Here is a 57,671-nt window from a genome sequence, read left to right as displayed (position 1 = left end):
TGGACACTTCATCCATTAACGCCGCACATTGTTGCTGAGTCATAAAACGTTTATAAATTGATATTGGTGGTTCAATATTTATCATAACAAGCGTCCCAAATGATAACGGCGTGGTGATTGCCTAGTAAAACACTCACTAGCGGATGCAGATGTTCAATCCAAAGTTCATTAATTGTCAGGCAATGTTTCTGTTTATAGTAATTTCAATTAAACAACGATATGGTCTTATAGTAGCAAACGGTTATTTTCAATCTACGCCAATAATGAGCGGCTGCGAAGCGTGAGTCACCAGTAGTAGCAAAGCAAGTTAGCTTCTTAGTCAATACATGCAATGAACTATCATCGCAGGACTAAACCTGCTTTAAATGAAAAGAACAATTGGCTCATACCAATAAGTGGTTCGATACAAAGGAGTGTTTTAATGAGTGTACAACGGATAGCACCAAGCAGCCTTATTGCCACCGAAAACATCACTGCAACAAACACACTTACACAAGTCAGCTGTCAACACGGGGAGCAACAATCACAACAGCAATGGACTGATTTTTCCGAACTGAAATTAACGCCTATTGATACTAATTACCCTAAATCTGTATTGGCGCTCAGCGCTGCAATCAGTAGCGTAATATATTTGCTTGCATTAGTTATTTTATTTATCGCTACCACGACACCGATAACGATTGCGGTGATCATTGCCTTAGCTTTAGCTGTGTTAATGATCGTTATCATCAATATGTTGATAGCGAAAGCCCGCAGCTATGAATATGGCGTTTTTGAGCGTGAATTCATTATGCGTGAAGGCTTATTCTGGCATACCACAACAGCGCTACCCTATACCCGCTTACAACATGCCAATATTGCCCAAGATCCTGTTCAACGAAAATTTAATTTAGTCACATTAAAATGTTACAGCGCTGGTAGCGGCACTGCCGAAATCGACTTACCTGGGCTAAATAATGTGGTTGCTGAGCATTTGCGCCAACATATTTTACACTGCGCCAGTGCACAAGCCCCAAAAAATACCACTAAATTCATCACCCAAAGCACCAGCAGCGAATTAGCCACGCCAACAACATTAACGACGCAACACCCAAACAGTTCCCTCCTAAATGCAACCTGTAAACAAACGCCAGTAAAATGCAGCTCAACCAACCCTGCCGTAGACTGTACATTAGATGAAAACACGTTCAATAAAGCCACGTTTGAACAAGATAGTTCAACTAACATGTCACATCACAGCAATGGGCCATCAGTATGAATCAGTCGCCTAAAACTTGTGAGGCAAATGATACAGTTAATATTGAAACGCCATCCTCAACTCATCAGCAGACAAATAAGGCATCTATTCTCGCAGCAAAAACCTCTTATTCGCCCGAGTGGTTAGCGCTCTCGCCTTGGTCGATGGTAAGTAATATTGGTCAAAGCCTTAAAGTCATCTTATCTAATGGTTTTGCGTTGATACCCATTTTTTACACCGGCTGGCAAAAAGGCTTTAGTTTGCAATGGTCAATTGCAGTCTTTGCCCTGCTCACACTTATATTGTTGCTATCTGCTTTTATACAATGGCGTAAATTTCGTTACCGCCTTAACGCTGAGCAATTAGAAGTTAAACAAGGATTACTGTTCACCAAAAAGCACGAAATTCCTTTTAATAAAATCCAAAACATTCGCTTTGAACAGCCTTTTTATTACAAACCATTAGCACTAGCGACATTAGTGATTGAAACCGCAGGATCAAAAAAGGATGAAGCAAAACTTGCCGCCATGGCGCGCGATCAAGCTCTTGTACTTAAAGCACAATTACTTAAAAAACCGGATGCTGATAACGTAACTATTTCTGCGTCATCGAGTGCCAATATAATAAGCAGTAATAGTGGTGAATTAGTCACTAAGCGTAGTTTAAAGCAGTTAATTATTTTTGGTTTATATCAAAACAACTTTATTTGGTTCGCCATTTTCGCAGGCCCCGTTTTAGGGCAAGTTCAATGGGAGGAAGTGATTGCCTTTCCACCATTACAACAGGCTTTAGTTTGGTTGCAACTTAATACCCAGCACAATATTGGTTTACAACTAGCAATATTTCTCGGGTTATTATTTATTTTTTACTCGCTTATTTCGGCGATATCGATATTAGCGTCGGTACTGAAATATCACCCTTATCAATTACGGATTGAAAAACACACCTTACAACGAAGTGGCGGAGTGATATCACACCAGCAAGATGCACTTAAAACCCATCGAATACAGATAATTCACTTTGAACAACCTTTTCTAGCGACCTTATTAGGCTATTGGACGGTGTATTTTAAACAGGTAAAAGGCCAAGAGATTGAACAGCAAACCAAACAACATATGTTAATTCCCAGCGTTAAGGCTGTGGAAATCCCCTCATTACTTAATTGCTTACCAGAACTAAAAGACCAACAATTATCACTGCCTAAACAATATATTGGTATTGATATCGCGTGGTTTCTCAGGCGGGCACAACTTGCACTTTTCCCCGCAAGTTTATTAACACTAATACACTTATTTCTTGAGAATCCAGCACCTATTTTACCTTTTGCTTGGTCGGCCACCATAGTCGTGATTGGATTACTGTTTTTGCGCTATCGTCGTTGGGGATTTTGGCTTGAAGATGATGCCATTTGGCTACATAGCGGTGTGCTCGGACAACAATGGAAACGCGTTCATTACAACAAAGTGCAGCATGTTGAGCTTATCCAAACGTTAGGCCAAAAACACAATCAGTTAGCGTACATCAATTTAGGCACTGCAAGTGGCACGTTAACGCTGCCGTATATTTCATATAGTGCCGCCAATGCCATTAAAACCCAAGTACTTGAACACACTAATAAAGATCATAAAAATTGGATTTAACCATGTCGTCCTATATAGAGAGAAACTAAATTATTATATTCCACATAATGGCTCATGTTAGCCCTGATGATCCTGCTAACAAGTTTGAAAAGCACCAATAAACCGACTATCAAATAGATCTAACATTGGTGTCCCCAAACTGCATAGATAAAAAAACAGCAACTAAAAGCATTATTGATATGGCAAGCACGGTTAATTGCTGGGATTAAAGCGCTGACTCAATTGCAATATCCCAATAAAAACCTAATACCTAAAATAAATAAAGGCACGTTAATGTGCCTTTATTACTATAATCGCTGTTAATTTATCACCAAGAACAGCTTGCGGTTATTTCACCACTAACACTGGACATTGCGCCCGATTAGCAACCGATTCAGCCACATTATCATATAAGAAATGTGCAATACCTGTACGACCATGACTCGCAATCACCACCATGCCAATATCACCACCGTTTGCTTCAGCGACAATTTCCTCAATTGCATCACCACGACGAGTGATTGTTTCAACACTCAAGTCAGTTTTAAGCCCGGCAAGTAATTCACGCATTTTATCTGCGGCGTTTTTTTCCATACTATTGGCTAATTCATCAGGGGTAATGGCTAGAATCATGTAGTTTTCATCACCTAATGGCTGATCAACTACATGTAGAATACGAATACCAACTTGATATAAATTAGCCATTTCAATGGCATACTTTAACGCATGCGACGCGGTTTCAGAAAAATCAGTCGGCCATAAAATCATTTTTGTGCGCATAAGCTCTCCTTATTAAACCCTGTTTAATAACATCAGTGTAACCATTGCATAGCAATTACTCAGTGATCCAACTCTAATCTCGTTGACATGTTCATAAAAACAACACACACTAAACCGACTAATCAGTCGGTTTAATTTACTTACTCACATTTTGTTAACATCTGCGACCGTAAACGGCTCCCGTTAATGTGATATATCAAGCTTAAATTGGACTTAATCTGTTGCTAACAACAAAGGGAATGGTAATGAATATCACAACAAAAACATCACAGTTAGCGGCTTTACCAAAAATATTAGCGGCTCAAAAACAGGCGTTTGTGCATCAACCTTTTCCACGTTATCAGCAACGCATAAACAAGCTCGGCTTGCTCAAACAAGGCTTACTTGAAAAGCATCAACAATTTATTGATGCCCTAAAACAAGACTATGGTCACCGCGCCGACAGCGATACCACTATTGCCGATATAATGCCTTGCATTAACAACATCAATTACACGATGAAACACTTAAAATCATGGATGAAACCCAGCAAACGCCGCGCAGGATTATTATTGTCACCATCGAAAGTTTCAGTTCAATATCAGCCACTTGGGGTTATCGGCATCATTGTGCCATGGAACTTTCCTATCATGTTAGCCATTGGGCCTTTATTAACTGCCATTGCCGCAGGCAATAGAGCCATGTTAAAAATGTCTGAATTTACCCCAGCGACAAACCAAGTAATAACCGCATTAATCAGCGATATTTTTTCACCAAAAGAAGTGGCTGTGGTAGAAGGTGAAGCCGATGTTGCTGCGGCATTTTCTGCCTTGCCATTTGATCATTTATTATTTACTGGCTCCAGCGTTGTCGGTAAACATGTCATGCGTGCTGCCGCAGACAATCTCACCCCTGTGACATTAGAGCTTGGTGGTAAATCACCGGCAGTGATTGCCCCCGATATTGACATCAACACGGCTGTTGAACGGTTAATTTTTGGTAAATGTTTAAATGCAGGGCAAATATGCGTGTCACCCGATTATGTGTTATGCCCTGAAGAAAAGGTTGAGGCGTTTATTCATGCTTACCAGAGCAAATTCCAGTCAATGTATCCCGACTTTGAGCATAATCAAGACTACGGCAACATTATAAATGACCGGCAGCATCAACGTATCCAAGCGTTACTTGATGATGCAAGCGCAAAAGGTGCTAAGATCACTGCCGCCAATGGACAAGCGTTAAAGCCAAAATCAAGAAAACTAGCCACCCAACTTGTTAGCGGCGTCACTGATGAAATGCACATTATGCAAACTGAAATTTTTGGCCCTTTATTGCCTATCATCAGTTATCAACATATTGATGAAGCCATTAGTTACATACAAAACCATGACCGACCATTGGCGTTATACCTAATGAGCTTTAACAAAAGCATCCAAGACAAAGTGTTAGCACAAACCCATTCTGGCGGAGTATGCATTAATGAAACGGTTTTTCATGTTGCCGCAGACGATGCACCTTTTGGCGGAATAGGGCCTTCTGGGATGGGGCATTATCATGGCAAAGAAGGGTTTTTAACCTTCAGCCATGGCAAAACAGTGCTTAATAGTGGCAAATTTAATTCAGGCGTTATGGTGCACCCACCTTATGGTAACCGTATACAACGGGCGCTTATGAGCTTCTTCTTGCGTTAGAGACACATGTTCATGTCACTCATATTTTCATGCCAGCATTCGCTTGTTTGATAATATTGGTGACCTGAAAAATTGGGATGTTTCAGGTAAAACACTGTCGTTAACAACCTTATTATTGCTAAAGATAACCTTTAAAATGAGTAAAATAGATAAACGCCAAGCTGTGCTAGATGCCGCATTAAGCTTATTTGTCGCCAATGGCTTTCATGCCACCTCTACCGCATCGATTGCTAAACAGGCCCAAGTGGCAACCGGCACGTTATTCCATCATTTTCCCACCAAAGATAAAATTCTTGCAGCGCTTTTTCTTAGTATTAAAACTAAATTTGCTGACGATATTCACCAGCAAAATTTTGACGGTGATAATCTAAAACAAGACGCACAAAACCTGTGGCAACGCGCCATTGACTGGGCATTGGATCACCCACTACAACAGCAATTTTTTGTTAATTTTTCGATGTCGGCCGACATTCCGGCCCAAACACGAAAAGTGGCCATGCATGATACTCTTGGCTTTATTGTGCAACTACTCACCCAAGGCCAACAACAAGGGCTTATTCACGACTACCCAATTGATCTAATGCTTGAAAATTGCCACGGCCAATACCTCGCAGCCATTCGTTTTTTCACCGACCATCCACATAAAGGCGACGATCCTAGATATCGGCAAGTGAGCTTCGAACTGTTTTGGCAAGCAATCGCAACCGCTTAATCGACAATAACGCGTCATTATCAACAAATGGATACCAACCAAAAGCAAAACAGCAAATGGTTTCAATATCCAACCCTAAAAAATAAGCCATCACCTGTCACGCCCGCATACAAACCCAGTGGCAATGACTCATGGCAACAGCAAATATCTAGGTTGATGCATCACTTTGTAACAGTAAACGCTTATTAGGTTACTTAATTGGTTGCCGATGTTAAAATTTAGGCATGATTTGTAATTATTATTTGAATGAATATGGATAAAATTTTCAGATTGTTTTTGTTAGGCTGCTTTGTTTTACCAACAACGGCAATGGCAAATAATGATTGCACCCAAACACAAACTTGTATTGAAGTTGACCGCTGGGATCTTGGTATTGCCGTCGGCATTGGATCACGTTCCAACCCCATCGTTGATCACGATAATATTCCCGTCTACGTTGCTCCCTCCATCGCTTATTATGGTAACAGTTGGTTTTTTGATAATGGTAACTTAGGTTATAGCTTGATAGAGCGTGAACAATTCACCATTAATCTAGCTACTTTGTATACTGCAGAGAGTGGTTATTTTAATGACTGGGATCCATCAAACTTTTTTGTGCTTTCCAACAATAGGCAACCGGTAGGCAAACAACCTTCTCAACATGCCATGCTAGCTGATGCATACATTAATTTAAATGAACTAGAGCACCGCCACTTTACCTTACTTGGCAGTGTAGAAGCCTTTTATTACAGCCGTATTGGTATTTTTAAGTTTGTGCTTGGACATGACATCTTAGATGTACATAACGGTATGCAAGGTGATATAAAGTGGAATTACTCTATTGCTTATGCACAATGGTTATTCGACGCAGGTATTTCTACTACATGGAAGAGTAAAGAACTTATTCAATACTATTATGGCGTCAGAGAAAGTGAAAACCAATTTTGGCATCAAGCATATCAAGCTAGTTCAGGGTGGAGTCAGAGTGCAGAAATCACCACTCGTTACTTAATTGATACTCACTGGGACGCTGTAGTCGCTTTGCGTTACACCAAGTTTGCCGACGCTATCACCTCAAGCCCTTTGTTATCAAAAGGTTACTCTACAACCTATTTTGTTGGGATGGCGTATAAATTTTGATAACGTTAAATCAATTGTATTACTATTTTTGGCGACCAGTTATCATTTCTTTACTCTTTTTGGGTATTACGGCAACTAAAGCTGATACACTTTCTTCGCAAGTGGAGCTCACAGCTACCCCACATTTGTGTCTTACAGACGCTCAGAGCCAAGAATGTGAAATGGAAGTAACACTTAATTGGAAGTTAGACCAGCAACAATTGGTTTGTATTATTTCTGATTATGAAGCCATGCCACGTTGGTGTTCAGATGACCTGAATACCCAGTCTCTTAGTCTAAAAATTAAATCCGGTAAAGACATTCAATTTGTCTTAGTGAGCAAAAGCACCAACGACACTCTATCTGGAGTGAAAGTTAAGGTCACTTTGGCGTCCAATAATAAAGTACGACGCCGTTATCGTAATCCTTGGAGTTTTTTTTAATGACTACAACGCAATCTACTCATAGAGTCTTATTAGTTGAAGACGACATTCGACTGGCAAATTTGATCGTGGACTATTTAAAATCGCACGATATGCACGTTGAAGTTGAGCGTCGAGGAGACACTGTATTAACTCGCCTAATTAGTTACAAACCTGACATTATTTTATTAGATATTATGTTACCTGGGCTTGATGGCTTAAGCTTATGTGAAAAATTGCCAGACTATTTTGCTGGGCCGGTACTATTAATGAGCGCTTTAGGTTCAAATGAAGATCAAATCAAAGGGCTTGAACTAGGCGCTGACGACTACATTGTAAAGCCTGTTGACCCAGCACTGCTTGTTGCCCGTATTAACAATTTATTGCGTCGCCAAGCACAACCTGCAAAAGCTGAATCACATTGCTTAAGTTTTGGTAAGTTAAATATTGACCCACATACTCAAGCGATTCGTTTGGGTAATACTGAAATAGATTTAACCAGTCATGAATTTGAACTGTTATGGCTATTGGCATCTCAAGCTGGACAAGTCTTAAGTCGTCAATATATCTATCAATATTTATTAAATATTGACTTTGACGGTAAAGATAGAAAAATAGATGTTCGTATCTCACGCTTACGTAAAAAACTAGGCGACAGTATTGAAACACCATTTAGAATCAAAACAGTATGGGGACAAGGTTATTTATTTGCGCCAGAAGCTTGGAATAACTAACTAAAACACATTTGAAACGTTTATTTATCAGCCTTTACCTACTGCTTAGCTTAAGCTTTTTAGGTATAGGCTGGACTCTCGATAGTTTATGGCAACGCAATGTCGATGACACTGGTGAATTTAACTCACCACTTATTGCGTTTGCATCACTGCTAGCTCAAATTCCTGAAAAAGACCGTCAAATCTACCTCGATAACATAACTGCAGAGCATCCCATACCGTTAGCACTGCATAAAAAAGACAACATTACCCTTAGTAATGGGGTGGTTTTAAAAGCCAATGAAGTGCTATCGACAGAAACCGAAGATAATCATCATGTGTTTTTTATCGCCGTAGATGACCATGTGTTAATTGCCGGACCGGTAGATGTAGACCCCCGCGCTCAATTACGTGGCTTATTTACATTATTTTTTTATTTAGCATTAGCATTAGTTGCCTTAGTTTGGGTATGGCCGTTATCAAGAGACTTAAAAAACTTACGCGAAGCCACCAAAGCATTCGGTGAAGCCCATTGGGACACACGCATCAAGCTAGCTAAGAGCTCTCAAGTGTCGCCATTAGCGCGCACTTTTAACGATATGGCCAGTCACATAGGTGCATTAATTGATAATCAAAAACATTTAACCAATGCCATTTCCCACGAAATACGCACCCCACTTGGCCGCCTAAAGTTTGCCTTAGCGTTATTACCGCAATATTGTCAGCCCTCAAGTAGCGTCAAAAGTCGTAACGATTTCCTACAAGAAATGGAATGCGACATTACTGAAATGGAAAACCTACTACAAGAGTTACTCACCTATGCCAGCCTCGAAACTAACTATGTTGAACCCGAGATGGAGAATTGTGAGTTAGTCAAAATTTGCCAACAAATGATAAAACGACTGCAATTGCACAACTCGATTACAATTAATTGGGATTGCCGTATTGAAGAATGCTATGTCAAAGGTGAAATGTCACTGATAGAGCGTGCTATTCAAAACTTAATCACTAATGCACAGCGTTATGCTGAATCGATTATCATTGTGTCGTTGTCTGCAGTGGGTGAGCAAATAAAACTGTCGGTTACTAATGATGGTCCTGAAATTCCTCTTGAAGATCAAAAACATATTTTCAAACCATTTTATCGCTCAAAATTACAGCATGACTCAAATAAAGGACACGGCCTAGGATTAGCGATCATCAGCCGCATTATGAATCGCCACCGTGGCAGAATTACCATTAACAGTAATGCTAAACAAACAACATTTAGTTTGTTATGGCCACAGTTACCACTAAACAAATAATCAGCCTGAGCGCATGTTTTAGGCTCTTAGGTCTTAGGCTCTTAGGCTCTTAGGCCATTTTAATCAGTATCGGTGGGTTTCTGGAGCGTGTCATCCGAGAAGTCAAATTGCGGGTTTTGTTGAGCTTGTTGTTGTAATAACTGTTGCTGCTTAGCTTTATAAAGTGCGTATTGGCGACGACGTTTACGTTGCAGGCATAGTCGCACCACATTTTGCTTTTGTTGATCGCTTAAATTCATCCACTGAAAACGTTCATCACGGTTTCTAAAACACCCCATACAATATCCACGGGCATCTGTCTTACAGATCCCGACACAGGGGCTAGGCAGGTTGAAAAAACTTAACTGTTCCATGATTTATTCATCTATCGTTACTGTAAATAAACTGAGGTTAACCATTAATATCGCCAGCCATTCAATAAGCATATCAATTTAGACAATAACGTAGCTTCACCTTATGCAAACTTGACACTTAGCATAGTTAATTTAAAAGATATCATAAAACTTAATGTGCAAAATTCACTCAGCAAGGGGACATAATATGAAACACCATCTTCGTGTAACTCTGAGTCAGCTACTCGGTATTATCTTATTTTTCACCTTAGCAGGCTGTGTAAGCGCACCTAAGATTGATTACGATATTAACTATGATTTTAGCAAGTTAACTACTTATCAATTTCTCAGCCAAACTGAAAAAACACAACAAGCCGACCCGTTAACCGCGTCACGAGTTAAAGCAGCAATTGAGCAAGTGTTAAACGGGCAAGGTTATCAAGCCATACTAAATAGCAGTGACTTCACCGTTAACTACCGTTTATTAACCACTGAAAAGCCAAAAAGTTCAGGCTTATCAATTGGCCTTGGCACTGGCAGCAGCGGGCGCAATGGTTCAATTGGCATTGGCACTTCTGTTGGTGTACCAATTGGTAATGACACAGTGACAGAGCAACAAGTACAAATTGATATTATCGATAGTCAAACCAACAAGCTAATATGGCGCGGCGCCGCCCCTCTGAAATTAACCAAAGGCGGAGAAGCCAAGGTTGAAGCAACCACTAACACGGTCAAGCATATTTTATCAGCCTTCCCGCCACAAAATGTGCCAAGCAAACAAAGTAACTAGAATCAATCATACAAAGGCATAGCACAGGTTAACGCTCAAGCGAAAATGCCAGATAGAAAATAACTTAACTGACTTTGTGCCTTTAAGTTACCAGCATAAAAAATAGCGCAGACATTGAGCTAATCAATAACAAAAAGCCCGCTTGTGCGGGCTTTAAGCTTTCGGTTTCGTGAAAATTAATGACCTTCAGCAAATAAGTAATTTAACCAACTTTGCATTCTTAACAGCACCTTACGAATAATAGAAACATGGCTAAAGTGCTCGGTATAAACAGCAGCTTGGCCAGCAACCCCCGCAGGCAGACGTTTAATGATTTCTTCATCATTATCTTCAAGGTCTATTAACACTAACGCTCTACCTCGCTGAAAGAGCCTATTTGATGATTGTAAATTACCACCAAATTGAATTTCACCTTCAGCCATAGCAGGTAAAATAGCAGCAACTTTACCTTTGAATACTCGACCAGGTGCAGCATCGAGTATCACTTCAGCTTCATCACCTTGCTTGAGCCTTAATAACGAGTTTTGCCAAAATGCTCCAGCAAAATAACGTTCCTCATCAGGAATGAAGCTCATTGCAGGACGCAGAGGCAAAGGCACCGCCATTGCACCTTCACGTAACGCCATTTGGGTAACGACACCATCAGCGGGTGCGCGCACTACCGTACGAGCTAAATTATATTGCGCTTCTTGAAGTTGCGCCTGTAACCCCGCTACCTTAGTGTTAACGCCATCGATATTTGACTCAAAAGCCAATCTTGCACGAATTTCATCCGCTTTAGCGGCTTCTAAACGGGCTTGTGAAGCAAAAAACAATTGGCGTTTATTGTCGAGTTCTAACTCGGTAAATGGTGAATTTTTCCCGCCCTTTTTACGCCCTTGTTCAAAACGACGATATGCAGATTCTGTTCGGTCTTTGTCGGCTGTAGCTTGATTAACTGCAGCAGTGGCAATATCTAATGCGGCAGACAATTGCGGGACTTGTTGTTCAGCTTCTTTTAACGCCGCTAAGCGCTGTTGTACTACCGCTTCAAAAGGAATAGGGTCGATACGAAACAACACTTCACCTTTTTTAACGGGCACATTTGGCCTCACATTGACTTGTGTCACAATCCCTTTTACCGCCGGAGTAATTGGCACTGAAACGAAATACTCACGTGAATATTTGGTATAAGGATGGTTATAATTCATCAATAACAATAACGTACCAATTAATGCAATGCCGCCAAGAATCGCCGTCGGTACCGTCCATTTCGTCAAAGGTATGTTGAATATTTTAAAGATGGCCACGCAAAATGCGGTGTAGGTAAGGATAAGTAATAAGTCCATATTTATTCACCGCCTTATGTTGTTTGACGTGTTATTTGGGCATCTGGCAACGTCACTTTTGAAGACTCAAGCGCTGAGACTTTGTCCGTAAGCGCGGTAACTTGTGCAGCTAAAATTTTCACTTCGCCTGCAAGTTCCAATTCACGTTTCTTTCCATCGCTAAATCCCCAGCCTCGATCTTCTCGATATAACGTTGCCCAAATCCATAAAAAGGGCCAAATAGCATGTAATGTAAATAAGCTTACCCAGCCAGCAATATGCAGCGCATCTTGTTGAGGGTGATTGCGGTGCTTAGCAATTTCATAAGGAATGTCATGAATAGCAATTACACCGTAGAAAATAACTAACGCCACGAAGAAAAGTAGCGTTAAAGCAAAATAATCTAAAAACATAAACGTCTCCCAAAACATTGCATGAACACTTCATTAACACTTTGTCTATATTACATTATTTGACCGAACCCGATACTAAATAATCAATTGATTGTGTAAAATTTAAAATTAAGTTTTCCCTGAAACATCAGTGATCTTGAGCACATTTATTATGCCCAAGCGTTAATGATTTATTGATTAAGGTACACTTGTCACAAAAATCCCCTTCAACAGATTTAAGGTACGTTATGTCGGTTAAAACCATTGCAACATTTGGGACTCCACTTACATTGAATACTAAAAAAGCCCTATTACTTGGCTGTGGTGAACTTGGCAAAGAAGTGGCCATTGAACTACAACGTTTTGGTATTGAAGTGATTGGTGTAGACCGTTACCCCAACGCGCCAGCAATGCAAGTTGCTCATCGTAGCCACACCTTAAACATGCTTGATGGTGACGCACTAAAAGCGGTCATTGCAGTAGAAAAACCGGATTTAATCATCCCCGAAATAGAAGCCATTGCAACTCAGACCTTGGTTGAACTTGAAGCCCAAGGTTTACATGTTGTTCCCACGGCTCGCGCAACCCAATTAACCATGGATCGTGAAGGGATCCGCCGCTTAGCGGCTGAAACACTTAACGTGCCAACCTCACCTTACTTCTTCTGTGACACTAAGCCTGAGTTTGATAAAGCCGTTGCAGAAATTGGCATGCCTTGTGTTGTCAAACCGGTCATGAGCTCGTCAGGTAAAGGTCAAAGTGTGATCAAAACTGCTGACAATATCGACAACGCGTGGGATTACGCTCAAGAAGGTGGCCGAGCGGGTAAAGGTCGCGTCATTGTTGAAGGCTTTGTAAAGTTTGATTATGAAATCACTTTACTGACAATAAGCGCTGTTAATGGCATTCATTACTGTGCCCCTATTGGCCACCGCCAAGAAGACGGTGATTACCGTGAGTCATGGCAGCCACAGGCGATGCCTGCCAACGTGCTCGAAAAAGCGCAGCAGATGAGTAAGAAAGTAGTTGAAGCACTAGGTGGCTATGGTTTGTTCGGTGTTGAGCTGTTTATTAAAGGGGAAGAAGTTTATTTCTCTGAAGTGTCTCCACGCCCACACGACACAGGGCTTGTCACCTTGATCAGTCAAGACGTGTCTGAATTTGCATTACATGTGCGTGCAATTTTAGGGTTGCCAATTACTTCAATCACTCAGTTTGGTGATAGTGCGAGTGCAGTTATTTTGGCACAAGGCACCTCAAACAATATTCGCTATGAAGGCATAGCAGAGGCGCTTAATGCGCCGCTGACACAACTGCGCATCTTTGGTAAACCAGATATTGATGGTCGTCGTCGTTTAGGTGTAGCGCTAGCCAGAGATAATTCAATTGAAGCTGCAATTGAAAAAGCCACTCATTGCGCAGCTAAAGTGAAAGTGATCTTATAAATTTGATTTTTGTAGCTGATTAACCGCCACAAATACCAATTCCATGCCAATAAAAATGCCAGCATATATGCTGGCATTTGTTTATGCTTAAAAGTTAAACACAATGAATAGGAACACCTTTAAGGTAAGCTTGTACATTTTCAACTGCTATATTAAGCAGGTTTAGCCTTGCTTCACGCGTTGCCCAAGCAATATGGGGCGTTATAGTAATATTTTTGGCTGTAAGTAATGGATTATCAGCTTGCGGAGGCTCGCTAGACAATACATCAATACCGGCAAAACCACGTTGTTGATTAAGCCATAAAGCGAGCTCCGTTTCATTGACTAAATCACCACGCGCGGTATTAATTAGTAGCGCCCCAGCTTTTAATAAACTTAACGTTTTAGCGTTGATAAACAGCTTTGTTTGAGGGGTTAACGGGCAATGCAAAGACACAATATCGGCCTCACGTAATAGCGTATCTAACTCACACCACCTCATATTTTCCCCTAACCCTTGTTTGGGTTTTGGGGTATGAATAATTACGTTCATCCCAAAGGCCAATGCCAGATGAGCAACCTGCTGACCAATATCACCAAAGCCAATAACACCAAGAGTTTTGCCTTTTAACGACATCAAAGGAGATAAGGTAAAACAAAAGTCCCTCCCTTGAGTCCATTGGCCTTGTTTAACCGCTTGATCATGCAGATTAACTTGTTGGCAGTGCGCCAAAATATGTGCAAAGACCATTTGTGCCACAGCGTCAGGACCATAACCAGGCACATTCGTGACCACAATGCCACGTTGTTTAGCGCAATCTAAGTCAACTACATTCGTACCCGTTGCGAGGACACCAATGTATTTGACCTTGGGTAGTGACGCTAACGTCTGTGCTGACAACACCGTTTTGTTGGTCAGCACTATATCAGCATCATGAGCACGAGAGGCCACCTCTGATGGCAAGGTATGTGGGTATATTTGACAGTTACCAAGTTGGCTTAATGCTTGCCAGCTTAAATCACCAGGATTTAAGGTAAAGCTATCTAATACCACAATTTTTATTGGTGTAATCAAACTATTACTCCAAGTTTAAACGGTTTACAAACAGCATACTTATTAACTCTAGAAGGAAAATGACAAACCTGCATTAGCCTGACTTTGCCACATCACATCGCCTTTTATGTTCCATGCACAATTAGTCGCATCACAAAATAATGTCGAGCTTGAATTAAACAGCGTGGCGTAAGCTTTTACCTCAGCAAATAAAGCGACTTTTTTACTCAGGTGATATTTTATGCCACCGCCTACTGCCATAGAAAAACGGCTTTCATTTGAAAAACCCGCATTGGGTCTAAGTTGCGTCACTCCAACACTCGCAGTGACATAAGGTTTGAGGTTGTCATAACTAAAAAATAGCGTGCCACCTACATGGTAATAATGGATATCGACATCAGAGATGGGATTTGAAGACCCCCAATGCGTTCCTATTTGGGTACTTTGTTGGCTGTACATAACGTAGATATTACCGGGGTCTTTAGTCGTTACCCCTAACATCACGCCAAGATGATCAGATTCTTTTATCGATAACGTTGATGAGGTATCGTTTTGATCAACGACATCAAGCTTACTGCTGGCAAAGCTGTAACCACCAAAAGGGGCAACAAACATCTCAGCACTGGCTATGTTTGGCGCCAGCAATAACACTATTAAACTTGGTGCGGCCTTTTTTATCATATTACATCCTTATGAATTGTTATTATCGCATCCCACGTTCACTCTTAATCAATTGATATGCAGACTGAATATCTTGTGCTTTTCCTTTTGCAAGCGCCATCATTTCTTCTGGTAAACCTTTAGCGACTAACTTGTCAGGATGATTCTCGTTCATCAGTTTTCGATAAGCACGCTTAATTTGTTGATCGCTGCTCGACTCTTCAACACCTAAAAGTGCATAAGCCTCAGGAACGGTCATGCTATGGGGTTGTGAAGATGCTTTATGGTGGCTAAATTCAGACTGAATATTGGCAATAATCTGCTTAAGTTGCGCCATTAACCCTAATTCACTGGCAATTGAAGTAAGAATGGCCATTTCATTTTTATGTAAATCACCGTCGTGCAGCGCCATTTGCACTTGTATTTCAAGAAACATTCTTCTTAGCGCATGTTGTCCGCGTGAAGCGGTGGCAAACTCTTTTAGCTGTTGGTTAATATCAAAACTGGCTTGTTTACCATCTCGAAAAGCTTGTTGGGCATCGATTCGAGACTGGCCAATTAGATTTAGGCGGTCCATTAATAAGCTGGCAATTTGTATGTCAGCCTCGGTAACCCGTCCTGTCGCTTTGGCCATATTGCCAAGTAAGGCAAAAGTTGAGCGAAAGAAAACGCTTTGAACATTTCGAATATTATTATTGTATTGGCTTATCATTCGACGACGATCAAATTGATGCCCCAGCCAACAACCGAATATCGCGCCAACAACACGGCCAAACATAAAGCCAATGATGGCGCCAAAAACTTTACCCCAAATAAACATCAATAATTTCCAACTGTAATAAGACTAAAAACTAAAAACTAAAAACTAAAAACTAAAAACTAAAAACTAAAAACTAAAAACTAAAAACTAAAATGCAGATTCATTAAATTGACACTCAATCATTGCTTATGTCAGCTACCCTCTGCTCAAGTGCATTTAAGCGCGCCACGGTACCGACATCACACCAAAAGTGCTGAAAATATCCGCCTTGCACTTTTTGTTTATCCATTGATGCACGAAATACCGGTAATAAGGCTCGTTTACCAGCACTTATCTCATTAAATACACGTGGTTGATAAAGCGCCATTCCACTATATGTAAGACGTTGCGATTCAGGCAAAATGCCCACATTACCCATGTCATTAATAGCAAAGTCACCTTGCGGATGAAAATCTGGGTTATCCACTAACCATAAAAACATATCACTGTCGTGTCGAGTCAGTTGCGTTAAAGCTGAATTGATATCAGGTAATTGATCAATATAGACATCACCATTAATCACTAAAAATGGCGCATCGCCAAGCAAGTCCATTGCGTTTTTAATGCCACCGGCAGTTTCAAGAGCTTGAGATTCATGACGGTAACGAATGGTTAACCCCCAACGACTGCCATCACCGAGTTGTTTAGGTAATTCACCACCTTGCCAAGCACAGTTAATAACCACTTGTTTAACGCCAGCGTGAGCCAACTTTTCTAAATGGTATTCGATTAACGGTTTCCCCGCTACTTTCACCAGCGGCTTAGGTAAACTATCGGTTAATGGCCGCAATCGCTCACCCCTTCCGGCGGCTAAAATCATCACTTTTATCATAATTAACAACCGACCTTGGTTAATTGCGGTTTTATGTTGTGTTTAATCCATAAACCAAATTGCGCCAGTTGCGGATAACCCTGCGCCACCTCAGCAATATAATCTAAGGTCAAAGGAATATCTTTTAAATAGCCAGGTTTACCGTCACGCAAATGTAAACGCGTAAATATACCCGCCGCTTTGACATGGCGCTGTATTCCCATCAAGTCGAACCAGCGTTCATAGCTTTCAAAGCTAACATGTTCAGGCAAGCTGCCATCAGCTTTAGCTTGTTGAAAATGAAACTGCATTAACGGTAATACAACAGATTGTGGCCACCGAACATAGCAGTCTCTTAGCAGCGATACTGCATCGTAAGTCACAGGACCAATCACCGCGTCTTGGAAATCAATGACCGCCAGTTGTTGCTTATAGAGCAGTAAATTACGGCTATGAAAATCGCGATGCATTCCGACTTGAGGCTGTTCTAACGCATTTTGAGAAAGTACTTCAAATGCTTGAGTGAGCATCTGCTGCTCTTTTGCAGTGAGAGAATATTGTAAATACTCATCAAGTAACCATTGGTTAAAGATGGTTAATTCGCGCTCAACGAATTCAGCATTAAACCCATCCAGTGCTGCCCCTGCCATTGTGCGCACAGAGCTTATCGGAGTTAATAATTTTAATGCTTGTTGATAATATTGAACAACGTTCTGCTCATTAAGTTGAGAGAGTAATTGCACGTCACCAAAATCAGACTGCAATACAAAGCCCTGATTAATATCATATTCAATAATTTCAGGGACTAATATACCAGCTCGGGCATAACTTTTTGCCATTTGAATAAACGGTTCAACGGGAACTAACTCAACAGGAGAGTCAGAAACAATGAAATGTTGTTCGTCATTTACAACACGAAAATAGCGCCTAAAACTGGCATCACCGCTAATTAACTCAACAGTAAATGAAGAAGTAAAAAAACCGCTTAACCAGACCTTTAGCGACTCTAATCTTGGATCCAAATGACTCATCTCATTAGCTCTTAATGTAAAATTGTTTTATTATAACCAGCATAACATGTGGAATCAGCTAAATTATGGATAGTTTAATATAGCTGGGTATCCTTATCTCATCATTAAATTCCCTAAATAAGAAATCATAACTAATTGATAACAATGCAGATTCGTTATTTCCTGGCAGTATGCCTATTATCCAATACTTTCTTGGCCTCGCAAGCAGTACATGCTGATGAAGCTTTGCCTCATTGTGTCATTAATCCACCGATTTCGACTTCAGTTAATGAAAGAGAGACGGTTTCAGGAGTTAAAGAACAAGATATTGTCATCATTTCCGACACATCACATGCAGAAATGGATCAAAAAGCCTACTTTGCTGGCGATGTTAGTTTTAGCCAAGGCAGTCGTCATATTGCAGCAGATGAAGCTTTAATTGATCAACAAAAACAGCAGCTCAATGCAAATGGCAACTTGGTCTTTCAAGACAGTTTATTTACCGTCACCGCTGATAGCCTTGTGGCTCAAATGGAAAACAATAGCGCCAAGCTCAAAGGGGCTAAATATTGGCTCCATGGCCAGCAAGTTAACGGTGATGCTCAAGAACTCGAAATTACCAATAAAAATGATTTAATTTTACTTGATTCCAATTTTACGACTTGCCCGCCTGAATCTCAGTCTTGGTTACTTGAAGCAAAAAAAATCCGCATTGACAGTGATGAGGAATGGGGAGAAATTTGGGATGCTAAATTGCGTATTGCTGATATTCCGGTAATGTACATTCCTTATATGACCGTGCCAATTTCAGACAAACGTAAATCAGGTTTTTTATTTCCGTCATTTAGTACCAGTACCACTAACGGTGTTGAAATTAGCACACCATATTATTGGAACATCGCCCCCGAATACGATTTAACATTTACACCAGACTTTATGTCATCACGCGGGTTATTTCTTAAAACTGAATTTAGGTACATGAACTCGCCTGACCAAGCAGGTCAAGTGAATGTGGAATATTTAAGTAAAGATCAGAAACTCAATAACTCGCCAGATCGTTATGTGTTCCATTGGAGTCATAAAGGTAAAATTGACGATAACTGGCGAGTATTAGCCAATTTTACCGATGTCTCTGATAACAACTACTTTAATGATTTAAGCTCAGATGTGAACCGTGCTACTGACAACCAATTATCACGTATTGGTGAAGCCAGTTACTTTGAAAAAGACTGGGATCTGAGCCTTCGAGTTCAGGATATTAAAGTATTAGGTGAAGAAGACAAACCGTATCAAGTCATGCCGCAACTTAGCTTCAATTATCGAAATACTAATATTTGGAATCATCTGGATTTTAAATTCAATTCAGAAGTAACCAATTTTAGCCATCAAGATAATGACTTCTCTACCGCCACGCGCGTCCACATGGCACCCAGTTTAGTCTTGCCAGTCCATAGTCCATTTGGCTCTTTCACCAGTGAAATGAAACTAATGCAAACGAACTATTGGCAACAACCAACAGCAACTGACGCGGATCTAAGTTCAACGGTAAGTCGTACCATTCCACAGCTTAGCTTAAATGGTAAAATTAACTTTGAACGCGATAGCACCTTGCTATCTAGCCCATATCGTCAAACGTTTGAACCACAATTTCAGTACTTATATGTGGGTTATCAAAACCAATCTGACATTGGTATTTATGACAGCGCCCAATTACAAGAAGATTACTTTGGTTTATTCCGTGACCGTCGTTTCTCAGGTTTAGACCGTATTGCAGATGCTAACCAAATGACGTTAGGTTTCACCACTAGGTTGTTTGACCAAAGTAATCAAGAAAAAATGAAGTTCAGCGTTGGACAAATCTTTTATTTTGATGATTCCAATGTGTTAAGGGAGCAATCTATTTCACCACAAGAACAATCAACATCGGTACTTGCCGCTGAATTAGATAGCCAAATTTACAACGATTGGTTTGTTAGCGCCTCAATGCAACATGACACTGAAAAAGGCGAAAACAAAAAAAGCCAAGCTACATTAGATTATCGCCCAAGTGTGGGTAAATTAATTCAGTTCAGCTACCGCTATGTTCCAGACTTGGTAAATAACAACACTAACGACAAAGTCAACATTTCTCAGGCGGGGATGCGTACCACCTGGCCAATGACGGATGACCTTTATTTCGTTGGTAACTGGTATTACGACTTGAATGAGCGTCGCAGTATTGAAACCTATGCCGGTATACAATATGAATCGTGTTGTTGGGCTGTGCGCTTAAGTTACCATTACAACATTAAAACTAATTATGATGATGACTTAAACCCGGGTATTGATACTCGAGAAGAGTTTGAAAAAGGCGTATATCTTAACTTTGTCATTAAAGGATTAGGTGGTTCAGGTCCATTAGGCGTAGAAGATATGTTAAATGAAGGTTTGTTCAATTATCGCAAACCACTCTACTTAAGGAATTAAGCTATTTAGTCAGCGTTTTTATGCTAAATTGCCTTCTTTATGCTAAATCGCTTTGCTATAGCTGAACCTCACGTTAAAACAAAGGTCATAGAATAATATGCTGGGTTATCCCAGTGAACAACACAAATTCCGTTTCGACGATTGACGTCAAATTAATGAAAATAATAGTGCCAAGGATTTTTTGGATGAAACACAGTAAGAAATTGATGTTTGCTTTAATGGCGTTAATCGCCAGCCACACGGCCATGGCTGCACCGCAACAATTAGATAGCGTCGCAGTACAAATTAACGACGGTATTATTTTAGAAAGCGAAATCAACAACATGATTCGTACTGTTAGTGCAAATGCCAAGGCAGCCAAACAAGCACTACCATCAGAAAAAGCGTTGAGAACCCAAGTTATCGAACGCTTGATTTTAACTCACTTGCAAATGCAAATGGCAGACCGCATGGGGCTACAAGTTGGCGACTTACAACTTGATCAAACGATTGAAAATATCGCCAAAGAACAAAAATTAACCGTCTCGCAAATGCGTGACCAAATTGAAAAAGACGGCATGAGTTTCAACCAGTACCGTGAACAGCTTCGTGAAGAAGTCACTATTGGTGAAATTCAACGTATTCAAGTTCAGCGCCGCATTCAGGTATCACCGCAAGAAATCAGCTCTTTAGTGAAATTGATGAATGAACAGGGGTTAAAAGAAGTTGAGTTCCAAGTAGGACACATTCTTATTGATGTTCCAAGCAACCCAACAAGCCAGCAGCTAGACGCTGCGAGCAAGCGTGCTGATGCCGTTTTAAAACGCTTAAATGACGGTAAAGACTTTAAAAGTACAGCTATCGCTTCATCTTCTGGCCCTAAAGCGCTTGAAGGTGGCGTATGGGATTATATGAACATCAATGAAATGCCAACCCTTTTCGCGGAAGTGATAAAAAATGCAAAAAAAGGTGACATCATTGGCCCTATTAAGTCTGGTTCAGGCTTTCACATTATCAAAGTAATGGATACCCGAGGCTTACAAACCAAAGAAATTGATGAAGTAAAATCGCGCCATATTTTACTTAAACCATCACCAATTTTATCTGAAGAACGTGCCAAAGCGATGCTAACTAACTTCCTGAAACAAATTCGTTCAGGCCAAGCTGATTTTGCCACACTTGCTCGTCAATACTCAGACGACCCAGGTTCAGCCACCAAAGGTGGTGAACTAGGCTGGGCACAACCAAGCATGTATGTTCCCGAGTTTGCCGACACATTAAAAAGCCTGAAAAAAGGCGAAATAAGTGAGCCATTTAGAACAACCCACGGTTGGCATATTGCTCAACTAGAGAACACGCGTAAAACGGATGCAACAGATACTTTTAACAGTAACCGTGCACACCAGCTAATTTTCCGTCGTAAATTTAATGAAGAACTACAAAACTGGTTAAATGAAATGCGCAGCGACGCTTATATCGAAATCTTTGACCCAGTGAGTTAGTAAGGCAAAAACAACTTAATGACAAAACGTATTGCAATCACGCCGGGTGAACCGGCGGGTATTGGCCCAGATTTAATTATTGAACTCGCTCAGCAGGCTTGGCCGGCTGAACTTGTTGTTTGTGCCGACCCTAAATTGTTAGTGACTCGAGCAAAGAAATTAGGCTTACCACTTCAATTACGCCCATACCAACCGACTTTGGCCCCTAAGCCTCAAGAAGCTGGCACCTTAACCATTGCGCCATTCTCACTTGTTGAACCGGTTGTTTGTGGACAGTTAAATGAAGCAAACAGTCACTACGTTGTTGATACGTTGCGTTATGCTGGTGAAAAAAACATGTCAAACGAGTTTGACGCTGTCGTCACCGGCCCGGTACACAAAGGTATCATTAATCAAGCGGGTATTCCTTTTAGTGGCCATACAGAGTTTTTTGCTGTTCAAGCCAACTGCTCTGATGTCGTTATGATGCTTGCCGCACCAAAATTGCAAGTGGCATTAGTGACTACTCATATTCCATTAGCTTACGTTTCTAAAGCCATTACCCACGAACGTTTAAATCACATCATTACTATTTTACATCGAGAACTGACCAGTAAATTTGGTATTGAAGCACCAAAGATTTTTGTTTGTGGTTTAAACCCTCATGCGGGTGAAGACGGCCATTTAGGACGTGAAGAAATAGACGTGATGATCCCCGCAATGGATGAGCTGCGAGAGCAAGGCATGGATCTTGTGGGACCATTACCTGCAGATACCTTGTTCCAACCTAAATATTTAGAGCAAGCTGATGTGGTACTGGCGATGTATCACGATCAAGGATTACCTGTGTTAAAATCACTTGGGTTTGGTAAGTCAGTCAATATTACATTGGGCTTACCTTATATCCGTACTTCAGTTGACCATGGAACGGCACTTGAATTAGCAGGTACAGGCGATGCTGACAGCGGTAGTTTTACCTGTGCATTAAATAAGGCCATTGATTTGGCTACAAAGAGTAAGTAGCAATTTTTCATGAGTAATAAAGTACATTTAGGCCATACAGCCAGAAAACGTTTTGGGCAAAACTTCTTAACTAACGACACCATTATTAGCCGTATCGTGGGGGCTATTGCACCTGATAACGACCATGTCATGGTTGAAATTGGCCCCGGCCTTGGCGCAATTACCGAGCCTGTTGCAGAGTCTATCGACAACCTCTGCGTGGTTGAATTAGACCGAGATTTAGTTGAGCGCTTACAATCACACCCTTTTTTGAAAGATAAGTTGACTATTCACCAAGGTGATGCACTACAGTTTGACTTTAGGCAGCTAAAACAAGCTGGCAAAAAAATGAAAGTGTTTGGCAACTTGCCATATAACATTTCAACGCCGCTCATGTTCCACCTTTTTGAGTTTGCTGAAGAAATTGAAACCATGCACTTCATGCTTCAAAAAGAGGTCGTACTGCGCTTATCTGCCAGCCCTGGCACTAAGGCTTACGGCAAACTGACCGTTATGGCGCAATACTACTGCCAAGTAGTTCCTGTACTTGAAGTACCACCAAGTGCGTTTACTCCTGCCCCTAAGGTTGATTCAGCAGTAGTACGTTTACTGCCATTTGATACCAAGCCGTTTCCGTGCGAAGACGTTAATGTGTTACGCCACGTTTGTACGACTGCATTTAATATGCGCCGTAAAACATTACGTAATAACCTAAAAACTATCTTCACCGATGAAGAGTTTTCTCAGCTTAATGTCGATTCAACATTACGCCCTGAACAAATCACGGTTGAGCAATATGTGGCATTAGCAAACCTATTGTGCCAAAAGCAAGCTCAGGAATAACTTGTCAACTCGGGACGTGCCGAGCACGTCCAAAATGGAATATTTGGACGTGAATTCACATATAAAAATTAATACTGAAACCCAATATATTGCACAGCAATCAGATGAAAATGCAGGTAAATTCGTATTTACCTATACCATCACTATCATCAATCTCAGCCAGCATGCGGTGACTTTACAAGACCGCCATTGGATAATCACTAACGCCAATGGAGACAAATCGGAAGTGAAAGGCGCTGGCGTTGTTGGTGAAACGCCGACGATTAAACCAGACACCGCTTATCAATATACCAGCGGCACTGTACTGGACACACCGATTGGTTTTATGCAGGGAAGTTACGGCATGATAGATGCTTCTGGCTCACCTTTTAAAGCCGCCATTCCAATATTTCGTTTAGCCCAACCTGGATTATTACAGTAATTAATGGCGCATTATTTTGTTGGTGATGTTCAAGGCTGTTTTGCAGAGTTGCAAGCGCTGTTAGCGAAAGTCGCTTTTAACCCATCTAAAGATGAATTATGGGCTGTGGGCGATTTAGTGGCGCGCGGTGAAAACTCCCTCGCCACGCTGCAGTTTTTTAAACAGCTAGATAACAGCGCCAAAGTCGTGTTAGGTAATCATGATTTACATTTATTGGCACTGCACGGTAAATTAAAGCGCCCAAACCCCAAAGATAACTTAGCAGAGTTATTAGCATCACCCGATATTAATCAACTAACAGGTTGGTTACGACACCAACCATTAATGCGCTACCTCCCCTCGCATAATATTGTTATGACCCATGCTGGTGTCCCACCACATTGGGATCTCAATACGCTGCAAACTGAATCCGCGTTAGTAAGTGAAGCATTAATTAAACCCAATTATCTTGATGCTCTTATTAGTAAAATGTATACCGAAGCACCAGAGCCATGGCAACCTAATGCGACAGGAGTCCCCCGGTTAAGATACTGCATTAATGCCCTTACGCGCATGCGCTTCCTTGACCTACACGGTCAGCTAGACTTTGCTTGTAAATCCTCTCCTTTTGATGTCGACAAGACACAACTTATACCTTGGTTTGAGTTTCCATCCGCTTTAGCGCCTGATATCACCATTGCTTTTGGTCATTGGGCTGCATTAAAAGGGCAAGTTAGCCGTCCTTTTCTTCAAGCACTTGATACAGGATGTTGCTGGGGTGAAGAAATGACCTTATGGCACTTAGAAACTGATCAAAAAATCACTCAAAAAAAGTTAAATTTTCGTTAAACTTTTTAATAACATAGCCGATATATAAAGCTATCATGTACGTGATTTATCCTGATAAAATGAATCCGATAACAAGCTGACGCAAAAATAATAACAATTGGAGTACCGTATGAAAATTAATGTCGCAACAAGAGTGATTGGCGGATTTGCGATTGTCACGTTATTACTGTTTATTCTCGGCGTGGTCACCTTCTACAGTAACAACAGCATTAAACAAGGTACAACAATCTTACAGCAGGTCAGTATACCGGCTTTAGAAACAACCAGTTTACTCAATGAAAACCTAGGTAAACAAAAATTTGAAACACTTTTAGGCTACCATAGCGACCACTCAACAGATATCCCAACTGCTGAAGCAAATTTAAAACACCTACACGGCACTTTTCAAAGCCAACAGTCAAAGCTCGCGCATTTATTACTTGCTAAACCTGAATTAGCTTCACGCCTAACAGATCTAGAAAACAGCTATAACACCTTCCATGATAAAGCCACTAATATGCTCAATGAGAAAGCGCAATCATTGACTAAACAAGAACAACTCAACAAGAAACGCCAAGCGTTAGAAGATGCCGCTGATGATGCCTCATCAATTTTATTGGACTTTATCGACCTTGAAACCAGTGATGATATGGATGAGCGAAGCATTGCCGCTTCAGCAAGCTCGGTTGATAACACCTTTATCAATTTAATTACCACCGTTTACGATCTTGTCGCAGCAACGGACATCAAGAAATATAATTTAATCGATAAAGAACTCGAGTTCATGGTAAGCGAAGTCAGAACCAAGCTAAACCATATTCACCAACAGGGTGAAGGCTTACTTGATGACAATTTACTTAACGACTTAAAAAATGAAACCGATAAAGTATTTAACTTATTAAGTGGCAACCAATCCATTATTGCCATCAAGAAACAACAGCTCAGTCATGCACAACTGGCTAGCCAACAACTTGCAGAGAACACTCAAAATTCACTGCACATCAATGAAATTATGGCTAACTTGGTTAAAGAAATTGATGCCTATGCAGCCGATATTAGTAACGAGGCCATCGAAAACATTGATTCAGCAATGCTCAAAACATGGTTAGTCGTTATTTTTGCCATCATTATTTCAATCATTGTTAGTATTGCTGTCGTTAGGCCGTTAACGCAGTCATTAGCGAAAGTAAATCAAGCTCTGACAGTATTAGCATCAGGCAATTTAACTCATAAGCTTGATGACTCAGGTGAAGATGAGTTTGCTGAGTTAGCAAAAAACTGTAATCAACTAGTTGATAGCTTAAGAGGTTTGATCATTGGTATTTTAGATAGATCGAATCAATTAGCCGCAGCAGCAGAAGAAACCTCAGCCATTACCGCGCAAACAACGGTCAGTATTCAAGAGCAAAAAAGTCAGGTCGATCAAGTTGCAACAGCCACAACACAGTTAAGCTCCAGTGCCCAACAAGTGTCTATGAGTGCTGATGAAGCCTTAGCGCAAATCAAACAAGCAGATCAAGAAACCCAGCACATGCATAATCTTGCTGAAGACAACAAACAAACAATTCTGGCACTAGCAGCAGAAGTCACTAAAGCGGGAAAAGTTATCAATAAAGTGCATTCAGACAGCGCTGCGATTGGTTCGATTCTTGATGTCATCCGTGGTATTGCTGAGCAAACAAACCTACTGGCACTTAACGCAGCTATTGAAGCGGCACGGGCCGGTGAGCAAGGTCGCGGTTTTGCCGTCGTTGCTGATGAAGTACGTAATTTAGCTTCACGCACTCAAGACTCAACAAGCGAAATACAACAAATGATTGAAGTCTTACAACAAGGCACTCAGCAAGCCGTTGCTGTGATGGAGCTTGGTAGCACTCAAGCTAATAGTTGTGTCGAAAAGACTGAGCAAGCGAATTTAGCGTTAGAGACGATTGCACAATCGGTTCATAAAGCCTTTGATTCAGGCTCTCACATTGCCAATGCCGCTCAAGAGCAGAACCTGGTCAGCCAACAAGTTTCTGAAAAACTGGAACACATAGCATTAATTTCAGAAGAAACCTCAACCGGTTCAGATCAAACAGCAGTCGCAAGTCAACAGGTAGCTGCACTAGCTGAAGAGCTTCAAAGCTCTGTCGGTGAATTTAAAGTTTAATTTAATTGACTAAAATACAACCAGCATAAAAGGGCCTTCAGGCCCTTTTTTATTATTTTAGATATGCCATCAGATTGGTTAGGCCAAGCTCAAATATGCCTTTATTAAGCGGTTAAATAAACCGTGTAGTTAAACAAATAACTCACCGACTTTTTTACCTGACCATTAACTTATGATTTAAGTTGATTTATTTTCCGGAGTTGGCATTTGTTTTTTTACCCAGAGATAATATAAACCTTAGGCCGTTTTAGTCATTAACACTTGCCAGTATTCCTGACATTCATCTACATGCTAGCTCGCGTTCTCTGTGTGGCGAGAAAAAGCAATCAGTCTATCTTCCTTAACCGTTCACAATGCAGTGCTAACAAGGCTAGCTATTGACGCTAAGCCTCGTTGCTATTGATAAGTAGGGATTGATAAGTAGGGATTGATAAGTAGGGATTGATAAGTAGGGATTGATAAGTAGGGATTGAACATTACAACAGATTTAATGCCATACAATAAAAACTTGTTCAATAAGCTGTAAAGTATCAATTTATTGCAAACTAAATCTCGATATGAAGCCGTTTCTTCGGAGGCTGCGATGTAGGTGAATAACATTCTAACGAGAACAGAGTTAACATAGTAAAAAGTTTCAATGTTAGAATTACTCATAAAAAAATGCCGGACAAGCCGGCATTTTTAATCAAACTGATAACCTAACTTCCACCGAGCCTATCATTAATAACAGCAGTAATGGCATTGCCACCATGACCATTGGCATTAGCCCAGTCAATGATAGTGTTGCCATCAGCTTCTGTTGCAGACAGTTCTTTAGAAGATAATCGTTTAGCAATAAACTCACCTATGTTATTGGCATTTGAATTGTAGGCAGTACGCAATAAACTGCTGCCATCACAAGAAATACCAGAATAGATGTTGCGTAATTTTACGCGACTTTCCTTTAGTTTTTTACGAAGACGATTTTTATCATCTGATTTGACATAATTACAAATATTAGCAGCTAATTGATTAGAATTAGCCACTGCAGGGGTTGATACAAAAGATGCAACAAATATGACCGCTAGGGTCACAGCTACCAAACGCATCCGACACTCCTTTATCTTATTATTTTATTTAACAATAAAGCCATCAATGGCTATATTTCAATCAAGGTCAAACGCGTATAATTTATCATCTTTTTACAAAGGTGTTAAAGGTATATTGCAAATCATCGTCATTTGTTGCGTTTTCAGTACTTTCATTAACCCATGTACCATCATCCCACTCTGGAAAATGCGTATCACCTTCAACATCAAGGTGAATTTGGGTCAAATAAAGGACTTCGGCTTGCGGTAACATTTTGGCGTAAAGTTGTCCTCCCCCAATTATCACCACCTCTTGAGCTTCTTGAGTTAAGCTCAAAGCAGCATCGATAGATGAAACCACTGTGACGCCTTGTGGCTGATATTCACCTTGGCGAGTAATCACAATATTATGACGCCCTGGCAATGGCCGCCCAATAGATTCAAATGTTTTACGCCCCATGATTACCGGTTTATTTAAAGTCAATTCCTTAAAATGGCGTAAATCTTCAGGAAGATGCCATGGCATCTTATTGTCTTTACCTATCACTCGGTTATTTGCCATAGCGGCAATCATTGCGATACGCATGTTCAATCCTTTACATGAATTAGAAGGGTTAGAGGATGTTACGGTTTCGATAAAATAATAAGCTAGGCAGGGCTAAACCAACGGCTAATGCACCTAAAATAAACACCGTTTTCAAAGCGTTTAAAGTCATATGAGCGCTTATTTCAGGATTAATTTCATTTGCTGCAGTTAGTTGAATAAGGGCAATAACCGTGTTGAATGCGTATGTACCAGGCACCATAGGAATAATCGCGGCAACGGCATACATAAGCGGCGGCGCTAAATGTTTTTTTGCAAAATGAATTGTGACAAAGCCAACAACTGCAGCTGCGGCAAATGTGGCCCACTCGATTGGCATATTAAAATGCATTAAAAAAGTTCGTGTGCTGTGCCCCATTGCACCAGCTAAGGCACAGTAAGGTAAAAACCGTTTAGGGACATTAAACACCATTGCAAAACCAACAGCTGGTATCGCAGAAAATAGCGCATCATGCAAGACTAAGAAAATGATCGAGTCGGTCAAAATATTCCCCCAATTTGCATAGCAATCGTGATACCAATGACTGAAGCTAATGTCAGTAAACTCGCTTGCCCCCAGCGTGCAATGCCGACACTCATATGACCTTTGACCATATCAGAAATCGCATTAATTAACGGAAAACCCGGGACTAATAACAACACACTGGCGGCCATCGCAGTTTGCGGCGTGTCAGTTATCGGGTAAATATAACCAAGCTGGGCAACGATATTGATACAAAATGCGGTAATAGAAAAATTAACCAATAAATTGAAATGATGTTTCGCGATAAATAAACGCACAGACATACCAATTGTCGAGGCTAAAAGGGTTAACATGCAAGCCATGACATCACCACCTAGTAAGTGACAAAAACTTGCACAAGATAACCCAATCATGGGAATAACAGCTTTGGCAGGGTAACTACGGGGTTCTACACGGGATAATCGGCGACGGACTTCATTGACACCATAAATGCCTTTTTCGGCGAGCAAACAAATCCGTTGTAATTCACACACCACCATCATATTAATACCGTGAGCACGAATTCTACGGGTGGTAGTAATACATCGCCCGTGCACCAAACTGGTTAACACGAGCGAATTGGAAGAAATAGATATTTCTATACTGGCAAGACCGAGGGCTTTACCTAGGCGCTGACTAATATCTTCAACCAGTTCAGACTCAGCACCATAGGCTAATAATAGCTGTGCACATTGCACGACTAAACGCGTAATATCATTTTGACTTTCGGCGTACACGATTTTTCCAATCAGGTCAGTTTGAATTAACGCTGATAAATAACTTCAACATCATAGTCATCGTCGTCAAAGTCATCATCAAGGTCATCGTCATCTTCAAAATCTTCGTTAACGACTTCTTGTCCTTGATGATAATTATCCCACTTGAACTCAACATCTTCATCAGCGACTTCTTTTTCTAACTCAGGAGGGAGACTGTCGATAAAATCGAGCATTTTTATCGCTAACTCTTGAGTACCATCGCGATTATAAGCTGACATGGTATAAACATCACCATCCCATTTAAGTTTTGACACAATATCGTTAATTTTTTCAATACGATCTTCTTCAAGCATCAAATCTGTTTTATTAAATACTAACCAACGCGGCTTACTCGCAAGCTTCGGTGAATATTTCTCTAACTCAGCAACGATCGCCTCAGCGGACTCAACCGGATCGCTGCCATCGATCGGTTCAATATCAATGATATGCAGTAATACGCGACAACGCTCTAAATGCTTCAGGAAACGGATCCCTAAACCAGCGCCATCTGCAGCACCTTCAATCAAGCCTGGAATATCTGCAATAACAAAACTTTGGCCAGGGCGAGGACTAACAACACCTAGATTAGGTACAAGTGTTGTAAATGGGTAATCAGCGACTTTAGGAGTGGCACGCGATACAGCACGAATGAAAGTAGATTTACCAGCATTTGGCATACCTAGCAGACCAACATCAGCTAATAATAGTAGCTCAAGCTTAATGGCACGTACTTCACCTGGTGTACCCAATGTTTTCTGTCTTGGTGCACGGTTAGTACTGCTCTTAAAGCGAGTATTACCTAAACCGTGGAACCCCCCTTTAGCGACTAATAACTTTTGACCATTGGTTGTTAGGTCACCTAAGTTTTCACCGGTTTCTTGATCGATCGCACGAGTACCAATTGGCACTTGCAGGATCAGATCTTCACCGCCATGCCCGGTACAGTCACGGCCACGACCATTTTTACCACGTTCCGCCATATGGAAACGGGTAAAACGATAATCAATCAAGGTATTTAAGTTTTCATTGGCCTGCAAATAAACACTGCCGCCGTCACCACCGTCACCACCATCTGGACCACCATCTGGTACATATTTTTCACGACGAAAACTGACACAACCACTGCCGCCATCACCCGCTTCTACGCGGATGTTTGCTTCATCAACAAACTTCATACTGACTCCTGACGCAACTTAATCTGTCATTATAACCCCAAATCCTAGGGTTTTGCAGGGAAGCGTAAAAGATAAACTCACTATGAAAACGCTAACTGCAACCAACTGAAAATATTACGCTATCCGGTTTTAATACCGTTATTAAATACAAAAACCCCACCATGTAGGCGGGGTTTTTAAAACTTGCTTAGTAAAAAATTAAGCTTCGATGCTAATAAACTTACGGTTATTAGGACCTTTAACTTCAAATTTTACTTTACCGTCTGTAAGTGCAAATAGAGTATGGTCACGACCAATACCTACGTTTACACCCGCGTGGAATTTAGTACCACGTTGACGAACGATGATGTTACCAGCTAAAACTGATTCACCACCGAAACGCTTAACACCAAGACGTTTGCTTTCTGAATCGCGGCCGTTACGAGTAGAACCGCCAGCTTTTTTATGTGCCATGAGTTAGACTCCTAAATTATGCGCTAATCGCAGTGATTTTAACTTCAGTGAACCACTGACGGTGGCCCATTTTCTTTTCGTGATGCTTACGACGATTGAACTTTTGAATAGTTACTTTTTCGCCGCGACCGTGGCTAACCACTTCAGCAACAACTTTACCACCTGCAACTAATGGCGCACCAACGTGAACATTTTCACCGTCAGCAACCAATAGAACTTGGTCAAACTCAATAGTTTCACCGGTAGCAACTTCAATTTTTTCTAAACGTACTGTATGACCTTCGGCAACGCGATGTTGCTTACCGCCACTTTGAAAAACAGCGTACATAGCTATTTTACTCCAAATGACTAACACGCTAATCCAATTTTTAGGAGTTAGGTGCTAAAAAACTTTTAATGACAATGGGCGCGGATTCTACGCGATGTTTTTAAGTCTGGCAAGTGTTAAATGACATTCAATCAAAATAACCTAACCATCACACAGTTTATTTTACTGATGCTGCATGACTACCAAAAATTAGGTAACATTGACGCCGTTTTAAGTCTGTTAGTCATATCAATATGCTAATATCGAAATGGCTTTATAAAACGCGTGTTAATTTCACATAGAACCACAAGATTTTTTGGCATTTTAACGTAGATTGTTCACTTTGTCTTTTGTAGAAATGAATGATTTTCTTGTATGATAGCCAGAGACAAAATTTACAATTTTACCTGGGTTGCTTTTTACCCGATAACAGAGATTATTATGGACTTAAACGCCATTCGTCAGCTGGCTGACAATGATATGCAAGCCGTCAATCAGCTAATTTATAAACAACTTGAATCTGATGTCGCGCTTATTAATCAGTTAGGTTTTTACATCATTAATGCCGGTGGCAAACGTTTACGCCCATTATTGTCTGTTTTAGCAGCACGCGCGATCGATTATCAAGGCGATCGCCATGTAAAGCTTGCAGCGATCATTGAGTTTATCCATACCGCCTCTTTATTACATGATGACGTTGTAGACGAATCAACATTACGTCGTGGCCGCGAAACAGCCAATGCCATGTTTGGTAATGGTGCCAGCGTGCTTGTCGGTGACTTTTTATATACTCGTTCTTTCCAAATGATGACCGAGCTCGATAGCATGTACGTACTCAATGTGCTTGCTGATGCAACCAACGTACTTGCTGAAGGTGAAGTATTGCAATTAATGAATTGCAACGACCCTGACACCACAGAAGAAAGCTACATGCGGGTTATTTACTGCAAAACAGCCAAACTTTTTGAGGCAGCAACCTTACTTGCAGGTGCGCTAAGTGATTCATCAAAACAAGTGCAACAAGCATTAGGTGATTACGGTAAATATCTAGGCACGGCTTTCCAATTAACTGACGACTTACTTGATTACACAGCAGACAGCGAAGAGTTAGGTAAAAATATTGGTGACGATCTAGCTGAAGGCAAACCAACATTGCCTTTGATTTACGCCATGAAACACGGCACGCCACAAGCCGCTCAATTGATCAAACAAGCAATTGAGAAAGGTGATGGCACGCAAGCGATCGATGAGATCGTAACGGCGTTGAATGAATCGGGTGCACTTAAATACACCGAACAAAAAGCGGAACAAGAAGCCCAAAAAGCCATTGATGCCCTCTGTGTTATTCCTGATAACGACTACAAAGAAGCATTAATTTCGTTAGCTAAATTATCAGTTAGACGTAATAACTAATCTAAACGTGGCAACAAACAATTAAGCCTGTTGTCACAGCAAAATATTTACGCAATAAAAAACACCTTATTTATAAGGTGTTTTTTATTTTATATTCAACGTCATAACCTACTGCGTTAACGCATTGTACTGCAAACGATAACTCGCTTTAGTTGCAGTTAACCCACCAATATTAAGGCGCATTGTTGCTCCATTGCATCTTTGCAATATCACTGCTCTAACGGTAGCTGCCAATTTATCTCAGTCATTTGTTGCTGTTTTAAAAATGCATTAGCTTTAGAGAAGTGACCGCACCCAAAAAAGCCCCGATAAGCAGATAATGGTGACGGATGCGGACCACAGAGTACACAATGACGCCGTTTATCGATATGTTTACCCTTTTTCATTGCATGTGCTCCCCATAATATAAACACAATGGGCCGAGTTTGTTGATTCAGGGTGTTAAGCACATTATCTGTAAATGTTTCCCAGCCAAGTTTGGCATGAGAATGCGCATTACCTTGTTCCACTGTCAGCACAGTATTAAGCAGCAAGACACCTTGGTTCGCCCATGAAGTTAACTCTCCATGTTGCGGCATAACAAAGTTCACATCCGGGTCTTGGGTTAATTCCTTATAGATATTCACCAAAGAAGGAGGTGTTTTAACTCCTTTTAATACCGAAAAACTCAACCCATGTGCTTGCCCTACACCGTGATAAGGATCTTGCCCTAAAATAACCACCTTAACGGCTTTAAGAGGGGTAAGCCCAAATGCATTAAACACCGACTCCTTGGCAGGAAAAATCGTCACACCTTGCTCACGACGTAAATCGATCGCTTGTTGCAATTGCTCAAAATAAGCTTCAGATTGCTGCTGTTTGATCAACTCATCCCAACTTTGCATCAATAGACTCCAAAAAAAAATTGCCAAGCTCGCAAAATAGATTTATTTAAATTAACATTTCAGTAACAGATATATTGTAAGTGGTTAAATATACTGGTTTCAGGCAGCTAGATTATATATTAAGGGCATCGCATTATGTTGAAACAAATAGCATTCAAACATCACGGTTTTACGTTAATCGAGCTGGTCGTCGTCATCATTATTTTAGCGATTATGGCTGTTGTTGCCTTACCCAAACTATTAGATTTGAGACAAGATGCACATGTTTCAACCGTGCAAGGTACTGGCGGGGCATTTTCAAGCGGCATTGGCTTAGCTAATATTAAATGGGCGACCTTAGGCAATTCAGGTCCTGCTGACAATCTACAAATTTATGAAAATGCTGGCACGCAAGGTCAGCTTGATATCAATGAGTGGGGTTATCCTGCACAAAACTACCCTCCTTTTGAAGCGTCGCCGCGGCTTAATAATACCAACGATTGTATCTCGGTATGGAACACAATTTTACAAGATGCACCATCTGTTTCCACGAGCAGCGATCCGGATGTGTCACTTTACCGTGCCACCTACATTAATGCAGATCAATGCCGCTATTTCTTCAACCCACTTGCTACCTTATCGATTTATTATAATTCTCAGAATGGTCAAGTGATCACAGATTCTGAGCCAAATAATTAATTAGCCTGTTTTCCATCGCTAAAATAGGTACACTCAGTATCAGTTTTGTAATCACAATGAGAAGAGTTCATGTCTGAAGAGAAAAAAGGATTAACCATTTATCAAATTGCTGATCAATTTATTGCCCTCGCAAATCAGCTGAGCCAACAAGAAAATGACATCGGTAAAGTCGGTACAGGTATGCGCTACGCTGCTTCACGATTTAACGCATTTGAAGCTGCAATCAAATCAACAGATTTAGCCGCAGAAAAAGACAACGCATTAGAATGGTTCTCAAACGAATATAAAGAAATGCTTGATGAAAACTTAAAAGATCATATCGCTTACCCACCAGGAGCGAAACGTGAAGAAGAAAAATCAGATAATGGTGTTGAAACGTTTACCGTTGAAAAATAACCCTTATTCAAGCTAATACTCAAAAAAGCCATCAAAAATGATGGCTTTTTTAATACTATAAAATTAACTCACCACACCATAAATTACCCGTAACGACAATAAAATCAGCACCACACCAGATAACTTATCAATCATAGTTGCATTGGCCTGTAGTTTGGGCAGCACAGCACCGTGAGAGAGTACCAAAGCGATAAAGCTATACCATAAACCATCAACAAATAGTGGTGTTAACACGACCAACGCGTGCGCTGACATTGAGTCAGCTACTGCCACAAATTGAGAAAATAACGCTAAAAAGAACAATAAGATTTTAGGGTTAAATAACGAGATAGCAATCCCATCTCGCGCAGCCTGCCACAAGCTTAAATGGCTGGGTTTATCTGACACAATTAATGCGTTCTTTGAGGTTGATTTAAGTGCATTAACCCCCATCCACGCAAGATATAACGCACCTATAATTGCAATAGAATTGAACACCAAAGGTGAGCTTTTTAGTACCGCAGCTAACCCAAGCAGAGTAATTAGCGCATACACACCAATGCCAATAGAGTGAGCCCACGCGCAAACAATGCCATGTAAACGGCTACCATTGACGGTATATCTAACCACCATTGCTAAACTCGGCCCTGGTGACATAGCCCCTAAACAACAAATAGTAAATAACCCCAACCAAACACTAAAACTCATACAGCCTCTTTGCTAACTACCATTATTACGGTTTGTAAATATTCTATTAACAACAACTTAAGTCAGTCTATGCTAAATTATGTTAAAACTTGCCAAACAAAATTACGCTAAAATATCATGACAATTGTACCGACTTTACTGCTGATTTTACTTTTTATCGCCATAGCAGGCTTAATCATCGCCAAACTAAAAGGCAAGAAAATCCCTTTTGCGGTGATTATTTTGCTGAGTTTCTTTGCGCTATGTATGGCCGCAATTGTGGCTTTTGTGAAAAACGGTGAAGATTATAGCGCATACCAACAACAAACATGGCAATCACTCTCCCCAGAGCAAATCCAGCCATTAGTTGCCCAAGGTTATACTGTCGTGGTCGATATTAAAGCCGACTGGTGTCTTCCTTGTCGCACCAATGAAGCTAATGTTTGGCATCGAGAACCCATTGTAGATGCTTTATCAGCCGACAATATTGTCCTTATGCGTGGCGACTTGAGCCAGCCCAATGCATTAGTTGAGCAATATTTACAGTCTGAACAAGGTTACGGTACGCCTTTTAATATGATTTATGGCCCAGCTCGCCCTAAAGGAATTAAATTACCGCAGCAACTTGAAATGACGCATGTGTATGACGCAATTAACGCTGTATCGCGTTAATTCACCTGCAAGCATATTAACCACTTGCCTAATGACAAACTGCAAAAAAACTTATAAAAATGCCGCTAACATTTTGTTAGCGGCATTTTATTTTAACGATGTTAATCAAAGCAATAACTGCTAAATCTTGGTTAGGCTTACTTTGCATTAACCTAATAGATTTTTGGCATTATTGCTCAATAGGTTAAAACGTATAACTCACCTTACCGTAATAGTAACCGCCATTAAACCCATAAGGAGAGGTTTCATAGTATTGGCCGCCCCAGTTGTTATTAGGAATACCCGTTTGATCTTCAAAAGCTAACTTCTCAGCTTCTTGGTCAAACAAGTTTTGCGCCCCAATAGACACAGAGAATGCATCATTAATAAAGTAACTGATTTCCATATCTACCGTAACAGAGGCACTGGCAGTAATCGCAGTTGCATCATAATCAACATGAACACCTTGGTACTCACCAAAGTAATTCAAACGTGTAAACATGCCAATGCTGTCCCAAGTTTGTCCCCACGTGAACGTGGCACGATGTTGAGGTAAATCTTCTTCTAAGCGTGCAACTTTAAAGTCACCTGTAATATCAGAATAGCGATCAACAGTGGTGTCGTTCCAGTTATAGGCCAACGAGAATGCCGAATCACCAGCTAATAGTTCAGCAGTATAGTTTGCAACGACATCCACGCCTTGCGTTGTGGTATCAAAGTCATTGGTAAAGAAGCTCACTTGCGCTAAACCATCAACATTGGGTACACCTGCATCTTTTAAGGTTTGTTTATCCGCATCTGTTAGTGCAATTTTCTTCGATTGTGAGATACGGTCTTCCACTTCAATATTGTAATAATCAAGCGTTAAAAAGAAATCATCAAAGCTATACACTGCACCCACGGTATAACTGTAAGATTTTTCTGGCGTTAAATCTGTGCCGCCCAATTGTTGTGAAATCGGGTTTGTTGGCGGCAGCAATGCTGAGTCAACAAGTACACCACCTTCAAGGTTAGTTTGCACGTTACTGACATTACTTTGTCCAACTGTTGGCGCTCTAAAACCGGTGTTATATGAGGCACGAACTGCCACATCGTCAAGTATGTTCCAGTTAGCTGCAACCTTATAATTGGTCGTAGAGCCAAATGAATCATAATCTTCATAACGTACGGCAAATTCTGCTAATAAATCATCAGTAAATGGCACGCTAGTATCTAAATAAATAGCTTTGTTTTGGCGAGTAAACTCACCCGCTGCAGACGGTTGATACCCAGGGAAACCATTAGAACCAATACCGAAACCTTGTGAGGTTAATGGCCCAACTTTAAACGACGCTTCATCACCTGCGACCACTTCATATGTCTCGTCATGCCACTCTAAACCAGCTGCAATACTGACATCATCGGCTAAATCAAAATCAACATATTTAACAAAATCAGCATTTAAGCTCCATTCTGTTTGAATGGCTTTACCAGGGCTAAAATCACGTGGCGTATCAGGGCCTAATGACGCATTAACGGTTTGATAAATAAAGTAACGTGACGCATTGCTACCAAACGTACCGCTAAAGTCATAGCTAATACCTTTAAGCCAATCGAGTTGAAACTCACCCTTTGTACCTGCTACGAGAGAAGCATCAGTAATTTCACCACCAAAATTAGGGGTAAATCCTTGCGGGATCATCTCATTAAAGGCAAAACAGTTAGGGTTATTTTGCACACCATTAATGTAGTTATCTTGTGTAGTGACGTTATCTGAGGTGATATTAATGACAGGACAGTCAATGCCATCGCCCATACCTAGCCCTTCATTAACTTGCCCAACAGGCCCTGGTGTTAAGTCGCCAACCAACAAGGTTGCCCCGCCATCATTTGAATACACCCCGCCACGCGTATGAGGATTACGGTAGTAAAAACCGCCTTTTACATCACGCTGAGAATAGTTACCAAACAAGTAGGCTTGTGAATGGTCGTCAAGATCTAAGCCCATATTGGCAAACAGTGAGATATCATCTTTAATCTCAGGTGAGCCCCAAACTTGCGCAGGATTATCGACAGGTAAACCCGCAACGGCAAAATCTGCCGCATCCGGTCGCTGTACACTGCGGCTAGTAGCATCAGCATTTTTATATTGGAAACTAAAATTGGCAAAACCATCTTGTGTTAACGGCATGCCCACATAACCAGAAACTTCTGTAGTATCGCCATCACCCTCATAATATTGACCGGTTTTGACTTCAATGCTGCCGCCTTGCATATCATCACGTAAGACAAAGTTAATGACACCAGCAATCGCATCTGAACCATATTGAGCGGCTGCGCCGTCACGTAAGACTTCAACTTGTTTAAGTGCAATACTAGGTATGACAGAAATATCAGGCCCATGCGCACCGTCATTAATTCCGCCCCCTAAAAAGGTAATCACTGACGAACGATGACGACGTTTGCCGTTAAGCAAAACTAAAGTAGAGTCTGCAGACAAACCACGTAAGTTAGCCGGCCTAACTAATGAAGCGGCATCACTAATAGGATTGGAATGAACGTTTAAAGACGGCACCGAACCTTTTAACATTTCTAGCATGTCAGAATTACCTGACTTACGCATTTCTTCTGCGCTAATGATATCAATCGGTACCGGAGAGTCGCCAATTGAACGTGGCGCAGCACGTGAACCTACCACGGCAATTTTTTCTACATTGTCATCGACGGTAACATCATCTGCCGCGCTGGCAGAAAAGCTAGCAAGAGATCCCGTTAATGCGAGCGAGACGGCGAAGCTGATACTGTTGCGGCTAAAAGCGCGAGTGTTATTCATTTTCATTATTTTGCTCTCGTTATTGTCCATGTCATTTTGAAAGCTAATCTCAAGCTAGCCTTTCAAGTTCTTCATCCTAGGTTGAAAACACTACAACCTGTTACATTTTTATAACAATAACGTTGTAAAAACCATCAATTTATTCTTTCCAAGAAGACTGAATTACAACAAAAGCAAATAACAAGATAGTTTAAGTCTTTTAAAACAGCAACTTAAACCTACTCACCGATAACAAACAAAAGTAACAAAATTACAACAAACGCATCAACAATATATGCCGTTGACGCTAAATAATCATTCGAAAAAGCCATCACATTATATGAAGTTGGCACCGTCAACGCCTGAAAACCATTGACCAGCAGCACAAAATAACACTAACCTAAACACCTGTTTAATTGAAAAAACACAATAATTATTCACTGATAAGGACAATCAGTATGGCTTATGACGCAGACGCATCGCTTAACCTTAATCAATACCATTCAGTTATCGATTTAATTGAAATTGCTTGTAAGAAGTACCCTAACCGCCGAGCTTATGCCTGCTTAGGGCATGACATGACATTCGCCGAAATTGATAAGGCCTCGGGTGATTTTGCGGCCTATTTGCAAAGCCAATCAACGTTAACTATTGGCTCTCGCATTGCCATTCAATTACCCAATATCAACCAATTTGTGATTGCGGCTTACGGGGTTATAAGGGCCGGAATGGTATTGGTTAACACCAATCCCTTATATACTGAGCGCGAATTAATTCACCAATATAATGACTCTGGTGCCAAAGCATTAATCACCCTGACAGACTTACTGCCTACATTAACCAATGTGGTTAAACAAACCCAGTTAGAAACCGTTATTGCCACGCATCCTCTAGACTTAATTCATCCTCAACCTATACCTGACGCCCCATTTGCGTATGTGCCATTTTTAGATGCGCTTAACCAAGGCCAACAATGCCAATATCAAGCCGTGACCGTATCGTCAGCTGATATTGTGGCCTTACAATATACCGGCGGTACTACGGGGTTATCTAAAGGAGCGATGCTCAGTCATGGCAACTTATTGGCCAATACGGCGCAGGTAAAATCTCGCCTTGCTAGCCACATGAATGACGGCGAAGATATCTTTATTGCCCCGCTGCCTATTTATCATATTTATGCATTTATGCTTAATTTAATGCTTACCTTTGAATCAGGCAGTTGCTCGGTGTTAATCCCTAATCCAAGAGACATTAATGGGTTAATCAACACTATGGCAAGTTACCCATTTACCTGTTTTGCAGGGCTTAATACCTTATTTGTTGGTTTATGCCATCAAGCACAATTCAAAGCCCTCGATTTTAGTCATTTAAGGTTAACTATCTCTGGCGGCACGGCATTAACCGGTGCCGCAGCTCAATTGTGGCAGCAAACCACTCATTGTATGATTTCTGAAGGTTATGGACTGTCAGAAACCTCGCCAGTTGTTAGCCTCAACGCACCGGGTTATGAACGACTTGGCACCATAGGTAAGCCGGTATTGGCAACCCAAGTAAAAATTATTGATGTAAATGATGACCCCGTCAAAGCCGGTCAACCCGGTGAATTAGCAGTAAAAGGGCCGCAAGTCATGCAAGGTTATTGGAATAAACCCGCAGAAACGGCCAGCGTGATGACAGCAGATGGTTTTTTCAAAACCGGTGACATTGCAATAGAAATGGAAGATGGTTTTCATGCCATTGTTGACCGTAAAAAGGACATGATTATCGTGTCTGGGTTTAATGTCTTTCCTAATGAAGTTGAAAATGTGCTGGCGCAGCACCCGCAAGTGTTAGAGTGTGCTGTTGTGGGTATTGATGATGCTCATTCAGGTGAAGCGGTCAAAGCGGTCATTGTACTTAGCCAAGTTTGTGATGATGAAAGCTTGCTTATAGACGATATCCGTCAGCATTGCAAAACTCAACTTACCGGATACAAGGTGCCAAAACATATCGTTATTACAAGCCAATTACCCAAAAGCACCGTTGGTAAAATATTACGTCGTGCGCTGCGCCAATAACTGAACCGCTGATACTGGCTTTTACTTTAAGCAAACAAATACTTTAAGCAAACAATAACGGCAAGCGAACATACGCTTGCCGTTATTGTTTGGTTGAAATCACTCAATCACATAATATATTTGCGCTGTCAGGTTTGCGTTTGCTCACTCTCTAGCATTTGCAAACTGGCAAACTCTTTATACAACGCATTGCTCGCCATTAAGTCTTGATGTTTACCCGTCGCAACCACTTGGCCTTTATCCATCACGATAATTCTATCGGCATTAATTACCGTCGCTAAGCGATGCGCAATAATAAGGGTGGTTTTACCTTGCATTAACGTGTCGAGCGCTTGCTTGACTTTCTCTTCGCTCACCGCATCTAATGCACTGGTCGCTTCGTCGAGTAGCAAAATCGGTCTATTGGCTAAAATGGCTCTAGCAATGGCGATCCGCTGCTTTTGTCCACCCGACAATCTCACGCCTCTTTCACCAAGGTAAGTATCGTAACCTTGACTAAACGCCACAATAAACTCATCCGCCTTAGCCGCAATACACGCCAGCTTTACTTCTTCAATACTGGCGTCTGGGCGACCATAACGAACATTTTCAATGACGTTATTAGCAAAAATGACCGAATCTTGTGGCACTAAGGCATACTGCTGTCGCAGCTGCGCTAATGACAGCTTGGCGATATCAATATTATCTAAACAAATTTGCCCTTGAGTTGGCATATAAAATCGCATTAACAATTCAAACAAGGTACTTTTTCCAGCACCACTTGGCCCGACTAAAGCAACTCGTTCGCCAGCTTGGATATGTAAATTAATATCATCAAGCGCACTGTTATTAGATTCTTGCGGGTAAGTGAAGACCAACTTACTAATTGACAGCTGGCGCGATTTACCCTCAGGCAATTGCTGTGGCTTATCAAGTTGTTCAATATCTATTGGGGTATACATCAGTTCAACAAGTCGCTCCGCTGCACCAAACGCGCGTTGGATCTCACTGTAAACCTCACTAATCGTCGCCACCGAACCTGCCACCATAACCGCATAAAACATAAAGGCAGAAAGCTCGCCGCTGCTCACTACACCATTAATCACATCTTGAGCACCAACCCACGTCACTAACGTGATGGCACTGATGCTTAAAAACATCACCGACGAAATTAAAATAGCGCGGTATAAAATACGCCCTTTAGCTGTATCCATTACCGCTTCTACTTTAGCGAAAAAGGCATATTGGTCTTGCTGTTCGTGGGTATAGGCTTGAACGGTATGAATTTCATGAAGGCTTTCATCAATATAAGCCCCTAAGTCGCCCACTCTATCTTGGCTTTTACGTGACAAGTTTCTTACTTTACGGCCTAAAATACCAACTGGCACCAACACTAGCGGCACCGCTAACAACACCAAAAGTGTCAGCTTTATACTGGTTATTGCCATCATTGCAATACCGCCAATCACAGTAACACTGGCACGTAATGCCATCGATAAACTTGAGCTGACAACCGACTGCAATAATGTTGTGTCAGCGGTAAAGCGTGAAATCACTTCGCCTGTTCGCTGCTGAGCAAAATAGCCTGGCGATAACGCCAATAAGTGTTGATATACCGTTTTGCGAATATCAGCACTCACCCGCTCGCCTAACCATGTCATAAGATAGAAACGACAAAATACAGCGGTTGCACTGATGGCAGTGATTAATAAAATAAAACCAATAATATGGTTCAGTCGCTCAGAGTTAGTGCTTACAAACCCTTCGTCGACCATCATCTTGACGCCTTGCCCTAATGACAACCACGCTAACGAACCAATGAACAGAAAAATAATTGCCGCAAAAACTTTGAGCCGATAAGGCTTTAAAAATGCCATTAGCCACTGCATCACACTAGGCAACATGCTTATCTCCAGTTAAATGCCTTAATAAAGCTAACAATAATGTCATTATTTTTGCTCAGGGTAGCGTGTTTCAATCGCTTTAAATGAGCGTAAAAACAACCCTAAACCACCGACACTCAATACCAATATGACGATTAAATCGAACGCAGACATATGAGTAAACCGAAAATGAATTGAACTAATCACCCCAAAAATCAACCCTGTTAACGAGCCAATTGTTAACACCCAAGCTAAAATATTTTTGGCGTTATAAAATAATAACCCCACTCCAAACATGAACGGGATCATCACCATGCCGCTGGTTAAACTAACACCAGCTACATTGTATAAGCCATAACCCAATCCAAAAGAACTGCTTACTTTAATGGCATTGAGCAGCATATAAAAACCGCCACACATCATGATTAAACCAATAAAGAATTGTCCGACTCCACCAGACGTTCCACCAGCACCGTTCATATTATTTCCTATTATATTTATCAGTCAGTTAATAATGTTACGCAACGCAGCTTAGCGACACAACGTATTCATTCAATTGAAGTGCGTCCTTGGAAGGAAATAACGAAATTAATATCCACCATGGCGACGATAACAGACACTCGCGCACCACCGCACGATCTGCGATAATGCCGCCTTAACACGTTTTTAAGGTTTTATATGAGCACCGAGTTAGTCTTATCTGGCATCACCCTTTCACTTTCACGTTACCCCGCCAAGCATGTTGTTAATTTGCAAGCATGGGACGCAGCCGATGAGCATCTGCTTAAACACCTTGGAGACACTGAACAAGCCGTGGTAAATACTCATATTATTAATGACAGTTTTGGGGCGCTGACCTGTGGACTCTTAACGCTTGACGAGCATTGGCCATTAACCGTTGAAACCGATGCCAAAACCAGTTTGTTAGGTGGGCAACTTAACTTACAGCAAAACCAACTGCCTACAGAACATATCCGCTGGGTAAATAGCCGAGAAACTCTGCCAAGTGCCATTACTTTGGTACTGATGAAATTACCTAAAAACTTAAATTATTTTGCCTACCAATTAGCAAAGTTGTCACAACACTTACCTCAAGGCACCAAAGTCTTGATTGGTGCTAAAGCTAAATCAATCAACAAAGCCTTGTTAGCGACGATAGCGCAACAGCTCGGTGCGGCATCAGCAAGTTTAACTTGGAAAAAAACTCGGGTAATAACCTGCATAAGCGATGGCAACGCCCGCGCACTGCCGCAAGCCACAAAGTGGCAAGTGCCGTCCTTAAACCTCACCATGAGTAATTTAAGTAATGTGTTCTCTGCAACCAAACTGGATATTGGTGCGCGCATTATGTTGGACAACTTACCAAAAGGTGATTTTAAACAAATTGTCGATTTAGGCTGTGGCAATGGTATTTTGGGATTACATGCCAAACAACGTTACCCAAAAGCGCACATTCACTTTGTTGATGACTCTGAAATGGCTGTCGCGTCAGCACAAACTAATTGGCAACAAAACCAATTAGATAACCCTGAACAAGCATTGCCACAAGCCAGTTTTGCTTGGGAAGATTGCTTAAGTAACTTGTCACAAGATATGCAACCAGATTTAATTTTATGTAATCCCCCTTTTCATCAAGGCGAAGCGATAACAGACCACATTGCTTGGCAAATGTTTGTTGATGCGCATAAAGCACTGGCATCTGGCGGATTATTACAAGTGGTGGGCAACCGCCACCTCAATTACCACATCAAATTAAAACGCATTTTTAAACAATGCAAAACACTGGCCTCAAATGGCAAGTTCGTTATCTTGCAAGCCTACAAAGAATAAGCCTAACGATGGCTCAGCTAGCCACCTAACCAAAATAAATAATTGGTAATAACATAAAGTCTAGGTTGTCGTTATTGTTATGACCAAAATTCAAACGCTAATCATGTTTTAGCTGATGACTATCGCAGCATCAGTTAAGCGGCGTTTTAATAGTAAATTGATGGTTTAAGAATAACAACGTCAAAGGGGTTTACCCTTAGCTAATGAGTTAGCATTTAAAACACCTTGGCAATTAGTTCATTGCTGGCGGACTGAGTTGTTAGCGGACTGAGTTGCAGAGAGCTTATTTCTAGTCAGTTGATTAAAAAGCATTAATTCAATAACAACGGCCGTTAATCACAATCAACAAAATCCCACTAATAGCAAAGCTATTATCACTGCGATTAATGGGATAACAGTGGTACTGACATAAGAGTTAGTGATTGAACTTGATAACTAACTGCGGTGTTTAACCAAATTTTCAATTGAATATAAATCTCGGTTGGCGTTATTTTTACGCCTCACTTCTTCTAATGTTTGTGCCTCAATTTTATCGAACAAGACATTAATTAAGCGGTTAAAGTGTTGATGCATCGCATTTCTGGCTTCTGAGGCATCATGCATTGATAATGCTTGATAAATAGCCGTGTGTTCAGCCATCGTTTTACGGTTATCAGTACTACAAACCATATTGTAATCATCAATAATCGACGGGCTTGAAGCACGAAGCGCCCATAAACTATCGAACACTTTAATTAGCGCACCATTGCGGGTTGATTGCGAAATAATGTGATGAAACATTTGATCCGCTTCTTCAATGTATTCCTTATCTTCCATCATCACTAAAGTATGATGAAGTTGACTGAGCTCTTCATCAGTAATGCTGTTAGCAGCCAACGCGGCAATTTCACCTTCAACTAATGCACGCGCTTGAGTTAATTCAAACGCATTAATGTTTTGGTCAACCTCTTCATCATGGTTATGGTTAACCACATACACACCCGATCCGGTTTTCACTTCCACCCGTTCACGTACTTCTAAGGCGATGATCGCCTCACGGATTGTCGGACGACTTACATCAAACTTTTCAGCTAACTCACGTTCCGGTGGCAAACGACTACCGACAACATACTCACCTTGTGTTATAGCCTGTTCAATCTTTTCAACAATCCGCCAAAACAATCGACGATTTTTCATACTCAGTCCTTCAACTTACTTTTCTAGCATTTTGTTAACAATCATATCGGTAAAAAACCGAACAGCAACCTCTATTTATTGATAATAACCAACAAAAGCGACCAATTCCAGCCCGTTGTATGACCACGCCCGGTATTGGTATAACAAAATGCAGCACAAATGTTAACAATTGGTATAACAACTCGGTTGACATTGTATCGCTTGTTCACTAATTTCTAATTAAGCGCACGATGTTATTTAAATGTTAAAAATTAAAATATGTGTTTACGTTGAGCAAGAAAGAACGACTTAATCTGGGGAGATTAACGTGAAACTTAATAAAATTAGTCACGCTTTAAAAACACAAGGAAAACGCTGGCAACCACAATCAGCACTATTTTTTACCGCTTTGGCCTCTTTGGTCACTACCAACACATTTGCCGCTGAACCACAATCAAATACCGTCTCAAATGCAGATGAAACCGCGCAAGTGAGTAATATTGAAAATACCCAAGCCGACATCCAACCAGAAATGGAAGTCATTAAAGTGGCTGGTCTTAGAGGTACATTGTCTCGTTCAGCCGATCGCAAAAAACATAACACCGTGGTCAGTGACGGTATTGTTGCCGCTGATTTTGGCGACTTACCGGGATTATCAATGTCAGATTTAATCGAAAATATTTCTGGCGCATCGGGGCATCGATTAAAGGGCTCACAAAACGAAATATCCATTCGTGGCTTAGGTTCATATTGGGGTTACGCTACCTTTAATGGGCGTACGATTACCAACGCAGGGCCGGGACGTGCGGTTAACTTTAAAAAATTCCCTTCAGAACTTGTTGAATCAGTTGAGATTTACAAATCACAACAAGCCAGCTTTGTTGAAGGCGGCACCTCAGGTACGATTGAGGTGAAGTCATTACGCCCAGTTGACTATGGTAAAGACCAAACCACGATTGAAGCGACCGGTATTTATAATTCTTATTACGAAGATGTCGATGGCGTTTCGCCTTGGGGCAGCTCATTTGTGTTATCTACAGTTCAAAACTTTGAAACCGACAACGCCGGTTCATTTGGTGTTACTTTTGGGTTAACTCGCACCGACTCAGCTAACCCTGAAGAAAACTTTGGTGGTAGCTCACAAATGGGCGTGTGTGCACTGCGTGATGCTCAAGGAAATGCCCTTTCAGATGGCGGCGGTGACTGTACTGGCGGTAGTTCAGACCAAGCGGTAAGTGCAGGTCGTGATGGCCGCGACCCGACCCCCACGCCAGAATCCATTGCCATGTTTGATCAAGACAGTATCTTTTATGTTCCTAACGACGCTTTTTGGCGTACAGGCGAAGATGACGATACCCGTACAGGCATGGTAGCCGCATTTCAGTGGGTGCCTAACAGCAGTTGGGATATTAATTTTGATTACGAATATTCACGCTTAAAGTACAACGAGCAACGTATGGAGCTTGGCTTAGACTCTCGTCGTCGTTTACTTAGCGACCACATTATTGCCAGCGATCACACCTTACTATATGCCAAAGGTGAAGCCAGACCACAACTAAATGGTGAGAGCCGAAGTCAACAAGACGATTATGACGGCTTTGGCTTTAATATTGAGCATCATTTAACGGACGATCTCAGTATGGCGCTCGACTTATCTTATTCACGTTCATACCGTTACCGTTTACGTCACCGCACCAAAATGCGCTCAGATGAACGTTATCAATATGAATTAGATGCCAGAGGTACAAACGTACCTAAACTGACCTTCTTAGATGACAATCGTAACGGTGTCGGTGATGCCGGTTACGATGCAAGCCAAGTATTTAATGCCAATGACATTAATTCATTTATTCATGACGGTGTCGCTTATCAAGAATATCGCCGTTCACATGATGAACGCCGCGATGAAATAAAAGCCGTGAATTTTGATGTCAATTACGCACTACATAACGAATACTTTTCAGGTATAGAAGCTGGGATTCGTTATTCAGAAGAAAGCTTGGTCGATTATAAATCTAATGATGTGTCTGTCAGCCCTGTCACCGGATTACAACGCAATGGTTCATGGGGAACGAGTCGCGATGACTTTGACGATGATTACCCAGATTTGCACGAACAACTCACCAATAATATTGTCGCAGAATGTCTAAATGACCATCAAAACAATAACCTCTTTGATGAAGAAGGCGGCGGATCAGGCGAGTTTGTCACTTATGATGCCGAATGTTTTATTGGTCAAATGTTAGGTGCGGTAGACGGCAACACTGGCTTCTATGACATAGGAGAACGTGAAGATGGCCGCTCAGGTAATGACGTAAATGTTGAAGAAGACATATTAGCAGGATATGTGATGGCTAATATTGATGCCCAAATTGGCGACTTACCGGTATTTGGTAATGTCGGAGTGCGTGTTGTCAAAACAGACACACATTCAGACGGTTGGGGTGACAAAGTGTATATCACCTCAAACAGTGACGGCACCTTTGCAGCTGACATTAACCAAAGTGGTGAAATTGAAGCGGTGACACTGGACTCAAGTTACACCGAATGGCTACCAAGCTTAAACTTAACGTTTGTGCTAACCCCTGAAATATATCTACGAACCTCCGCTTATCGGGCGATGTCACGTTTTCAAATGAATGCCATGGCATCAGGCGTGTCTTATAGCATTTGTGAAGATGAAGACGACACCATTTGTGACCCTAATACTAATACTGACTACAGCAAGGTCATCAGTAACGGCAGTGCCAACGGTAATCACATGAAACCGTATCTTTCAAATAACTACGACATTTCATTTGAATGGTACCCAAGCGACGATGCTACCATGTCATTAGCCCTTTACTATAAAGACTTTAAAGGCGGTTATGTTAACACTACGGAGACGCGTGATATTACGGTTTCACTTGATGGCGTTGACACTATTTATCCGAATGTAAGTCATACCGTTCGCCAAACAGCAGATGATTCATCGGTGATTAAAGGCTTTGAAATTAACGCGCAAAAACACTTTACCGAACTGCCTTATCCCTTTGATGGGTTAGGCGCTAAAGTGGCTTATAACCGTGCGGACTCAAGCTTTGTCAGCGCAGAACCGGGCAGTCCCTATATTGTTGATGACGCCAATTTATTTGGTTTCTCTCCACAAGTGGCATCTGCGTCAATGTATTGGGAAGGTGATAAAACCACAGTGCGATTGCTGTACAAGTACCGTGAAGAATATTTCCAACCTAATAACCTCCCCTTTCCTGACCGTTCAAACCGATATGTCCAAGATGCCAGTTACTTAGACTTTACCGCGTCATACAAAGTAACCGACTACTTGTCTCTTTCACTTAAAGCGCTGAATTTATTAGATGAACCACAGCTAATGACTCGAGGAAATAGCACCACAATTGCTGATTACTCTCGTTCAGGGCCAAAGTTCTTCTTAGGCGCGAAAGCCAAGTTTTAACCCGTAACTTAAATGCTAGCAGCGGGGTTAATTGTTACCCGCAAATTAAGGCTGTTCTCACCGTGCTAATACGTTTCCCCACTGTTTAGCACAGTGAGAATTTTTAGTTATAGCCGTAATTTTCCACAGACTATTTCAACCAAAAATAATTGAGAACAATAATGAAAGTTAACCATTTACGCTGGCTTGTTGTCAGCTTAGTCGCCCTTGCTACGGTGATAAATTATATCGACCGCTCCGCTCTTGCCATTATGTGGCCCAGCATTTCACAAGACCTTGGCTTAACCAAACATGACTATGCCAATATTATTAGTGTCTTTATGATTGCCTACGCAGTGGGTCAATCATTGTTTGGTAAAGTGTTCGACGCCATTGGCACCCGGTTTGGTTTTTTACTGTCAATTTTGGTGTGGTCAATCTCAATTGCGCTGCATGCTGTTGCCTCAACCGCGTTCAGTTTTGCACTCGTTCGTGCATTACTTGGCATTGGTGAGGCTGGTAACTGGCCCGGAGCAACCAAAGCCAATGCGGAATGGTTTCCAGCAAAAGAACGCGCATTAGCCCAAGGTATTTTTAACTCTGGTGCGTCATTAGGATCGATAATTGCGCCGCCACTGATTGCTGTGTTGTTTGCTTTTATTGGCTGGAAAGCCACCTTTATTGTTATCGCCATATTAGGTTTTTTATGGGTGATACCATGGATGATTATTTATAAGTCATCCCCTGACACTCACCCTTGGATCACCGAGCAAGAACGCCAACATATTCTCAGTGGCCAAATTGGTGGCAATCAGGCACTCACTGCAGACAACTGTGCCAATAAAGCCGCTTCAAAAACTGACGAATACGTGCCAACGCTGTCGCAATTGTTACGCCATAAACAATCATGGAGCGTCATTGCTGCACGGTTTTTCATTGACCCTATTTGGTGGTTATTTGTCGCTTGGCTACCGTTATATTTAAACGAAAAGTTTGGTTTTAACGTCAAACAAATTGGTGCATTTGCATGGGTGCCTTATGTCGGTGCCGCCATTGGTGCTATTTTTGGTGGTTGGCTTAGCGGTAAGTTAATTGACAAACATGGTGATATTAGCCGTGCTCGTCGAAGCTGTATAACGTTTGGCGCGCTCATTATGCTGCCGTCGCTATTACTCACCACACAAGCCGCCACGCCGATAGCAGCAATGGGGTTAATCGCCCTGATTTTATTTGGGTTTCAAACCGCCATTGGCAATATTCAAACCTTACCAAGTGATTACTTCTCTGGTAAAAGTGTGGGGACATTAGCGGGGATAAGTGGTACATCGGCGGTGTTAAGTGTCATTATCACCATTCAACTGGTGCCAGGATTAACTCAACATGGTGACTACTCTGCATTATTTATACTTGGCGCTATTTTGGTGCCAATGTCATTAATATCAATTTGGTTAGGCGGAAAAATAACACCGGTGAAGAAAAAAGCTGACTAGTGAGAGTAAACTGATTTTTCAAAAATCTTGCACCTAGTATCTGATATCTAATATCTAATATCTAATATCTAATATCTAGTATCTAGTATCTAGTACCTAGTACCTAGAACTCAGGCCCCTGAACAACGAGCCGTGCTAACAACAAGCGGCTCGCTTTACAGTTAATCAACAGGTTCTTTTTGCGGTGCGCCAAATAGCACTTTTAAGCGCTGCTTTAATGTTAACGATCTTTTGCTAACATCTTGGTACATATCTCGCCACTCACTAAAGCTTACCACCACAGGGTTTACACTGTTAATGGGTTTGGTAATGCCATATTTAACTGGCTCGACTTCGGCTGCAAATGTCGAAAAGAGTTTGTCCCAAATAATTAAAATACCACCATAGTTTTTGTCTATATATTGAAGGTTGCACCCATGATGAACCCGATGGTGCGAAGGCGTATTAAACAGCAACTCTAACCAGCCCAGTTTGTTCACCGCCTGAGTGTGCACAAAAAACTGCAAGCCTAAGTTAAGCAACACCACAAATACGACCCATTGCGGCGCAAAACCAATGATCACCAGCGGTAGCCAAAATACCCACATCCCCGCCAACGGATACATTAAACTTTGCCTAAATGCGGTCGCCAAATTCATATTTTCTGAGCTGTGATGCACCACATGTGCTGCCCACATCCAGCGGATACGATGGCTGGCACGATGAAACCAGTAATAACAAAAGTCTTGCGCAATCATCAACCCAATAAAACTCTGCCAAGTTAATTTAATCTCAAATAAGCGCCACTCAAATAAACCTAAATATAACTGGGCAATCATTAAGCCAGTTAAAATATCCGTTAATTGATGCATTGCCGCCAATGTAAAATTACATAACACTTCCGGCGCATAGTAACGCGCACTTTGAGGCAATGAGCTTGCTCGTCGTCCTAACCACCATTCTAAAAAAATGCAGCAAGCAAACACCGGTGCCAGCACAATTAATAATGCTTCTGGGTGTGAAAATATCACGGCAATATCCATCAATTATCATCCTTAATCATTGCTATTTTAGCCTTGTTCAACTCCGTCGTTCGCGTTACTTATACCAATCACACCGTTGGCAGAAACATCGTTTAGGCTTGGCTTACTGACTTATTGCGTTGCTGCGTTGCTGCGTTGCTGCGTTGCTGCGTTGCAAAAACACTATCTATACTGCATCTCTGATATGAGATGAATTACCATTTTGCATAATGATCTTCACATAATCCTAATTGATGGCTTATGACATGTTGCTGCTGATGTTCATCTATCAAAACGCCATCAAAGTAGCCGATAAACTGCCTAAAATTACTTTTAAGCAATCCAAGGTTAAGCTGCTCTTTTCGCACTGAAACCACTTTAAACCTTAATGCAACTTGCCCGCATGCACTGTGTATTTTCCATGGGCGAATAGGTGATAACCGAGAAAACTCAAAATGCATCGCCCCCACTAAAAACCGTTTGCCATCAACCCAAAACACGTTTTCATTGGCGCCAGTTTCATTTACCCCAGCAGCAAAATTTGCCCCCACAACACCTGTGGCAGTATGGGCATTGAAACTTGCCCAGCGCCAACTGGTTTCTCGGCGCATATAACCTGCGGAAAAATCATAACTGCCTAATGCTTGATTCAATGGCTGCGGCTCATGCTCAACGGTTAATTTCCCAGATACTGCTAATCCATTATGTTTTTGAGTATAAGTCCAGCCACTATAAGCTGTGGGAGTACATAGGCTCATTGGTAAACTTAGCTGCGCGGGGGTCAATGTTAACTTGGCGCTCACCATCGGGGTTTGAATGTTGATGTGCCATAGCCCTTGTTGAATATGGATGCGCAATCCATTTGATGCACAACCAATATGAGCATGGCCATTAAAAGGCGATGGTTCGGTGTGATAACCTATTTTGGGCGGCCTTAACCAAGTGCGTTCGACTAGCTTATTACGCTTAATATCAAATACGTATAAAAAACCGCTGGCCAAATAGCGAATATCTGCAATAGCGCCACTAATAATGTAACGCTGCGTGTTAAGTGTAAAAAATTGAAATTGCTTGTAGTTAAAGTATTGAGCAACAGTGCCAGCAGGTTTATCCATTTCGGTGAAGTAGCGAAACTCATCAAGCGCTAACGACTCAACCACACCATCAAAATGTCCATAGTGCGGACGGCCATGCTGATCCATCAATCGCTTTGGCGCTAACAACGCTTGCATTGCAGTGGCTTTGGTCATTATGTTTACTTCTCTTCGCTCAAGATAACAGGGCATTCCCTTTGGGTTAGTCAGCAGTCATTGGCAACGTGGCAATTAGTTTTTAATCAATGGCTAGTGGTGACGATGTAGCCAATAATCGCTCGTGGTGAGCTAACACACTTCGGCATCACAATTGCCCGATAATGCCAATCTCAAGCATTGAGAAAAACCATTGCATCTCATTAATTTACTTAACCTGCAATGCCGTGAATATATTGTCAACTTGAACAAGTGATTATCGCGAATGCTGATACCAAAATTGAAATCTGTTATGCTTGATTTATCTAACGTAAATCGACTTAAAACAATATGAAACGTACTGTTATATTTTTATTTTCAACGCTTCTTTTAAGCGCCTGCGCCACTACACAACCAACCCATATTGCACTCGATCCCACTTTAGGTGACGTTACTTTTCAAACCGCTCGTCCGATCCCAATTCATATGGACACCATTGATATTCGTAATGCTAACTTTATTGTTCGCATTAATAATGACGATGATGCCGCACAGCTAATCAGCCCAAGTGAGCCTATTCGCCAACAACTGGCACAAGTCTTTCGTGATGGTATGATAAAAATCGGTTATCAAATTGACCCTAGCGCTTATAAAACAGTGCAATTTCAGTTAGAAAGCCTACTCACCGATGTCACCGAAACCACTTTTGGTTATGAAGCAAAAACGGAAGTCATCATTAATGTTATCGCTAAAAATAAGACTCAAGAATTTACCAAAATTTATAAGGGACGCGGCACATTAACAGGGCCTTTTAGTTCTGACTTCGCCACCTTAGAGCTCGATATTAATAAATTATTGAACAAGCTCAGCACAGAGATTTTAAATGATACTGAATTACATCACTTTATTGAGCAGCAATAATGTCAATCTAAGACCAAACGGCCCAAATCAAGGAATCATCACATGTTTAAATGGATAGCCACCAGCATAATGTCACTTGTTATCGGCTTGAGCAGCACCTACGCTGTTGCCAAAGTTGATATTCAACCTGATACCATCTATCCCAAAGTGAAACTGTCTACCACTATGGGCGATATTGTGGTTGAGCTAGACCGCAAACGCGCCCCGATTACCGTGGATAATTTTTTAACCTATGTGGTAAAAGGCGAGTATGACAACACCATTTTCCACCGCGTTATTCAAGATTTTGTGGTGCAAGGTGGTGGACTTGATCCGCAATTTGAAGAAGCAAAGCCATCATTAGCGCCCATCGTAAATGAGTCAGGCAACGGCTTATCAAACAGCATTGGTACTATTGCCATGGCACGGGATAATAACCCGCACAGTGCCACCAAACAGTTTTACTTTAATGTTGCTGACAACGTGCGTCTTGACCCATCTAAACGCCGTTGGGGTTATGCGGTATTTGGTGAAATTGTTTCAGGGCTCGATGTGGTTGAAGCCATATCAATGGTCACGACTGGCCAAAACCAAAAGTTAGGCTGGCCTGATGTTCCTGTTAAAAATATCATCCTAACCAAAGCGACATTACTCCCAAGATAACGCCGGCGAATTATTGATATCAAAACGCATTTTAAAATCTATTATTAAATTTAAAATGCGTTAATCGTTGGCAGGTTTTCCTTTAATAGATTCAATGATTGATAAATGAGTCATTTAATTGATAAAGCTGCCAATTGGAAGACTGATTGTCAAAACAGTGTTTTTACAATCAAACGTCTTAGTTATTTATATCTAGTTACCCCCCACAAACACACGAATCAGCTGCACTTTATCGTTCATTTCTTAGTTTCACGTTTATAAAACTTACCCAAGAAAAAAACTAAAATGATTCTCATTCCGCAAAAGTGAGCAATCTTGGCTATACTTTAGTCGAATATACTTAAGTTTAAATAAAACGCCCGATACAGAAGGCGTTGAGGACAAATGAGATGATGACAACAGATGACTTCATTGAAGCTAAAGCCCCACAATTGGCTTTTTATGGTAAAGCATTTTTAGACAACAAGGTGGAATTTAACGAAATACGGATTTACATGTGGGATGTATTAGAAGAGTGGCAACACCTGTCTAACCAACCTCAACAACCACAAACACCAAGCGAAACCGAACAGGTTTTTTGGCATTTATTGCATTGTTTTGATAAGTGGCCTGAATGGGCTATTCGCGGTAATCAATACCTTAGACAACAAGTTAATGATTGCTGTTACTTTATTAATTTTGGCGGAAAAGTACCCAACAGCTGCATTGGAATTCGCCCATAAACAATAATTTAGTCAATCTACTTGAACCAACAAACGCAGGCACATAAGCTAGTCATCTTGACTCCTTAACTGCGTTTTTTTATGCCTTCTTCTTTTTCCCGTTTTTTATCGACATTCTCGGTATATTTTCACCGTCGAGTGCTCGCATTATTGATCTTAGGCTTTTCGTCTGGCTTACCATTAATGTTGGTATTTTCCACCCTAAGCTTTTGGTTAAGAGAGGCAGGAGTTGACCGTGCAGCCATTGGTTATTTCAGTTGGATAGCCCTAACCTACGCATTTAAATGGGTTTGGTCTCCGCTAGTCGATAGGCTATCACTGCCCTTTTTAACCAATATACTTGGGCGTCGTCGCAGTTGGATGATAGTCGCCCAGTCCTGTGTTGTTCTCGCCATTTTGGGTATGTCGATGAGCGACCCTAAAGTTAATCTTGAACATTTAGCCTTATGCGCACTGCTATTAGCCTTTGCCTCTTCTACCCAAGACATTGTCATCGACGCTTTTCGAATTGAATCAGCCCCACAAGAAATGCAAGCGGCTTTAGCTGCGGCTTACCAAGTGGGTTATCGCGGCGCAATGATCGTATCAACCGCGGGCGCATTAACCATTGCCGCAGCCATTGCGCCAGGAGATAGCGGTTATCATTTAGCGGCATGGCAAAGTGCTTATGCGGCAATGGCGGCATTTATGTCAATTGGTATTATCACCACATTATGTTGTAAAGAGCCGCAAGTAGACACCCAACAAGCTGACGAGGTTGAACATCAACTTCGTCAACGCTTTAGCACCAATCACTCGCCTAAAGTGGCAAAAATATTAGCCTGGTTATATAGCGCCAGTGTGCTGCCATTTACCGACTTCTTTAAACGCTATGGTAAAAGTGCCATTCTGATATTGTTGCTGATTTCTTGTTATCGTATTTCAGACATTGTCATGGGTATTATGGCGAATGTGTTTTACGTTGATATGGGCTTTAGTAAAGAGGAGATTGCATTTTTAAGTAAGGTATATGGTTTAATCATGACCTTAGTGGGTGCCGGTGCAGGTGGATTATTGATTGTTAAGTATGGCACCTTACGTATTTTATTCTTAGGGGCATTATTGGTTGCGCTGACCAACTTGTTATTTGCATGGCAAGCTTATATTGGTTACAACGTGCCATTTTTAACGTTCGCAATTTCAATGGACAACTTTAGTGCAGGTATTGCTACCGCGGCCTTTATTGCCTATTTATCAAGCTTAACTAGCAGCGGTTATAGCGCGACTCAATATGCATTACTATCATCAATCATGCTGTTATTCCCCAAGTTTATCGCGGGTTTCTCTGGCGTCTATGTAGACAATTTTGGTTATATTAACTTCTTTATTGCCGCCAGCTTAATTGGCTTTCCAGTGTTATTGCTTATTCATTGGGTGCAAAAAAGCCAAGCTAACCAAAGCGATTAAGTGTTGAATGCCTTCATTTTAGCTTAGGTAATCTGCAATAAAAAAGCGGCCAACTGGCCGCTTTAATGTTTATATTAATCAGTGATCTAGCGCAGAGATTAAGCTGCATAAGCGTTTAAGTGCTGACAGGTTTTCAATCAACTTAGACATCTACATCTACATCTACATCTACATCAACATCAACATCTACATCTACATCTACATCTACATCTACATCTACATCTACATCTACATCTACATCTACATCTACATC

The 57,671-nt window shown here is 41.3% G+C and carries 54 protein-coding genes (1 of these 54 running past the window's edge); 29 read left to right on the top strand and 25 right to left on the bottom strand.

Features of this window, described 5'->3' with window-relative positions; translation table 11 throughout:
* On the bottom strand, window positions 1-85 hold the beginning of the coding sequence (locus tag G3R48_RS00270; RefSeq protein ID WP_153661371.1) for an alpha-ketoglutarate-dependent dioxygenase AlkB family protein. The gene continues 494 nt to the left of window position 1, outside the view; the window shows 85 of its 579 coding nt (coding positions 1-85); the start codon lies at window positions 83-85; its stop codon lies off the left edge, out of view.
* Window positions 86-421: 336 nt separating this feature from the next.
* Between G3R48_RS00270 and G3R48_RS00265 the strand changes: the two genes are divergently transcribed.
* Window positions 422-1,258 (top strand): PH domain-containing protein, encoded by an 837-nt coding sequence (locus G3R48_RS00265; RefSeq protein WP_194823831.1) that lies wholly within the window; start codon window positions 422-424, stop codon window positions 1,256-1,258.
* Window positions 1,255-2,877, top strand: coding sequence for a PH domain-containing protein (locus G3R48_RS00260; RefSeq protein WP_153661375.1), 1,623 nt, complete (start codon window positions 1,255-1,257; stop codon window positions 2,875-2,877). The genes G3R48_RS00265 and G3R48_RS00260 overlap by 4 nt, the downstream gene beginning before the upstream one ends.
* 327 nt (window positions 2,878-3,204) lie before the next feature.
* Here G3R48_RS00260 and G3R48_RS00255 read toward each other — a convergent pair whose 3' ends face one another.
* Complete coding sequence (locus tag G3R48_RS00255; protein ID WP_153661377.1) at window positions 3,205-3,636, bottom strand: universal stress protein; 432 nt, start codon at window positions 3,634-3,636, stop codon at window positions 3,205-3,207.
* 245 nt (window positions 3,637-3,881) lie between these two features.
* On the opposite strand from G3R48_RS00255, the gene G3R48_RS00250 reads away from it, so the two are divergent.
* From G3R48_RS00250 to G3R48_RS00225, 6 genes are all read left to right on the top strand, one after another.
* Complete coding sequence (locus G3R48_RS00250; RefSeq protein WP_153661379.1) at window positions 3,882-5,306, top strand: coniferyl aldehyde dehydrogenase; 1,425 nt, start codon at window positions 3,882-3,884, stop codon at window positions 5,304-5,306.
* Window positions 5,307-5,442: 136 nt separating this feature from the next.
* A complete protein-coding gene (locus G3R48_RS00245; RefSeq protein WP_153661381.1) occupies window positions 5,443-6,018 on the top strand; it encodes a TetR/AcrR family transcriptional regulator in 576 nt (191 codons plus the stop codon).
* A gap of 252 nt (window positions 6,019-6,270) precedes the next feature.
* Window positions 6,271-7,137, top strand: coding sequence for a MipA/OmpV family protein (locus tag G3R48_RS00240; RefSeq protein ID WP_194823832.1), 867 nt, complete (start codon window positions 6,271-6,273; stop codon window positions 7,135-7,137).
* 101 nt (window positions 7,138-7,238) lie between these two features.
* Window positions 7,239-7,559, top strand: coding sequence for a DUF3019 domain-containing protein (locus G3R48_RS00235; protein WP_323741234.1), 321 nt, complete (start codon window positions 7,239-7,241; stop codon window positions 7,557-7,559).
* Window positions 7,559-8,272: a winged helix-turn-helix domain-containing protein gene (locus tag G3R48_RS00230; RefSeq protein WP_153661385.1), complete on the top strand. Its 714-nt coding sequence runs from the start codon at window positions 7,559-7,561 to the stop codon at window positions 8,270-8,272. Before G3R48_RS00235 ends, G3R48_RS00230 begins: the two co-directional genes overlap by 1 nt.
* A gap of 11 nt (window positions 8,273-8,283) precedes the next feature.
* Complete coding sequence (locus tag G3R48_RS00225; protein ID WP_153661387.1) at window positions 8,284-9,555, top strand: ATP-binding protein; 1,272 nt, start codon at window positions 8,284-8,286, stop codon at window positions 9,553-9,555.
* Window positions 9,556-9,614: 59 nt separating this feature from the next.
* Here G3R48_RS00225 and G3R48_RS00220 read toward each other — a convergent pair whose 3' ends face one another.
* Window positions 9,615-9,908 carry a DUF1289 domain-containing protein gene (locus G3R48_RS00220; protein WP_153661389.1) on the bottom strand — a complete coding sequence of 98 codons (294 nt, stop codon included), beginning with the start codon at window positions 9,906-9,908 and terminating at the stop codon, window positions 9,615-9,617.
* Window positions 9,909-10,095: 187 nt separating this feature from the next.
* Here G3R48_RS00220 and G3R48_RS00215 point away from each other — a divergent pair, with 187 nt between their 5' ends.
* Entirely contained in the window at window positions 10,096-10,677 is a 582-nt protein-coding gene (locus G3R48_RS00215) for a DUF4136 domain-containing protein (protein ID WP_153661391.1), read from the top strand.
* A gap of 176 nt (window positions 10,678-10,853) precedes the next feature.
* On the opposite strand, the gene G3R48_RS00210 is transcribed toward G3R48_RS00215, so the two are convergent.
* Together G3R48_RS00210 and G3R48_RS00205 are read right to left on the bottom strand one after the other, a co-directional pair.
* Window positions 10,854-12,005, bottom strand: coding sequence for an HlyD family secretion protein (locus tag G3R48_RS00210; RefSeq protein ID WP_153661393.1), 1,152 nt, complete (start codon window positions 12,003-12,005; stop codon window positions 10,854-10,856).
* 14 nt (window positions 12,006-12,019) lie between these two features.
* The gene (locus tag G3R48_RS00205) at window positions 12,020-12,397 is read right to left on the bottom strand and encodes a DUF3302 domain-containing protein (RefSeq protein WP_153661395.1); all 378 of its coding nucleotides are present in this window, start codon (window positions 12,395-12,397) and stop codon (window positions 12,020-12,022) included.
* A gap of 227 nt (window positions 12,398-12,624) precedes the next feature.
* Here G3R48_RS00205 and purT point away from each other — a divergent pair, with 227 nt between their 5' ends.
* Window positions 12,625-13,821 (top strand): formate-dependent phosphoribosylglycinamide formyltransferase, encoded by a 1,197-nt coding sequence (gene purT, locus G3R48_RS00200; protein ID WP_153661397.1) that lies wholly within the window; start codon window positions 12,625-12,627, stop codon window positions 13,819-13,821.
* Window positions 13,822-13,915: 94 nt separating this feature from the next.
* Here the strand turns inward: purT and G3R48_RS00195 are convergent, their stop codons facing one another.
* From G3R48_RS00195 to G3R48_RS00175, 5 genes are all read right to left on the bottom strand, one after another.
* Window positions 13,916-14,863, bottom strand: a complete 948-nt coding sequence (locus G3R48_RS00195) for a D-2-hydroxyacid dehydrogenase (RefSeq protein WP_212593187.1) — start codon at window positions 14,861-14,863, stop codon at window positions 13,916-13,918.
* 60 nt (window positions 14,864-14,923) lie between these two features.
* On the bottom strand, window positions 14,924-15,535 hold the full coding sequence (locus G3R48_RS00190; protein WP_153661401.1) for an outer membrane protein: 612 nt from the start codon (window positions 15,533-15,535) through the stop codon (window positions 14,924-14,926).
* Window positions 15,536-15,557: 22 nt separating this feature from the next.
* Window positions 15,558-16,334 carry a co-chaperone DjlA gene (gene djlA, locus G3R48_RS00185; RefSeq protein WP_153661403.1) on the bottom strand — a complete coding sequence of 259 codons (777 nt, stop codon included), beginning with the start codon at window positions 16,332-16,334 and terminating at the stop codon, window positions 15,558-15,560.
* A 115-nt stretch (window positions 16,335-16,449) separates the two neighbouring features.
* Window positions 16,450-17,142: an N-acetylmuramate alpha-1-phosphate uridylyltransferase MurU gene (gene murU / locus G3R48_RS00180; RefSeq protein WP_212593186.1), complete on the bottom strand. Its 693-nt coding sequence runs from the start codon at window positions 17,140-17,142 to the stop codon at window positions 16,450-16,452.
* A 5-nt stretch (window positions 17,143-17,147) separates the two neighbouring features.
* Window positions 17,148-18,155 carry an aminoglycoside phosphotransferase family protein gene (locus tag G3R48_RS00175; protein ID WP_194823833.1) on the bottom strand — a complete coding sequence of 336 codons (1,008 nt, stop codon included), beginning with the start codon at window positions 18,153-18,155 and terminating at the stop codon, window positions 17,148-17,150.
* A 144-nt stretch (window positions 18,156-18,299) separates the two neighbouring features.
* Here G3R48_RS00175 and lptD point away from each other — a divergent pair, with 144 nt between their 5' ends.
* From lptD to G3R48_RS00140, 7 genes are all read left to right on the top strand, one after another.
* On the top strand, window positions 18,300-20,600 hold the full coding sequence (gene lptD, locus G3R48_RS00170; RefSeq protein WP_153661407.1) for an LPS assembly protein LptD: 2,301 nt from the start codon (window positions 18,300-18,302) through the stop codon (window positions 20,598-20,600).
* A 185-nt stretch (window positions 20,601-20,785) separates the two neighbouring features.
* Window positions 20,786-22,081: a peptidylprolyl isomerase SurA gene (surA, locus tag G3R48_RS00165; RefSeq protein ID WP_153661409.1), complete on the top strand. Its 1,296-nt coding sequence runs from the start codon at window positions 20,786-20,788 to the stop codon at window positions 22,079-22,081.
* 18 nt (window positions 22,082-22,099) lie between these two features.
* Window positions 22,100-23,083, top strand: a complete 984-nt coding sequence (gene pdxA, locus G3R48_RS00160) for a 4-hydroxythreonine-4-phosphate dehydrogenase PdxA (protein ID WP_153661411.1) — start codon at window positions 22,100-22,102, stop codon at window positions 23,081-23,083.
* A gap of 9 nt (window positions 23,084-23,092) precedes the next feature.
* Complete coding sequence (rsmA, locus tag G3R48_RS00155) at window positions 23,093-23,905, top strand: 16S rRNA (adenine(1518)-N(6)/adenine(1519)-N(6))-dimethyltransferase RsmA (protein WP_153661413.1); 813 nt, start codon at window positions 23,093-23,095, stop codon at window positions 23,903-23,905.
* Window positions 23,906-23,939: 34 nt separating this feature from the next.
* A complete protein-coding gene (apaG, locus tag G3R48_RS00150) occupies window positions 23,940-24,326 on the top strand; it encodes a Co2+/Mg2+ efflux protein ApaG (RefSeq protein ID WP_153661415.1) in 387 nt (128 codons plus the stop codon).
* A gap of 3 nt (window positions 24,327-24,329) precedes the next feature.
* Window positions 24,330-25,154 carry a symmetrical bis(5'-nucleosyl)-tetraphosphatase gene (locus tag G3R48_RS00145; RefSeq protein ID WP_153661416.1) on the top strand — a complete coding sequence of 275 codons (825 nt, stop codon included), beginning with the start codon at window positions 24,330-24,332 and terminating at the stop codon, window positions 25,152-25,154.
* A gap of 109 nt (window positions 25,155-25,263) precedes the next feature.
* Window positions 25,264-27,285, top strand: a complete 2,022-nt coding sequence (locus G3R48_RS00140; protein WP_153661418.1) for a methyl-accepting chemotaxis protein — start codon at window positions 25,264-25,266, stop codon at window positions 27,283-27,285.
* A gap of 698 nt (window positions 27,286-27,983) precedes the next feature.
* Here G3R48_RS00140 and G3R48_RS00135 read toward each other — a convergent pair.
* The 7 genes from G3R48_RS00135 to rplU all read right to left on the bottom strand — a co-directional run bounded on the left by G3R48_RS00135 (window position 27,984) and on the right by rplU (window position 32,172).
* Window positions 27,984-28,373, bottom strand: coding sequence for a DUF3718 domain-containing protein (locus G3R48_RS00135; RefSeq protein WP_153661420.1), 390 nt, complete (start codon window positions 28,371-28,373; stop codon window positions 27,984-27,986).
* An 85-nt stretch (window positions 28,374-28,458) separates the two neighbouring features.
* Complete coding sequence (gene folA / locus G3R48_RS00130) at window positions 28,459-28,938, bottom strand: type 3 dihydrofolate reductase (protein ID WP_153661422.1); 480 nt, start codon at window positions 28,936-28,938, stop codon at window positions 28,459-28,461.
* Between the two features lie 28 nt (window positions 28,939-28,966).
* Window positions 28,967-29,440 (bottom strand): threonine/serine exporter family protein, encoded by a 474-nt coding sequence (locus G3R48_RS00125; RefSeq protein ID WP_228497305.1) that lies wholly within the window; start codon window positions 29,438-29,440, stop codon window positions 28,967-28,969.
* Window positions 29,437-30,195, bottom strand: a complete 759-nt coding sequence (locus G3R48_RS00120; protein ID WP_212593156.1) for a threonine/serine exporter family protein — start codon at window positions 30,193-30,195, stop codon at window positions 29,437-29,439. Before G3R48_RS00120 ends, G3R48_RS00125 begins: the two co-directional genes overlap by 4 nt.
* 26 nt (window positions 30,196-30,221) lie before the next feature.
* Window positions 30,222-31,391, bottom strand: a complete 1,170-nt coding sequence (gene cgtA / locus G3R48_RS00115; RefSeq protein WP_153661426.1) for an Obg family GTPase CgtA — start codon at window positions 31,389-31,391, stop codon at window positions 30,222-30,224.
* A gap of 198 nt (window positions 31,392-31,589) precedes the next feature.
* Complete coding sequence (gene rpmA, locus G3R48_RS00110; RefSeq protein ID WP_007650346.1) at window positions 31,590-31,844, bottom strand: 50S ribosomal protein L27; 255 nt, start codon at window positions 31,842-31,844, stop codon at window positions 31,590-31,592.
* Window positions 31,845-31,860: 16 nt separating this feature from the next.
* A complete protein-coding gene (gene rplU, locus G3R48_RS00105) occupies window positions 31,861-32,172 on the bottom strand; it encodes a 50S ribosomal protein L21 (RefSeq protein WP_055024329.1) in 312 nt (103 codons plus the stop codon).
* Between the two features lie 420 nt (window positions 32,173-32,592).
* Here rplU and ispB point away from each other — a divergent pair, with 420 nt between their 5' ends.
* Window positions 32,593-33,564, top strand: a complete 972-nt coding sequence (gene ispB, locus G3R48_RS00100) for an octaprenyl diphosphate synthase (RefSeq protein WP_153661428.1) — start codon at window positions 32,593-32,595, stop codon at window positions 33,562-33,564.
* A 209-nt stretch (window positions 33,565-33,773) separates the two neighbouring features.
* On the opposite strand, the gene ung is transcribed toward ispB, so the two are convergent.
* On the bottom strand, window positions 33,774-34,448 hold the full coding sequence (gene ung / locus G3R48_RS00095; protein ID WP_153661430.1) for a uracil-DNA glycosylase: 675 nt from the start codon (window positions 34,446-34,448) through the stop codon (window positions 33,774-33,776).
* Window positions 34,449-34,583: 135 nt separating this feature from the next.
* Here ung and G3R48_RS00090 point away from each other — a divergent pair, with 135 nt between their 5' ends.
* Both G3R48_RS00090 and G3R48_RS00085 read left to right on the top strand, forming a co-directional pair.
* Window positions 34,584-35,126, top strand: coding sequence for a type II secretion system protein (locus tag G3R48_RS00090; RefSeq protein ID WP_153661432.1), 543 nt, complete (start codon window positions 34,584-34,586; stop codon window positions 35,124-35,126).
* A 69-nt stretch (window positions 35,127-35,195) separates the two neighbouring features.
* Window positions 35,196-35,522: a DUF3144 domain-containing protein gene (locus G3R48_RS00085; RefSeq protein WP_153661434.1), complete on the top strand. Its 327-nt coding sequence runs from the start codon at window positions 35,196-35,198 to the stop codon at window positions 35,520-35,522.
* 63 nt (window positions 35,523-35,585) lie between these two features.
* Here the strand turns inward: G3R48_RS00085 and G3R48_RS00080 are convergent, their stop codons facing one another.
* Window positions 35,586-36,209, bottom strand: a complete 624-nt coding sequence (locus G3R48_RS00080) for a LysE family translocator (protein WP_153661436.1) — start codon at window positions 36,207-36,209, stop codon at window positions 35,586-35,588.
* A 117-nt stretch (window positions 36,210-36,326) separates the two neighbouring features.
* On the opposite strand from G3R48_RS00080, the gene G3R48_RS00075 reads away from it, so the two are divergent.
* Window positions 36,327-36,860 carry a thioredoxin family protein gene (locus G3R48_RS00075; protein ID WP_153661438.1) on the top strand — a complete coding sequence of 178 codons (534 nt, stop codon included), beginning with the start codon at window positions 36,327-36,329 and terminating at the stop codon, window positions 36,858-36,860.
* A 184-nt stretch (window positions 36,861-37,044) separates the two neighbouring features.
* Here G3R48_RS00075 and G3R48_RS00070 read toward each other — a convergent pair whose 3' ends face one another.
* On the bottom strand, window positions 37,045-39,657 hold the full coding sequence (locus tag G3R48_RS00070; protein ID WP_153661440.1) for a TonB-dependent receptor plug domain-containing protein: 2,613 nt from the start codon (window positions 39,655-39,657) through the stop codon (window positions 37,045-37,047).
* A 431-nt stretch (window positions 39,658-40,088) separates the two neighbouring features.
* On the opposite strand from G3R48_RS00070, the gene G3R48_RS00065 reads away from it, so the two are divergent.
* Window positions 40,089-41,687, top strand: coding sequence for an AMP-binding protein (locus G3R48_RS00065; protein ID WP_153661442.1), 1,599 nt, complete (start codon window positions 40,089-40,091; stop codon window positions 41,685-41,687).
* Between the two features lie 128 nt (window positions 41,688-41,815).
* On the opposite strand, the gene G3R48_RS00060 is transcribed toward G3R48_RS00065, so the two are convergent.
* Both G3R48_RS00060 and G3R48_RS00055 read right to left on the bottom strand, forming a co-directional pair.
* A complete protein-coding gene (locus G3R48_RS00060) occupies window positions 41,816-43,570 on the bottom strand; it encodes an ABC transporter transmembrane domain-containing protein (RefSeq protein WP_153661444.1) in 1,755 nt (584 codons plus the stop codon).
* Window positions 43,571-43,615: 45 nt separating this feature from the next.
* Window positions 43,616-44,029, bottom strand: a complete 414-nt coding sequence (locus tag G3R48_RS00055) for a hypothetical protein (RefSeq protein ID WP_153661446.1) — start codon at window positions 44,027-44,029, stop codon at window positions 43,616-43,618.
* 198 nt (window positions 44,030-44,227) lie between these two features.
* Between G3R48_RS00055 and G3R48_RS00050 the strand changes: the two genes are divergently transcribed.
* A complete protein-coding gene (locus tag G3R48_RS00050) occupies window positions 44,228-45,379 on the top strand; it encodes a methyltransferase (protein WP_153661448.1) in 1,152 nt (383 codons plus the stop codon).
* A gap of 435 nt (window positions 45,380-45,814) precedes the next feature.
* On the opposite strand, the gene G3R48_RS00045 is transcribed toward G3R48_RS00050, so the two are convergent.
* Window positions 45,815-46,555, bottom strand: coding sequence for a FadR/GntR family transcriptional regulator (locus G3R48_RS00045; protein WP_153661450.1), 741 nt, complete (start codon window positions 46,553-46,555; stop codon window positions 45,815-45,817).
* Between the two features lie 307 nt (window positions 46,556-46,862).
* Between G3R48_RS00045 and G3R48_RS00040 the strand changes: the two genes are divergently transcribed.
* Both G3R48_RS00040 and G3R48_RS00035 read left to right on the top strand, forming a co-directional pair.
* On the top strand, window positions 46,863-49,988 hold the full coding sequence (locus G3R48_RS00040; protein WP_153661452.1) for a TonB-dependent receptor: 3,126 nt from the start codon (window positions 46,863-46,865) through the stop codon (window positions 49,986-49,988).
* A 161-nt stretch (window positions 49,989-50,149) separates the two neighbouring features.
* Entirely contained in the window at window positions 50,150-51,457 is a 1,308-nt protein-coding gene (locus tag G3R48_RS00035; RefSeq protein WP_153661454.1) for an MFS transporter, read from the top strand.
* A gap of 161 nt (window positions 51,458-51,618) precedes the next feature.
* Here G3R48_RS00035 and G3R48_RS00030 read toward each other — a convergent pair whose 3' ends face one another.
* Together G3R48_RS00030 and G3R48_RS00025 are read right to left on the bottom strand one after the other, a co-directional pair.
* A complete protein-coding gene (locus G3R48_RS00030; RefSeq protein ID WP_153661456.1) occupies window positions 51,619-52,479 on the bottom strand; it encodes a sterol desaturase family protein in 861 nt (286 codons plus the stop codon).
* Between the two features lie 194 nt (window positions 52,480-52,673).
* Window positions 52,674-53,708, bottom strand: coding sequence for a DUF2804 domain-containing protein (locus G3R48_RS00025; protein ID WP_228497307.1), 1,035 nt, complete (start codon window positions 53,706-53,708; stop codon window positions 52,674-52,676).
* Window positions 53,709-54,038: 330 nt separating this feature from the next.
* Here G3R48_RS00025 and G3R48_RS00020 point away from each other — a divergent pair, with 330 nt between their 5' ends.
* From G3R48_RS00020 to G3R48_RS00005, 4 genes are all read left to right on the top strand, one after another.
* Window positions 54,039-54,608, top strand: a complete 570-nt coding sequence (locus G3R48_RS00020; protein ID WP_153661458.1) for a YajG family lipoprotein — start codon at window positions 54,039-54,041, stop codon at window positions 54,606-54,608.
* 42 nt (window positions 54,609-54,650) lie between these two features.
* Window positions 54,651-55,250, top strand: coding sequence for a peptidylprolyl isomerase (locus G3R48_RS00015; RefSeq protein ID WP_153661460.1), 600 nt, complete (start codon window positions 54,651-54,653; stop codon window positions 55,248-55,250).
* 392 nt (window positions 55,251-55,642) lie between these two features.
* The gene (locus G3R48_RS00010; RefSeq protein ID WP_153662113.1) at window positions 55,643-55,972 is read left to right on the top strand and encodes a hypothetical protein; all 330 of its coding nucleotides are present in this window, start codon (window positions 55,643-55,645) and stop codon (window positions 55,970-55,972) included.
* 81 nt (window positions 55,973-56,053) lie between these two features.
* Window positions 56,054-57,418 (top strand): AmpG family muropeptide MFS transporter, encoded by a 1,365-nt coding sequence (locus tag G3R48_RS00005; RefSeq protein ID WP_153661462.1) that lies wholly within the window; start codon window positions 56,054-56,056, stop codon window positions 57,416-57,418.
* Window positions 57,419-57,671 lie beyond the last annotated feature (253 nt).

The organism is Shewanella intestini (genome assembly GCF_018221465.1).
Classification (GTDB): Bacteria; Pseudomonadota; Gammaproteobacteria; order Enterobacterales; family Shewanellaceae; genus Shewanella; species Shewanella intestini.
This window is presented reverse-complemented; position numbering and strand designations above follow the sequence as displayed.

Coding starts and splice junctions, on each gene's coding strand:
- G3R48_RS00265 (WP_194823831.1), top strand. CDS start 422: ATGAGTGTACAACGGATAGCACCAAGCAGCCTTATTGCCACCGAAAAC.
- G3R48_RS00260 (WP_153661375.1), top strand. CDS start 1,255: ATGAATCAGTCGCCTAAAACTTGTGAGGCAAATGATACAGTTAATATT.
- G3R48_RS00255 (WP_153661377.1), bottom strand. CDS start 3,636: ATGCGCACAAAAATGATTTTATGGCCGACTGATTTTTCTGAAACCGCG.
- G3R48_RS00250 (WP_153661379.1), top strand. CDS start 3,882: ATGAATATCACAACAAAAACATCACAGTTAGCGGCTTTACCAAAAATA.
- G3R48_RS00245 (WP_153661381.1), top strand. CDS start 5,443: ATGAGTAAAATAGATAAACGCCAAGCTGTGCTAGATGCCGCATTAAGC.
- G3R48_RS00240 (WP_194823832.1), top strand. CDS start 6,271: ATGGATAAAATTTTCAGATTGTTTTTGTTAGGCTGCTTTGTTTTACCA.
- G3R48_RS00230 (WP_153661385.1), top strand. CDS start 7,559: ATGACTACAACGCAATCTACTCATAGAGTCTTATTAGTTGAAGACGAC.
- G3R48_RS00220 (WP_153661389.1), bottom strand. CDS start 9,908: ATGGAACAGTTAAGTTTTTTCAACCTGCCTAGCCCCTGTGTCGGGATC.
- G3R48_RS00215 (WP_153661391.1), top strand. CDS start 10,096: ATGAAACACCATCTTCGTGTAACTCTGAGTCAGCTACTCGGTATTATC.
- G3R48_RS00210 (WP_153661393.1), bottom strand. CDS start 12,005: ATGGACTTATTACTTATCCTTACCTACACCGCATTTTGCGTGGCCATC.
- G3R48_RS00205 (WP_153661395.1), bottom strand. CDS start 12,397: ATGTTTTTAGATTATTTTGCTTTAACGCTACTTTTCTTCGTGGCGTTA.
- purT (WP_153661397.1), top strand. CDS start 12,625: ATGTCGGTTAAAACCATTGCAACATTTGGGACTCCACTTACATTGAAT.
- G3R48_RS00190 (WP_153661401.1), bottom strand. CDS start 15,535: ATGATAAAAAAGGCCGCACCAAGTTTAATAGTGTTATTGCTGGCGCCA.
- djlA (WP_153661403.1), bottom strand. CDS start 16,334: ATGTTTATTTGGGGTAAAGTTTTTGGCGCCATCATTGGCTTTATGTTT.
- G3R48_RS00175 (WP_194823833.1), bottom strand. CDS start 18,155: ATGAGTCATTTGGATCCAAGATTAGAGTCGCTAAAGGTCTGGTTAAGC.
- lptD (WP_153661407.1), top strand. CDS start 18,300: ATGCAGATTCGTTATTTCCTGGCAGTATGCCTATTATCCAATACTTTC.
- surA (WP_153661409.1), top strand. CDS start 20,786: ATGAAACACAGTAAGAAATTGATGTTTGCTTTAATGGCGTTAATCGCC.
- pdxA (WP_153661411.1), top strand. CDS start 22,100: ATGACAAAACGTATTGCAATCACGCCGGGTGAACCGGCGGGTATTGGC.
- rsmA (WP_153661413.1), top strand. CDS start 23,093: ATGAGTAATAAAGTACATTTAGGCCATACAGCCAGAAAACGTTTTGGG.
- apaG (WP_153661415.1), top strand. CDS start 23,940: ATGGAATATTTGGACGTGAATTCACATATAAAAATTAATACTGAAACC.
- G3R48_RS00145 (WP_153661416.1), top strand. CDS start 24,330: ATGGCGCATTATTTTGTTGGTGATGTTCAAGGCTGTTTTGCAGAGTTG.
- G3R48_RS00140 (WP_153661418.1), top strand. CDS start 25,264: ATGAAAATTAATGTCGCAACAAGAGTGATTGGCGGATTTGCGATTGTC.
- G3R48_RS00135 (WP_153661420.1), bottom strand. CDS start 28,373: ATGCGTTTGGTAGCTGTGACCCTAGCGGTCATATTTGTTGCATCTTTT.
- folA (WP_153661422.1), bottom strand. CDS start 28,938: ATGCGTATCGCAATGATTGCCGCTATGGCAAATAACCGAGTGATAGGT.
- cgtA (WP_153661426.1), bottom strand. CDS start 31,391: ATGAAGTTTGTTGATGAAGCAAACATCCGCGTAGAAGCGGGTGATGGC.
- rpmA (WP_007650346.1), bottom strand. CDS start 31,844: ATGGCACATAAAAAAGCTGGCGGTTCTACTCGTAACGGCCGCGATTCA.
- rplU (WP_055024329.1), bottom strand. CDS start 32,172: ATGTACGCTGTTTTTCAAAGTGGCGGTAAGCAACATCGCGTTGCCGAA.
- ispB (WP_153661428.1), top strand. CDS start 32,593: ATGGACTTAAACGCCATTCGTCAGCTGGCTGACAATGATATGCAAGCC.
- ung (WP_153661430.1), bottom strand. CDS start 34,448: ATGCAAAGTTGGGATGAGTTGATCAAACAGCAGCAATCTGAAGCTTAT.
- G3R48_RS00090 (WP_153661432.1), top strand. CDS start 34,584: ATGTTGAAACAAATAGCATTCAAACATCACGGTTTTACGTTAATCGAG.
- G3R48_RS00085 (WP_153661434.1), top strand. CDS start 35,196: ATGTCTGAAGAGAAAAAAGGATTAACCATTTATCAAATTGCTGATCAA.
- G3R48_RS00080 (WP_153661436.1), bottom strand. CDS start 36,209: ATGAGTTTTAGTGTTTGGTTGGGGTTATTTACTATTTGTTGTTTAGGG.
- G3R48_RS00075 (WP_153661438.1), top strand. CDS start 36,327: ATGACAATTGTACCGACTTTACTGCTGATTTTACTTTTTATCGCCATA.
- G3R48_RS00070 (WP_153661440.1), bottom strand. CDS start 39,657: ATGAAAATGAATAACACTCGCGCTTTTAGCCGCAACAGTATCAGCTTC.
- G3R48_RS00065 (WP_153661442.1), top strand. CDS start 40,089: ATGGCTTATGACGCAGACGCATCGCTTAACCTTAATCAATACCATTCA.
- G3R48_RS00060 (WP_153661444.1), bottom strand. CDS start 43,570: ATGTTGCCTAGTGTGATGCAGTGGCTAATGGCATTTTTAAAGCCTTAT.
- G3R48_RS00055 (WP_153661446.1), bottom strand. CDS start 44,029: ATGAACGGTGCTGGTGGAACGTCTGGTGGAGTCGGACAATTCTTTATT.
- G3R48_RS00050 (WP_153661448.1), top strand. CDS start 44,228: ATGAGCACCGAGTTAGTCTTATCTGGCATCACCCTTTCACTTTCACGT.
- G3R48_RS00045 (WP_153661450.1), bottom strand. CDS start 46,555: ATGAAAAATCGTCGATTGTTTTGGCGGATTGTTGAAAAGATTGAACAG.
- G3R48_RS00035 (WP_153661454.1), top strand. CDS start 50,150: ATGAAAGTTAACCATTTACGCTGGCTTGTTGTCAGCTTAGTCGCCCTT.
- G3R48_RS00030 (WP_153661456.1), bottom strand. CDS start 52,479: ATGGATATTGCCGTGATATTTTCACACCCAGAAGCATTATTAATTGTG.
- G3R48_RS00025 (WP_228497307.1), bottom strand. CDS start 53,708: ATGACCAAAGCCACTGCAATGCAAGCGTTGTTAGCGCCAAAGCGATTG.
- G3R48_RS00020 (WP_153661458.1), top strand. CDS start 54,039: ATGAAACGTACTGTTATATTTTTATTTTCAACGCTTCTTTTAAGCGCC.
- G3R48_RS00015 (WP_153661460.1), top strand. CDS start 54,651: ATGTTTAAATGGATAGCCACCAGCATAATGTCACTTGTTATCGGCTTG.
- G3R48_RS00010 (WP_153662113.1), top strand. CDS start 55,643: ATGACAACAGATGACTTCATTGAAGCTAAAGCCCCACAATTGGCTTTT.
- G3R48_RS00005 (WP_153661462.1), top strand. CDS start 56,054: ATGCCTTCTTCTTTTTCCCGTTTTTTATCGACATTCTCGGTATATTTT.